General features: G+C 63.0%; 40 protein-coding genes, 1 tRNA gene, 1 rRNA gene and 1 pseudogene (1 of these 43 running past the window's edge). 26 read left to right on the top strand and 17 right to left on the bottom strand.

Annotated features, from left to right (window positions below; translation table 11 throughout):
* The 3 genes from AC59GX_RS00215 to AC59GX_RS00205 form a co-directional block, all read right to left on the bottom strand.
* Nucleotides 1–1,374, bottom strand: partial view of an alkaline phosphatase D family protein gene (locus tag AC59GX_RS00215; RefSeq protein ID WP_426282851.1) — the 5' portion only. Its footprint begins 180 nt before the window's first position; only the first 1,374 of its 1,554 coding nucleotides appear in the window; its start codon is at nucleotides 1,372–1,374; the stop codon falls past the left edge of the window.
* Between the two features lie 92 nt (nucleotides 1,375–1,466).
* Complete coding sequence (locus AC59GX_RS00210; RefSeq protein WP_426282853.1) at nucleotides 1,467–2,438, bottom strand: FecR family protein; 972 nt, start codon at nucleotides 2,436–2,438, stop codon at nucleotides 1,467–1,469.
* On the bottom strand, nucleotides 2,435–2,896 hold the full coding sequence (locus tag AC59GX_RS00205; protein ID WP_497300548.1) for an RNA polymerase sigma factor: 462 nt from the start codon (nucleotides 2,894–2,896) through the stop codon (nucleotides 2,435–2,437). The genes AC59GX_RS00210 and AC59GX_RS00205 overlap by 4 nt, the downstream gene beginning before the upstream one ends.
* Nucleotides 2,897–3,212: 316 nt before the next feature.
* Between AC59GX_RS00205 and AC59GX_RS00200 the strand changes: the two genes are divergently transcribed.
* Nucleotides 3,213–6,182, top strand: a complete 2,970-nt coding sequence (locus AC59GX_RS00200) for a TonB-dependent receptor (protein ID WP_426282856.1) — start codon at nucleotides 3,213–3,215, stop codon at nucleotides 6,180–6,182.
* 242 nt (nucleotides 6,183–6,424) lie between these two features.
* Here AC59GX_RS00200 and AC59GX_RS00195 read toward each other — a convergent pair whose 3' ends face one another.
* Nucleotides 6,425–6,970, bottom strand: a complete 546-nt coding sequence (locus AC59GX_RS00195) for a cytochrome b (protein WP_426282857.1) — start codon at nucleotides 6,968–6,970, stop codon at nucleotides 6,425–6,427.
* A gap of 830 nt (nucleotides 6,971–7,800) precedes the next feature.
* On the opposite strand from AC59GX_RS00195, the gene AC59GX_RS00190 reads away from it, so the two are divergent.
* The 4 genes from AC59GX_RS00190 (at nucleotide 7,801) to AC59GX_RS00175 (ending at nucleotide 13,476) form a co-directional block, all read left to right on the top strand.
* Nucleotides 7,801–8,814 (top strand): cupin-like domain-containing protein, encoded by a 1,014-nt coding sequence (locus AC59GX_RS00190; protein ID WP_426282859.1) that lies wholly within the window; start codon nucleotides 7,801–7,803, stop codon nucleotides 8,812–8,814.
* Between the two features lie 77 nt (nucleotides 8,815–8,891).
* Entirely contained in the window at nucleotides 8,892–10,016 is a 1,125-nt protein-coding gene (locus AC59GX_RS00185) for an ROK family transcriptional regulator (protein ID WP_426282926.1), read from the top strand.
* A gap of 99 nt (nucleotides 10,017–10,115) precedes the next feature.
* Nucleotides 10,116–12,644, top strand: coding sequence for a glycoside hydrolase family 3 N-terminal domain-containing protein (locus AC59GX_RS00180; protein ID WP_426282927.1), 2,529 nt, complete (start codon nucleotides 10,116–10,118; stop codon nucleotides 12,642–12,644).
* Nucleotides 12,607–13,476, top strand: a complete 870-nt coding sequence (locus AC59GX_RS00175) for a glycoside hydrolase family 16 protein (protein ID WP_497300544.1) — start codon at nucleotides 12,607–12,609, stop codon at nucleotides 13,474–13,476. The genes AC59GX_RS00180 and AC59GX_RS00175 overlap by 38 nt, the downstream gene beginning before the upstream one ends.
* Here AC59GX_RS00175 and AC59GX_RS00170 read toward each other — a convergent pair.
* From AC59GX_RS00170 to AC59GX_RS00160, 3 genes are read right to left on the bottom strand one after another with little or no spacing between them, the layout of a single operon-like run.
* Entirely contained in the window at nucleotides 13,469–14,986 is a 1,518-nt protein-coding gene (locus tag AC59GX_RS00170) for a tryptophan halogenase family protein (RefSeq protein WP_426282863.1), read from the bottom strand. The genes AC59GX_RS00175 and AC59GX_RS00170 overlap by 8 nt on opposite strands.
* A complete protein-coding gene (locus AC59GX_RS00165; protein WP_497300542.1) occupies nucleotides 14,983–16,416 on the bottom strand; it encodes a tryptophan 7-halogenase in 1,434 nt (477 codons plus the stop codon). Before AC59GX_RS00165 ends, AC59GX_RS00170 begins: the two co-directional genes overlap by 4 nt.
* Nucleotides 16,413–17,876: a tryptophan halogenase family protein gene (locus tag AC59GX_RS00160; protein WP_426282865.1), complete on the bottom strand. Its 1,464-nt coding sequence runs from the start codon at nucleotides 17,874–17,876 to the stop codon at nucleotides 16,413–16,415. Before AC59GX_RS00160 ends, AC59GX_RS00165 begins: the two co-directional genes overlap by 4 nt.
* 258 nt (nucleotides 17,877–18,134) lie before the next feature.
* Here AC59GX_RS00160 and AC59GX_RS00155 point away from each other — a divergent pair, with 258 nt between their 5' ends.
* From AC59GX_RS00155 to AC59GX_RS00125, 7 genes are all read left to right on the top strand, one after another.
* Complete coding sequence (locus AC59GX_RS00155; RefSeq protein ID WP_426282866.1) at nucleotides 18,135–21,344, top strand: TonB-dependent receptor; 3,210 nt, start codon at nucleotides 18,135–18,137, stop codon at nucleotides 21,342–21,344.
* A gap of 103 nt (nucleotides 21,345–21,447) precedes the next feature.
* Nucleotides 21,448–22,503 (top strand): glycoside hydrolase family 5 protein, encoded by a 1,056-nt coding sequence (locus AC59GX_RS00150; protein WP_426282868.1) that lies wholly within the window; start codon nucleotides 21,448–21,450, stop codon nucleotides 22,501–22,503.
* A gap of 511 nt (nucleotides 22,504–23,014) precedes the next feature.
* Nucleotides 23,015–25,297: a TonB-dependent receptor gene (locus AC59GX_RS00145; protein WP_426282870.1), complete on the top strand. Its 2,283-nt coding sequence runs from the start codon at nucleotides 23,015–23,017 to the stop codon at nucleotides 25,295–25,297.
* A gap of 510 nt (nucleotides 25,298–25,807) precedes the next feature.
* Nucleotides 25,808–28,510 (top strand): TonB-dependent receptor plug domain-containing protein, encoded by a 2,703-nt coding sequence (locus tag AC59GX_RS00140; RefSeq protein WP_426282872.1) that lies wholly within the window; start codon nucleotides 25,808–25,810, stop codon nucleotides 28,508–28,510.
* Between the two features lie 309 nt (nucleotides 28,511–28,819).
* Complete coding sequence (locus AC59GX_RS00135) at nucleotides 28,820–30,385, top strand: sulfotransferase family protein (protein WP_426282874.1); 1,566 nt, start codon at nucleotides 28,820–28,822, stop codon at nucleotides 30,383–30,385.
* A 113-nt stretch (nucleotides 30,386–30,498) separates the two neighbouring features.
* Nucleotides 30,499–33,054 (top strand): TonB-dependent receptor, encoded by a 2,556-nt coding sequence (locus AC59GX_RS00130; RefSeq protein WP_497300538.1) that lies wholly within the window; start codon nucleotides 30,499–30,501, stop codon nucleotides 33,052–33,054.
* Nucleotides 33,055–33,119: 65 nt separating this feature from the next.
* Entirely contained in the window at nucleotides 33,120–34,502 is a 1,383-nt protein-coding gene (locus tag AC59GX_RS00125) for a M20/M25/M40 family metallo-hydrolase (protein ID WP_426282877.1), read from the top strand.
* 308 nt (nucleotides 34,503–34,810) lie between these two features.
* On the opposite strand, the gene AC59GX_RS00120 is transcribed toward AC59GX_RS00125, so the two are convergent.
* Nucleotides 34,811–35,512, bottom strand: coding sequence for a histidine-type phosphatase (locus tag AC59GX_RS00120; protein WP_426282878.1), 702 nt, complete (start codon nucleotides 35,510–35,512; stop codon nucleotides 34,811–34,813).
* Nucleotides 35,513–35,877: 365 nt separating this feature from the next.
* Here AC59GX_RS00120 and AC59GX_RS00115 point away from each other — a divergent pair, with 365 nt between their 5' ends.
* On the top strand, nucleotides 35,878–36,192 hold the full coding sequence (locus AC59GX_RS00115) for a hypothetical protein (RefSeq protein WP_426282879.1): 315 nt from the start codon (nucleotides 35,878–35,880) through the stop codon (nucleotides 36,190–36,192).
* A gap of 447 nt (nucleotides 36,193–36,639) precedes the next feature.
* Nucleotides 36,640–37,169, top strand: a pseudogene (locus AC59GX_RS00110) (site-specific integrase).
* A 72-nt stretch (nucleotides 37,170–37,241) separates the two neighbouring features.
* On the opposite strand, the gene AC59GX_RS00105 reads toward AC59GX_RS00110, so the two are convergent.
* Complete coding sequence (locus tag AC59GX_RS00105) at nucleotides 37,242–38,354, bottom strand: FAD-dependent oxidoreductase (protein ID WP_426282880.1); 1,113 nt, start codon at nucleotides 38,352–38,354, stop codon at nucleotides 37,242–37,244.
* A gap of 379 nt (nucleotides 38,355–38,733) precedes the next feature.
* Between AC59GX_RS00105 and AC59GX_RS00100 the strand changes: the two genes are divergently transcribed.
* Both AC59GX_RS00100 and AC59GX_RS00095 read left to right on the top strand, forming a co-directional pair.
* Entirely contained in the window at nucleotides 38,734–40,851 is a 2,118-nt protein-coding gene (locus AC59GX_RS00100) for a phosphocholine-specific phospholipase C (RefSeq protein ID WP_497301296.1), read from the top strand.
* A gap of 68 nt (nucleotides 40,852–40,919) precedes the next feature.
* Complete coding sequence (locus AC59GX_RS00095; protein ID WP_426282882.1) at nucleotides 40,920–42,266, top strand: POT-type proton-dependent oligopeptide transporter; 1,347 nt, start codon at nucleotides 40,920–40,922, stop codon at nucleotides 42,264–42,266.
* On the opposite strand, the gene AC59GX_RS00090 is transcribed toward AC59GX_RS00095, so the two are convergent.
* The 4 genes from AC59GX_RS00090 to AC59GX_RS00075 all read right to left on the bottom strand — a co-directional run bounded on the left by AC59GX_RS00090 (nucleotide 42,242) and on the right by AC59GX_RS00075 (nucleotide 47,856).
* A complete protein-coding gene (locus AC59GX_RS00090; protein ID WP_497300534.1) occupies nucleotides 42,242–43,009 on the bottom strand; it encodes a DeoR/GlpR family DNA-binding transcription regulator in 768 nt (255 codons plus the stop codon). The two genes, AC59GX_RS00095 and AC59GX_RS00090, sit on opposite strands and share 25 nt — an antisense overlap.
* 69 nt (nucleotides 43,010–43,078) lie before the next feature.
* A complete protein-coding gene (locus AC59GX_RS00085; protein WP_497300532.1) occupies nucleotides 43,079–46,087 on the bottom strand; it encodes a TonB-dependent receptor in 3,009 nt (1,002 codons plus the stop codon).
* Nucleotides 46,088–46,400: 313 nt separating this feature from the next.
* On the bottom strand, nucleotides 46,401–47,417 hold the full coding sequence (locus AC59GX_RS00080) for an LLM class flavin-dependent oxidoreductase (protein ID WP_426282885.1): 1,017 nt from the start codon (nucleotides 47,415–47,417) through the stop codon (nucleotides 46,401–46,403).
* A 217-nt stretch (nucleotides 47,418–47,634) separates the two neighbouring features.
* Nucleotides 47,635–47,856 carry a hypothetical protein gene (locus AC59GX_RS00075; protein ID WP_353464753.1) on the bottom strand — a complete coding sequence of 74 codons (222 nt, stop codon included), beginning with the start codon at nucleotides 47,854–47,856 and terminating at the stop codon, nucleotides 47,635–47,637.
* A gap of 14 nt (nucleotides 47,857–47,870) precedes the next feature.
* Between AC59GX_RS00075 and AC59GX_RS00070 the strand changes: the two genes are divergently transcribed.
* From AC59GX_RS00070 to AC59GX_RS00060, 3 genes are read left to right on the top strand one after another with little or no spacing between them, the layout of a single operon-like run.
* The gene (locus AC59GX_RS00070) at nucleotides 47,871–48,269 is read left to right on the top strand and encodes a hypothetical protein (RefSeq protein ID WP_426282886.1); all 399 of its coding nucleotides are present in this window, start codon (nucleotides 47,871–47,873) and stop codon (nucleotides 48,267–48,269) included.
* Between the two features lie 48 nt (nucleotides 48,270–48,317).
* Nucleotides 48,318–48,464, top strand: coding sequence for a hypothetical protein (locus AC59GX_RS00065; RefSeq protein ID WP_426282887.1), 147 nt, complete (start codon nucleotides 48,318–48,320; stop codon nucleotides 48,462–48,464).
* 25 nt (nucleotides 48,465–48,489) lie between these two features.
* Nucleotides 48,490–48,945, top strand: coding sequence for an SRPBCC family protein (locus AC59GX_RS00060; protein ID WP_426282888.1), 456 nt, complete (start codon nucleotides 48,490–48,492; stop codon nucleotides 48,943–48,945).
* A gap of 48 nt (nucleotides 48,946–48,993) precedes the next feature.
* Here the strand turns inward: AC59GX_RS00060 and AC59GX_RS00055 are convergent, their stop codons facing one another.
* Nucleotides 48,994–49,917, bottom strand: a complete 924-nt coding sequence (locus tag AC59GX_RS00055) for a LysR family transcriptional regulator (RefSeq protein ID WP_497300528.1) — start codon at nucleotides 49,915–49,917, stop codon at nucleotides 48,994–48,996.
* A gap of 178 nt (nucleotides 49,918–50,095) precedes the next feature.
* On the opposite strand from AC59GX_RS00055, the gene AC59GX_RS00050 reads away from it, so the two are divergent.
* The 6 genes from AC59GX_RS00050 to AC59GX_RS00025 all read left to right on the top strand — a co-directional run bounded on the left by AC59GX_RS00050 (nucleotide 50,096) and on the right by AC59GX_RS00025 (nucleotide 55,131).
* Nucleotides 50,096–50,830, top strand: a complete 735-nt coding sequence (locus tag AC59GX_RS00050; protein WP_426282890.1) for an SDR family NAD(P)-dependent oxidoreductase — start codon at nucleotides 50,096–50,098, stop codon at nucleotides 50,828–50,830.
* A gap of 63 nt (nucleotides 50,831–50,893) precedes the next feature.
* The gene (locus tag AC59GX_RS00045; RefSeq protein ID WP_497300526.1) at nucleotides 50,894–51,661 is read left to right on the top strand and encodes an SDR family NAD(P)-dependent oxidoreductase; all 768 of its coding nucleotides are present in this window, start codon (nucleotides 50,894–50,896) and stop codon (nucleotides 51,659–51,661) included.
* A 26-nt stretch (nucleotides 51,662–51,687) separates the two neighbouring features.
* Complete coding sequence (locus tag AC59GX_RS00040) at nucleotides 51,688–52,287, top strand: NADPH-dependent F420 reductase (RefSeq protein ID WP_426282892.1); 600 nt, start codon at nucleotides 51,688–51,690, stop codon at nucleotides 52,285–52,287.
* Nucleotides 52,288–52,432: 145 nt separating this feature from the next.
* Nucleotides 52,433–52,711: a nuclear transport factor 2 family protein gene (locus AC59GX_RS00035; RefSeq protein WP_426282893.1), complete on the top strand. Its 279-nt coding sequence runs from the start codon at nucleotides 52,433–52,435 to the stop codon at nucleotides 52,709–52,711.
* Nucleotides 52,712–53,152: 441 nt separating this feature from the next.
* On the top strand, nucleotides 53,153–54,841 hold the full coding sequence (locus tag AC59GX_RS00030) for an alkaline phosphatase family protein (RefSeq protein WP_426282894.1): 1,689 nt from the start codon (nucleotides 53,153–53,155) through the stop codon (nucleotides 54,839–54,841).
* Nucleotides 54,841–55,131, top strand: coding sequence for a hypothetical protein (locus tag AC59GX_RS00025; RefSeq protein ID WP_426282895.1), 291 nt, complete (start codon nucleotides 54,841–54,843; stop codon nucleotides 55,129–55,131). Before AC59GX_RS00030 ends, AC59GX_RS00025 begins: the two co-directional genes overlap by 1 nt.
* 522 nt (nucleotides 55,132–55,653) lie before the next feature.
* Here AC59GX_RS00025 and AC59GX_RS00020 read toward each other — a convergent pair.
* Nucleotides 55,654–56,022: a LysR substrate-binding domain-containing protein gene (locus AC59GX_RS00020; RefSeq protein ID WP_497300523.1), complete on the bottom strand. Its 369-nt coding sequence runs from the start codon at nucleotides 56,020–56,022 to the stop codon at nucleotides 55,654–55,656.
* A 259-nt stretch (nucleotides 56,023–56,281) separates the two neighbouring features.
* On the opposite strand from AC59GX_RS00020, the gene AC59GX_RS00015 reads away from it, so the two are divergent.
* Complete coding sequence (locus AC59GX_RS00015; RefSeq protein WP_426282897.1) at nucleotides 56,282–57,367, top strand: recombinase zinc ribbon domain-containing protein; 1,086 nt, start codon at nucleotides 56,282–56,284, stop codon at nucleotides 57,365–57,367.
* On the opposite strand, the gene AC59GX_RS00010 is transcribed toward AC59GX_RS00015, so the two are convergent.
* Both AC59GX_RS00010 and rrf read right to left on the bottom strand, forming a co-directional pair.
* Nucleotides 57,338–57,414 (bottom strand) — tRNA-Met (locus AC59GX_RS00010). The genes AC59GX_RS00015 and AC59GX_RS00010 overlap by 30 nt on opposite strands.
* Nucleotides 57,415–57,538: 124 nt before the next feature.
* Nucleotides 57,539–57,653 (bottom strand): 5S ribosomal RNA (rrf, locus tag AC59GX_RS00005).
* Nucleotides 57,654–57,671: the final 18 nt, after the last annotated feature.

Below are 57,671 nucleotides of genomic sequence, written 5' to 3'. Positions count from 1 at the left end.
GTCCAGCGCGCGGCTTTCTCCCGCATAATGCGCACCGCCCGTGCCGCCCGACGAAATCGACGTCGCCAGGAATTCCGTCGCGATCGCTGGCCCGCCGACGTCTTCCATCTTTCGCGGCACGTATCCGACGACATGCTGATGCAAGTCGCCGCTGCCGATCACGACGTTGGTCAGGCCCCGGTGGGCGATGCCGTCGACGAGCCGTTGGCGTGACAGCGGATAGCCGTTCCAATTGTCCTTGCCGATGACGGGCGTGGAGGCGCCGTCCTTGCGGGCGTCGTACGGCATGAACAGCACTTGTTGCGCGATGAAGTTCCAGCGCGCGTCGTTGGCAAGTCCGCGATCCAGCCAGCTCTCCTGCGCGGCCCCCATCATCGTGCGCTCTGGCCGATCGACGGGAATACAGGCGTCGAGTTCCGCGCGACCTATACCGGGACGTTCGCAAAGCTGATCGCTGCGGAACGAGCGCGTGTCGAGCACGTGCATGCGAACGAGATTGCCATAATCGAGCCGGCGATAGGCAACCCCCGCCCCGGGGCGTTGCGCGCGGCGAACGGGGACGTGTTCGTACCAGGCCTGCATCGCGGCCGCCTTGCGCAGCGCGAACACATCGGGCCGGTTGCCGTCCTTGTCGAATTCGCCCGCCCAATTGTCGTCGATCTCGTGATCGTCGAACGACATGATGAACGCGACCGCGGCGTGCGCCGCCTGGAGGTCAGGATCCGCCTTGTACTGAGCGTAACGGCGGCGATACTGATCCAGCGTATAGGTCTCGGCGCCGAGGTGCTTACGCGGGCTGGGTTCGGTCCGCGGGGCCATCTCGTAAATATAGTCGCCATAGTGGAACACCGCATCGAGATCGGGCTCGCGCGCGACATGCGCATAGGCGGTGAAGAACCCCGTCTCGAAATCCTGGCAGCCCAGCATCGCCAGCCGCAGCCGGTCGAGCGATGCGCCCGCCGCAGGGGCGGTGCGCGCGGTGCCGACCGGGCTTGATCCGGCGCCCGCGACGAGGAAGCGATACCAATAGGGGCGATGCGGCCGCAGCCCGTCGATCTCGACATGGACCGAGTGTGCGAGCTTGGCTTCGGCCATCGCCGGACCTGTACGAACGATTTTCTGAAAACCGGGATCTTCGGCGACTTCCCAGCGGACCGCGACATCGTGCGGTGGCATGCCGCCATCGGGCGTCTGCGGCTCGGGCGCCAGCCGCGTCCAGATCACGAACCCGTCGGGCAAGGGATCCCCCGAGGCGACGCCGAGCGTGAACGGATCACGCGTGAACGTCGCGCGCGCGCGCAGGCGGGGGGCGCTTCCCAGCAACGCGAGCGAGAAGCCAGCCTTGACCAGATTGCGGCGATCGAACTGAGGCACAAGGACACTCCCTCACGGCAGGCGCGGGTCGCGACCACGTATGCCGGGAAGACGGAGCAGCCGGGCGAAACCCGACAGGCAAAATGACGGGACTATCGGTTTTCCACGTTGCCCGCGGGACGGATGGCGATCGTCTTTGCCCCATAAGCGATATCGACGTGATAGGCGGTCTCCACCGCCTTCAGCACGCGGTCGGTATCCGAAATATGGAAGCGGCCGCTGATCGGGAGCGCCTGTAGGGCGGCATCCTGCAACAGGATCGGCCGCGCCGAATACCGCTGCACCTTGCCGATCAACACGCCGAGCGGAATATCGGACGCCTCGAACCATCCGGACTTCCAGTCGGGCGCGCTGACCGCGATACGCGGTTGCGCCGTGACATGGCCGTCGACGACGCGCGCGCCGTCGCCCTTGCGCAGCACGAGGTCGGCTTCATCGGCCACGCCGACCTCCACCGCGCCGCGATACACTGCGACGGCGGTCCGCGTCGGCCCCTGGCGATCGACGTTGAACGCCGTGCCCAGGACGCGCACCGTGGTGGAGCCGCTCTCGACCCGGAACGCTCGGGCACTTTCATGGCGAACGTCGAAATACACTTCGCCTCGCACGAGCTCGGCGTTGCGTTTCCACGGCAAGATCTGCACGCGAAGTTCGGTATCGCCGCTCATGTCGACGCGAGATCCGTCCGCCAGAACAACGGATCTGCTCTTGCCGGCCAGGGTACGATAAGTCGTCGTCGACAAGGCTGGCAAGATCAGTACGATCGCGAGCACCATCACGCAGGCCGCGGCCGCGAACTGCGGGAGGGTGCGCCACGCCCGGGGTCGCGCGCCCGATGCCGGCGGCGCGAGCCCTGCGACGGGTGCGCTCTCAGCGTGGTCTAGCGCCTCGACTAGCGCTTCGGACTGCCACAATGCCTGCAGATCGGCAAAGACCTCCCGATGACGCGCCGACGCTGCCATCCAGACATCGAAGGCTGGCCCCGCAGCGGCGTCGAATACCGGCTGGTTGATACGGTCGATCCAGGCGGCTGCTTCCTCCGCGATCTGGCTATCGCGGTTCATCGCACATTTCCAGAAGCGCGCGCCTCTCCCGGCATCGCCTTGTGGAGGTCTGCCAAGCCACGCGTTATGTGCTTCTCTACCGCCTTCGGGCTCAACCCCAGTTCCCTCGCTATCGCGGCACAACTCTGCCCCTGCAATCGCCGACGGACAAGCACGTCGCGGCGCAGCGGCGGCATCGCCGCCAGTGCTTGCCGCAAGATCGCGACCTCCTGCCGACCGACCAGCACCCGATCGGGCAACGGCGCATGGCTGACGGGCTCTTCCTCGCGTTCGGCGACATAGCGGCTGTCGCGGCGATGATGGTCGATCAGCAAGTTCGCAGCGATCCGGAAGCCCAACGCATAGACGCTCACCAGTGTTTGCACGCGACTCTGGTGCACCAGCCGCGACAGTGTCTCCTGCACGACGTCCTCGACCACGTCGGTGCGGTTGGTGCGCGCCCTCACGTACCGGCTCAACGTCGCAGCGATTGCGCGCCAATCCTCAGAAGGAGCTCCCTTACAGCTCTTAATCTGGTGCAGTATGGCGGGCATGGAGTATCCGGGTTGCTGGTCCCGCCGACCTAGACCGCGTTTGTGACAATCTCGGTGAGATCGGAAGAAGTGCGACAAGTACACCGTCGCGTTTGCAGACCCGTGAGTAAGCAACTGGATTGCAACATCCATGTAACATAAATGAAATTAAATAGATTGTCGGGTTTATCGCCCGAGGCTCGTCTTTCTCGCAAACCATCTGGGGGAAGACATGTTCCACAAAATTCGATGCTCGCATCTTTTGCTTAGTTCCGTCGCGCTGTCCGTCTTCGTCAGCACCCCTGCTGTCGCGCAGGCGGCGTCGGCGCCGCGCCAGTTCACGTTCGATATGCCGGCTCAGGACCTCGGCAATGCGCTGTTGGCCTTTTCGCGCCGAACTGGTCTGCAGCTCGCCTCGTCGCCGTCGCTGCTGAAGGGCGTCCGTGGCCAGCGCCTGCGCGGGCGGATGACCGCCGAGGAAGCCCTCGCGCAGCTCACAGCGGGTAGCGACCTGGACGGCCGGATCGTCGACGGTACGGTAACGGTGGTCCGTCACATGCGCTTCGCCACGGCGGGGGCGTCCGTCCCTGCCGTGGCACTTGGCGGCGTGGCCCCACAGGTAACGAGCGCGTCGGACGTGCAGCTCGAGAACAGCACCGATATCGTCGTCACGGGCTATCGCGAGAGCATCGCCAAGGCGCAGCAGATCAAGAAAGCGGCGACCGGATCGCAGGACGTCATCCTGGCGCAGGACATCTCCGCCTTTCCCGACCAGAACCTCGCGGAAGCGCTGCAGCGCATTCCCGGCGTCGCGATCACGCGAGACAGCGGCGAAGGCCGGCAAATCTCGCTGCGCGGGCTCGGCGCGGATTTCACGCGTACCCAACTCAACGGCATGGAGGTGCTCACCAACACCTCGTCGGGGCTCGACAGCCGATCGTCGGTCAGTCGTTCGCGGTCGTTCGACTATAGCATCTTCGCGTCCGAACTCTTCAACAAGGTCGTGGTCGAGAAATCCTACGCGGCCGAGCAGGATGAGGGCGGCATCGGCGGTACCGTCGGGCTGCACACGGCCAAGCCGTTCGACTATGCCGGGCTTACCGTCGTCGCGTCCGCCAAGGGGCAGACGAACCAATATACCAAGGATGTCACGCCGCGGCTGGTAGGGCTGATATCGGACCGCTGGGGAGATTTCGGCTTCTTGGCATCGGTCGCGTACAGCACTGCGGACACGGTCGAATTCGGCTATCGCAACTGGAACTGGTCGCAGATCAATTTCGGCGCCCGCAATGTCGGGCCGACCGTCTCGGCGGCGGACCGCGCGTTGCTGGTCGGTGCGACCGGCGCCAACCGGGTCTGGAACAGCCGCGCGCAGACCTATGCGACCTTTTTCAACAAGCGCGAGCGACTGGGCCTGACCACCGCACTGCAATATCATCCCGACGACCGCACCGATGTGTCGCTCGATGTGCTGTACGGTAAGCTCAACAACGATCGTACCTCGGGCGTGATCGGCGCGGCGGGTACCAACGGCATCGCCGCCAACAACGTGACCGGCACGCAGGTGCTGACCGGTGTGACCTTCGACGATTACAACGACATCGTCGGCACATCGTTCGATCATGTCGACATGCGGACCGAATCGAAGGTCACGCATGACCAGACGACCTTCTGGCAGGCGGCGCTGAACGGCCACACCGATCTCAGCAGCAACCTGACGGTCAATTTCCTCGGCGGCTGGTCGAAATCGACGTTCGATTCAGACTATGCCCAGGTGTTGCTGGAGTCCGTCGACAAGAGCTACTCCTTCTCAGGCCTGAACACGGGGTCGCCACGGACCAGCTACGGCTTCGACACGACCGACGCGTCGCAATGGGACCTGCAGGGCCTCGAAACCCGCGCCGATCGCATCACGAGCGAATTCTACAACAGCAAGGCGGAACTCGCTTGGACCGTCGGCTCGGGCTCGACGATCAAGGCGGGAGCCGGGTTCAAGCGTTTCACGAACAGCGGCTGGCAGCGCAAGGTCAACCCGAACTACGAGGACAGGCCGGGCAACCCCGACGTACCGACCAGCATCCTGTCGAACAGCACCCTCGCCCCTTACATTATCGGCGACGTGGCGGAGACCTACGCGCTGCTCGGCCAGAGCACGACCGTGGATGCGACCCGCACCGTCACCGGCACCGCCTACGACCTGCTCGAGAAAACCTATGGCGCCTATCTGCAATACGACCTCAAGACCCAGCTCGGCAGCATCGGTCTGCGCGCCAATTTCGGCGTGCGCTATTATCATACGGACCTTGGTTCGTCGGGAACTGCGCTGGTCGGCGGCGTGCTCGTGCCCGTAGACGTGACCAACAGCTATGACGGCTTCCTGCCTGCGGCGAACCTAGCGTTCGACATCAGCCGGTCGCTGGTCTTCCGCCTGAGCGGCAACCGCAATTTGAGCCGCCCCGCGTTGAACGACATGCGCGCGGCGGGCACGCTCAACCTCGCCACGTTCGGCGGCACGGTCGCTGCCGGCAACCCCAACCTCGCGCCCTTCAAGGCGGATTCGGTCGAGACCTCGCTGGAATATTATGACGGCCAGCGCGGCTCGCTCGCGATCGGCGCGTTTTACAAAAAAATGGACTCGTACATCACCTCGGAGACGCGGCTCGTCGCCTACGACACCACGGGCTACCCCGCCGCGCTGCTGCCCCCCGGCATCAGCCCCTCCGTACTGGTGAACTACACCCGTCCGATCAACGGGCCAGGCGCGTCGATCAAGGGCATCGAGATCGCGGCGAAGCGCGACTTCGACTTCCTGCCCGCGCCGTTCGACAAGCTCGGCGTGCTCGGCAACGTGACCCTCGCCAGAGGATCGAGCGACGTGTTTTACTCGGGAGTCGCGGTCCGCCTGCCCTTGCCGACGCTGTCGAAATTCTCGTCCAACGCGACGCTCTATTACGATACCGATCACTGGGGAGTGCGCGGCTCCCTGGCGACGCGGTCGCGCTATCGCTGGGGCGATGGCGGCAACGGCAATATCGGCGAATACATCAAGGGTACGACGAACCTGGACGCGTCCGCCTATGTCAATTTGACGCGGCAGTTCAAGCTGTCGCTGGACGTGATCAACATCACCGACGAGCCCATCGTCCAATATGCCGACGGCACCGCCAAACGCGTGATGACCAATACGGTGAGCGGCCGCACGTTCGCGTTCGGCGGGACCATGCGGTTCTAGCGGAATACGGGAGGGGGCGAGCGCCGCCGCGCGCCGGCTTGCCCCCTCCAGCTGGCAGTTCGTCCATCACTCCTTGGTGACGCTATCGCCTGGCGAGCCTTTCCGCTGCGGACATCCCGTTCCTTCTCGTCAAAGGTTTCGCATCGTTTGATGGGCAGCAATCGTTCGGGGCGAGTTCGACGAAGAAAATGTGATCCTACGCCTGCAAATCACTAAGAGTTTCATGACCCGGTCAGCAGCCCTTACAACATTCGATGAAGAACATCGGTGTCGCGCTCACGATCGAAAAAGCGATGTTTGACGACGCCCAATATATGCAGCGTGATGAGCGCGAGCATCGTGTAAGCCAGGGTCTTGTGTACCCACTCAAATATTGCAAAGGCATCGTCGCTCTTAGCTAAAATCTCCGGCAAATTGATGCCGAAAAACGGAACGCCGTCGCTCTGACTGAACGAACTGGACATTGCGTAACCCATCAGCGGAACGACCACCGCCAGCGTCAACATTGCATATTGGACAATGGTCGACAGCATATTCTCCCAGCAGCTCAATTCGGCGGGATGCGGGGGCAGCGTCGAACGCGTTCGCACTACCAGCGCTGTGAGGCCAATGATGAACGCGAGGACCCCGAATTCCTTGTGAACGGGATACATCCAGTCGAATTTGACGGCGGTGCTGTCGGGTAGCGAGGTCATCAGCCATCCGAGCGCGATCAGCCCGATGATCAAGCCAGCGCGGGTCCAGTGCAATGCCCGCATCGGCACGGTATAGCGATCGCGACCATTCATTGCTCAATCCTTGCAGCTTGGGGCCGATCGTCGTGCTGGACGAAGAGTGTCCCCTGTCGCACTGTTTTTTCCATCAGCGAGGCGGCACGTTCGACATCGATCGGTAATTCGTTTTGCCGCGCGCCTAACACGCACGATCCGTAATCCTATACCCGCAATCTGGAGCCAGGATATATGATGATAGAAACGGAGCGCTTGATCATCAGACCGTTTAGGATCTGAGCCGCGGATGATCTGCTTGCCTATCTTCACTAGCCATCCGCACGATGTTTTTCTGTCACTAGGCCTTTCTGACAGGATCGCAGCGAACGCCGAGGCGTAAAAGAGATCTTACAGCGACGACTAGTCGGTAGCGCACCGTAGCCAGCCCCGACACGGCACGCGTGCGGTCCAGCGACGGCCGAGGCTATGGCCGGGCATTGTTTAGTCCGTGGTTTGGACGCCGACCACGCCATCCTCATCGGATATCGGCACTCCCGTAACGGTTTCCGCTAAGGGGACCAAGCCGACGAACCGGATTGGCGCAACGAACGATAAAGTCTGTCCAGGTTTGCCGAGCGTAATCCGCTGCTCGACTTCAACCCCGGTCACCTTATGATCGGTGCCCGTCTCTGGCCGCAGTATCACCGTTAGTGAAGACAGGGATCCAGACCCGTCCTTGCTATTGTCGCAAGCGATTAAAACCGGTGCCGGTAAAGCTGTCAGCAATCGCCAACCGCGGCAATGGAATCAGTCCCAGTTTCGCGCGGCAGATCGTCCTGTTGAACGTTTCAGTGCGGTTGCCGCGCTCCAGCCTTTCGTTTCCGGGACAACCAAGGCAAAGCGGCCGCATGGAGACGATCGGCAAACCGGTTCGCGAATGGCACGGCGTCACGCGGCAGATTTTCGAGACTGAGGTCGTACCGATGGGTGAACCAGCGGTACTCCGCGGTCTCGTGGCGGATTGGCCGGCAACCATCGCTGGCAGCCGTACGGGCCGTGAACTGGTCGCATATTTGGCGTCCCATGACTCGGGCGCGCCGCTGTCGACCTATGTCGGCGCACCCGCCATCGCCGGCAGGTTCTTTTACCGGGAGGACATGAACGGCTTCAACTTCGACCGCGGGACAGCGCCGTTTCGCGCCGTAGCCGATATGTTGCTCGGCGATCTTGCTACGGGTGCGGGTCCGGCGATCTACAGTGGCGCTGCATCCGCGGTGGAACACTTCCCGACATTCGCCGCCGACAACCCCATGCCGTTGCTCGATCCGACGGCGACACCCCGGTTGTGGATCGGGAATGCGGTGACGGTATCGACGCATTACGACACCGCCGACAACATCGCCTGCGTGGCTGCAGGCCATCGCCACTTTACCCTGTTCCCCCCCGCACAGGTCGCCAACCTGTATGTCGGGCCTTTGGAAAACACGATTTCCGGTCAACCCGTCAGCATGGTCGACCCGTTGGCGCCCGACCTGGAGCGCTTTCCACGCTATGCCCTGGCGGCGGAGACTGCGCGGTCGGCGGTGCTTGCGCCCGGCGACGCGATCTATGTGCCGACGATGTGGTGGCATCACGTTCGCTCGACCGAACGCCTCAACCTGCTCGTCAATTACTGGTGGAGCCCGCCGAACGATGCGTCCGCGTTCGAAGCGCTGATCTATGCGATGTTGGCCGTTCGCAACCGGCCGGCAGTGGAACGCCAAAACTGGCGGGCGTTTTTCGATCACTATGTGTTCGATGCTGACGCTGCCGACGCGGAACATCTGCCCGAACATGCACGCGGTATCCTTGGCCCCAGCAGTCCTGCAAGAACGGCGCTCATGCGCGAGTTTCTCCAGCGTGGATTGGGACGAAGGTCTTGAACGACCGGCGACACGCTAGGCTGACGGTCAGTCTGTCAGGTACGAACCTCGAACGGGCAGCGGACTATAACCAGCGCGTGGTATTGCAGGCGATCCGCTTGCGAGAGGTGACCACACGGCAGGAGCTCGTCGCGGTGACGGGTCTGACGCCGCCGACCATCGCAACGATCACGCGGCGCCTGATCGCCGCTGGCCTGGTCCAGATCGTCGGACGGCTGCAACAGGGACGCGGGCAGCCTGCCGTGCAATTAGGGATAGATCCCGACGGTGCGTTCGGCATCGGGGTCAACATCGATCGCGACCATTTAACCTTGGTCATTCTCGATCTGGCCGGAAATGTCCGCGCGCGCGTTTCCCAGGACATTGCCTATGCCCTTCCCGAACACGTGCGCACATTCGTCGCCGGGGCGGTGAAGACCTGCTGCGAAAACCCTCGCGTCATGGTCGATCGGATAGTTGGCGCGGGCATCGCGGTGCCCGAACCGTTCAGCAAGGCCGGCTTTCACGATCAACCGGCCGGCTATTCGGTATGGAATGATCTCGACGTCGCAGGCTTGCTGTCGGACCTGATGCCTTGGCCGCTGCATGTCGACAACGATGCCGCAACGGCCGCGCTGGGCGAGCTGGAGTTTGGGTCGGGCCGCAATTGCCACAATTTCTTCTACCTGCTGATCGGTGCGGGTCTTGGCGGCGGCCTAGTGATCGATGGAAGCTATTATAGAGGCGCGTCTGCTAGAAGCGGAGAAGTCGGGTACATTTTGAGCCGGGTTCCTGCATCGAGCGGAAAGTCCATCGAAAGCCGCGTTTCGCTTTCCGCTCTGTACGATCGCCTGTCGGACGCTGGGTGCGCAAGTGGGACACTCGCCGCACTCGGCCTGGACGACGGTCGTACCAAAAGCGTCATCGACGCCTGGATTGCCGAAGCTGCCGAAATGCTGGTCGATCCGATGATCGCGATCAATTGCCTGATCAATCCGCAGGCTGTGCTGGTGGGAGGCCGGTTGCCCGAACCGCTGATCGATGCCCTGGTCGTGGCCTTGACGAATGCGCTCGCCGAGCACGCCGCAGATATGCCTTCGGTTGCGCCGATCAGGCGTGCGGCCATGGCCGCCGATGCACCAGCGGTTGGTGCGGCGCTGTTACCGTTCAGCGATCTCATGCTGCCCTCGGACGCTATCCTGATGAACGTCGGACGCGACTGAGCGCATTTTGTGAAAATCAAAATCAATATTGATTGACGAGACCTCCCGAGTGGTTTGAAACGCTGCCAATCCCGCAAGGCGGGAACCGGGGAGAGAATGATGAAGACGAAGCTTTCTGTTGCCAGCGTCCTGGCGTTGCTCGGTGGCGCCACGGCGATGGCGCAGACCGCGCCGACCTCGCTTTCCCCCGTCGCGCATCCCGAGACATGGCCAAAGGTGGCTGCGAAGCCGGCGCTCGATCCAACGCTCGAAGCTAAAATCGGCAAGATCCTTGCTGCCATGTCGATCGAGGACAAGGTCGGGCAAATCATCCAGGCCGATATCGCGACCGTGAAGCCCGAGGACCTCAAGACATACAAGCTTGGCTCGGTACTGAACGGCGGGAATTCGGCGCCCAACAACGATGAACTGGCACCGCCGGCGGAATGGCTGAAGCTGGCCGACGCGTTCTACGACGCCTCGATGCAGCGCAACGATGGTCGGCCGAAGATCCCGACGATCTGGGGCACCGACGCGGTCCATGGCAACAACAACATCGTCGGTGCCACCCTGTTTCCGCACAATATCGGGCTGGGTGCGGCACGGGACCCCGCGCTGATGGAGAAGATCGGCCGCATCACGGCACGCGAGACGGCCGCTGCCGGACTCGACTGGAGCTTCGCGCCGACACTGGCGGTCGTGCAGGACGATCGGTGGGGGCGCACGTACGAGAGTTATTCGGAAGAGCCCTCCGTGGTGGCCAGCTATGCAGGTCCGGTCGTCACCGGAATCCAGGGCAAGGTGGGTTCGCGCGATTTCATGACGCCCGGCCACGTCATCGCCACCACCAAGCATTTCGTCGGGGACGGCGGCACGGGTGGACGAGATCAGGGCGATACCAAGGTGTCGGAGGTCGTGCTGCGCGACGTTCACGCGGCGGGATACCCGCCCGCGATCGAAGCTGGCACCCTGACCGTGATGGCCAGCTTTTCGAGCTGGAACGGCGAGAAGATGCACGGCAACAAGACATTGCTGACCGACGTGCTGAAGGGCCGGATGGGCTTCAACGGCTTCGTGGTCGGCGACTGGAACGCACACGGCCAGATTGCCGGATGCACCAACGAAAGCTGCGCTGCGGCGATCAACGCCGGTCTCGACATGTTCATGATGTCGGGCGATTGGAAGGCGTTATACCGCAACACGCTGGCGCAGGCCAAGTCGGGCGAAATCGTGCCGGCGCGTCTAGACGACGCGGTTCGTCGTATCCTGCGCGTAAAGATGCTCGCCGGTACCTTCACGGCGGGCAAGCCCTCGGCGCGACGCTATGCCGGGCAGTTCGGCCTGATCGGATCGCCGGAAGGCCATGCCATCGGACGTCAGGCGGTTCAGGAATCGCTCGTGCTGCTCAAGAATAACGGGGGTGTTCTGCCGCTCAAGCCCAAGGCGAATATCCTCGTCGCGGGTATCGCTGCCGACGATGTGGCGCAGCAGGCCGGCGGCTGGTCGATCACCTGGCAGGGGACGGACGTGCCGAAGCGCGGCTTTCCCAATGCGACATCGATCTGGAGCGGCATCGACCAGGCCGTTCGCGCTGGCGGCGGAACTGCCACCTACTCGCCGACGGGCGCGTATTCCGCGAAACCCGACGCTGCCATCGTCGTGTTCGGCGAGACCCCTTATGCCGAGTTCATGGGCGACCGACCGACGCTGGAATACTCACCGGGCGACAAGAACGATGTCGCGCTGCTCCGCAAACTGAAAGCGGCGGGCATCCCCGTCGTCGCCGTTTTCCTGTCGGGCCGTCCGATGTGGGTAAACGCCGAACTCAACGCTTCGGATGCTTTCGTCGCGGCGTTTCTGCCGGGGAGCGAAGGCGCGGGCGTCGCCGACGTGCTGTTTGCCGGCAAGGATGGCAAACCCGTTCATGACTTTCGGGGCAAGCTGTCCTTCTCTTGGCCTAAGCGTCCCGACCAGTATGTCTTGAATGCGCGTGATCCGAATTACGACCCGCTGTTCAAGTTCGGTTACGGCCTCACCTATGCGGATCGCACCTTGGTCGGCACGCTGGACGAGACCCGTCCCGCGGGGATGGCGGTAGACGCAGGCGGCGTCTTCTTCACGAAGGGGCGCGTACCCGAAGCGTGGAGCCTGTCGCTCGGCGAAGGCGACCGGGGATCGACCCGCATCGTCGGCAACAGTGGCCGGAGCCCGGGTGGCGCGCTGACGATCGCCGGTATCGATCGCAATGCCCAGGAAGACGCCCGACGCTTTACCTGGACCGGCACGCGCGAGGCGGACGTCAGGATCGAGGCCAATGCGCCGCTCGACATCGCCCGCGAGGCCAATGGCGAGCTGAGCATGATCGTCCAGTTCCGGATGGACGCGAAGCCCGTGTCCGCCGTTGCTCTCTCGATGGCCAGCCCCGGCAAAACCGCTGCGGTGCCGATCACCGGCATTTTACAGGCGGCACCGATCGGCGAGTGGAAGTCGATGGCGATCCCACTCAAGTGCTTCGTTGTCGCCGGGGTCGATCCGCACAAGGTCACCGAGCCGCTCGTCATCTCGACTCCGGGGAAACTGACGCTCTCGATCTCCGATGTTCGTCTGGCGCATGCCGACGGACCGGTCGCGGCGTGCCCGAGCCGCTGAGGTGACGATCGCTGCGATCCTCCTCGTCCTGCCGATGCAGACTTTGGCGGCGACCAATTATCAAGTCGCCGCCCCCATGCCTGCGCCGTCGACCAGGCCGAGTTGGGCGGACGAGTTCACAACGAAAGCCATCGACCAGACGAAGTGGCGGTTCGATACGGCCAATAACAAGACCGGCTGGTTCAATCACGAACGGCAATATTATGCTGCCGATCGCCCTGAAAATGCTCGTATCGAAGACGGCGCGCTCGTGATCGAAGCACGGCGTGAAAGCCTGCCGGACAAGCCCGACTGGGGCGGTCAGACCTACACCTCCGCCAAGCTCGTGAGCCGCGTATCGCACGATTATGGCTTCTACGAAATTCACGCGATGCTTCCGTGTGCGCGGGGTACATGGCCCGCACTATGGCTGTTGCCGCGGACCGGAAAATGGCCGGACGCCGGCGAGATCGACGTCATGGAGATGGTGGGCTGGCAACCGAACATCGTCCACGCCACGCTCCACACCGCTGCATTCAATCACGCCAAGGGTACCCAGCGCGGCGGCCAGATCGATGTCCCGACGGCCTGCACCGCCTATCACCGCTATCAACTCGACTGGCGCCAGGACTCGATCACCATCGGCGTCGACGACAAGGCATACATGTGCGTCGCGAACGATCGGCGGGGTGGAGCCGATGCCTGGCCCTTCACCCGCCCCTATGACCTGATCCTCAACCTCGCCATCGGCGGCGATTGGGGCGGCGTGAAAGGTATCGACGACGCGGCCCTGCCCCAGCGAATGCGGATCGACTATGTCCGCTACTGGAAACCGGATCGGCGCATCAGATAGCGGCGCAGTGTGCGCGGATATAGTCCGATTGCGACGGCATCTGCGCGATCGTCTGGCGGATACCCAGCCGCATCCGCTCCACCGCCTCCACGAGTTTTCGCTCGTCGAGCCCGTCGACGATCGGGTCGTACCCTTCGGGCGTAACGCCCTGCCCCAACATCACCGCGACCCAGCTCGCCAGCGAGAACAGTTCGTCGTCATAGCGGAAGAAGCGGCCCTTCGCCTGAAACAGTTCGGTCTTCCGGCGCAGGCTGTCCGGCACGGTCATCGTCCGCACATGGTTCCAGAACGGCGAATCGTCCCTCGTCGTCGCATGATAATGCAGGATGATGAAGTCGCGCACGCCATCATAGGCGCTACCCATCAGGCGGTCATATTCGCCGGCCTCCACCTCGAGAAACCGTCGATCCGGGAACAGGGCGAGAAGCTTGGCGATCCCGGTCTGGATCAGGTGGATCGAGGTCGATTCGAGCGGTTCCAGAAAGCCGCCGGAAAGGCCAAGCGCGACCACGTTGCGGTTCCAGAACCGCTTTCGCCGCCCCGTCGCGAACGCCAGACGTCGCGGATCGGCGATCGGCGGCCCCTCGACGGCCGCGAGCAGCGTCGCCTGCGCGTCCTCGTCGGAGATATGCGCGCTCGAATAGACATAGCCGTTGCCGGTGCGGTGTTGCAGCGGGATGCGCCACTGCCAGCCGGCGCTTCGGGCGGTCGCGCGGGTGAACGGTACGGGGTCGCCGATGTTCGCCGTGGGCACCGCGACGGCGCGGTCGCACGGCAGCCAGTGGCGCCAATCCTCATACCCCGTCTTCAGCGCGCCTTCGATCAGGAGACCGCGGAATCCCGAGCAATCGACGAACAGCTCACCTTCGATGCGACGTCCGTCCTCCAGCGTCAGCGCCTCGACGAATCCGTCTTCGCCGCGCAATCCGACATCGACGATCCGCCCCTCGATACGCTCGACGCCGCGCGCTTCGGCATAGGAGCGCAAATATCTCGCGTAGAGCCCGGCGTCGAAATGGAACGCGTAGGGCAATGATCCGAATGGCGATCGGGGATCGGGCGATTGCCTAGCAAACCGCCCCGCCGCCGCCGCCACTGCGCACGGCGCGTAATGCCAGATGTCGGCGCACCGGCCCTGCTGGGCGAGCTTGAGGAAGAACTGATGGAAGTTCAGCCCTTCGATATCGTGCCCGAACTGGCCGAAGGGGTGAAAATAGCGTTCGCCGATTTTGCGCCAGTCGACGAACTCGATGCCGAGCTTGAACGTGCCTTGCGTCTGCGCGACGAAATCATCCTCGTCGATGCCCAGCATCTGATTGAACGTCGCGATCGTCGGGATCGTCGCCTCGCCGACCCCGACTGTGCCGATCTCCTCGCTCTCGATCAGGCGGATACGCGGCTGCCCCTGCTCCTTGCCACCGCCAAGGAATTTGGACAGCGCCGCCGCCGCCATCCAGCCGGCGGTGCCGCCGCCGACGATGACGACCTCGCGGATGGTGTGTTCGCTCATGCGTTGGTCCTCAGACTTGCCAAATACGCGCGGTGTGTCGGGGCAGCGGCGACCGCCTTCGACAACCGCGCTCGAAAATCCGCCATCGCGGCGCGCGCCCGCTTCGGATCGATAGCTGCGGTAAGCACGTCGCCACGTTGTGGCAGGATACCCTGCCCGAGCAGCACCGCGTACCAGCTGTCCCGATCGAAGCTCTCCCCATCGCGGATCGGCAAACGTCCCCGTTCGCGAAACAGCGTCAGCGTCTCTGCCAGCAACGGCGGCAGAGTTGCGTTACGTGCCGCCTGCCAGAACGGCTCGGGACGATCGGACGTCGCGTAGTGCAGGATCAGGAAATCACGGAGCCGGTCCGCCTCCTGTCGCGTCTCGCGGTTATAATAAGCGAGTTCGACCTCGTCGAAATCTCGATCGGGCAGCGACGCGACCAGTCGATCGATCTGCGTATGCAACACGTGCAGCGGTGCGGCTTCCAGCGGTTCGACGACGCAATCAGCCTCGCCGATCGCCACGACGTTGCCGATCCAGGCGCGCGATCGCCTTCCGCTCCGGAACCGCCGAACGTCACCCGGCTCGGCGCGCACGCCGCTTGCATAGACGATGGTCGTATCGGTTCTGCCGGGCAGGCACGACGTCAGGCGCCACCCGCCATCGATCGCCTCGACACGCTCGAGAGGTGACAGGAACGGATCGGGAAGCGCGGCATCCGATGGCCTACGCATCTGGACGACGCTGTCGCATGGCAACCACGGCGACCAATCCTGCCAATCGTCGCCGAACTGGGTGATAAGGTGCGCATCGGCGTTGGTCGCGTCGATGTAGAGGTCCGCCTCCAGACGCCCTCCATCGTCCAGGTGAAGTGCCGTTACGCGATCACCGTCCGTCTCGGCTTTTCGCAGCCCGCTGGCAGTCACCACGACGCCCAGATGTCGGGCATAGGCTTCGATGAACCGGCGATAGACGGGCTGATCGAGCTGTAGCCCGTTGGCATAGCCACCGAGTATGTCCGCGCGCGGCGGTACGAACCGACCCGCTGCCGCCAACGCGGCCGCCGGTGCAAAGCTATCGAAGGCCTCGGTGCCGCCCAGGCCTGCCCACAGAGTGGCGAATGGTACACCATCGATCGGCATCCCAGCGGGGCCATAGGCGTGGGTATAGTCGCCCCCGCTCCACCTCACGAACCGGGCGCCGAGCCGGATGCTCGCGCCGGTCCGCGTCAGGACATCGCGCTCGTCCAACCCGATGTCCGTGTGGAACTCCCCGATCGACGGCGATGCACCGCCGAACAGGTCGACGAAGCCGGGACGCAGTTCCGCGACCGGGATCAATGCGACCGAGATACCGGGGACACGCGCCTTCAACGCAGCCGCGGCGCTCCAGCCCGCAACGCCGTCGCCGACCACTGCGATCGTCCTGATGCGCATATCGCTCATGCAGCCGCCGCCCCCGATTGCGCGATATAGGCGGCGTGGTCGGGCATGGTCATGACAGCGTCCCGCGTTTCGGTGCGCAGCCGTGCCAGCGCCTGGACCAGCGCGGCATCGGACGGCCGGTCCGCACGCTGGTCATATCCTTTCGGCACCACGCCCTGCCCGAGATACACGGCGATCCAGCTCGGCTCGAGGAATACGCCTTCGCGGTAGGTCATCACGCGCCCCCGCTGGCGGAACAACGTCATTTTCTCCGCGAGCGTGTCGGGTACGTCCATCGTCCTAACATGATCCCAGAACGGTGAATCGTCGCGCGTCGTCGCATGGTAATGCAGGATCAGGAAGTCGCGGATACGGTCGTACTCCAGATCAACCACCCGGTTGAACGCATCACGATCGATCGGCGAGATCGGCGTGGCGGGGAACAGTTCCAGCAGCTGCGTGATCGCCAGCTGGATCAGATATATGCTCGTCGATTCCAGCGGCTCGAGGAAGCCACCGGCAAGCCCTACGGCGATGACGTTCCCGACCCAGCTGCGCGCTCTCCGGCCAGCCTTGAAACGCAGCATGCGCGGGTCCGCCAGCGGCGTGCTTTCGATCGACCGCAACAAAGCGTCCTGCGCCGCGCCGTCGTCGAGATGCGCGGACGAGTAGACATAGCCGTTGCCGACCCGGTGCTGGAGCGGAATACGCCATCGCCAGCCGGCAGGCATCGCGGTTGCCGTGGTGTAGGGCTTCAGCGTTCCCGCGTCGGCGCAGGGCACCGCGACTGCACGGTCGCACGGCAGCCAATGCGACCAGTCTTCGAACGGCTCGCCCATCGCCTGTCCGAGCAGCAGCGAGCGGAACCCCGAGCAGTCGATGAACAGGTCGCCCGTAATTCGTTGGCCGTCGTCGAGCATGACCGCCACGACATCACCCGTGGCGCTCTGTTCGACATCGACCACGCGTCCTTCGGTTCGCGCCACCCCCTGCCGCTCGGCCCGCGCACGGAGAAACGGAGCGTAGCGCGTCGCGTCGAACTGATACGCGTAGCCAAACGTCGACAACAACGAGCGCGGATCCTCCAGGGGCGGCGCGAACTTCGCGTGGCGGGCGGCGACGACCGGCAGCGAATAATCCGGAAGCGTGGCAATCTGTCCGGCACGGCTGAGATAATGGTGGAATCCTACCCCGTCGACATCGTGTCCGAAGGCGCCGAACGGATGGATATAGCTGTCGCCGATCCGCGCCCAGTCGCAGAACTCGATGCCGAGCTTGAACGTCGCGCCGGTCGCTCGCATGAACTCCGCCTCGCCGATGCCCAGACGCGTGTTGAACGCGCGGATATGGGGCAGCGTAGCCTCGCCGACACCGACGATGCCGATCTCTTCGGACTCGACGAGGTGGACCTCCGCAACCGATCGACCAGCAACGGCCGCAAGCGCAGCGGCAGTCATCCAGCCTGCGGTACCTCCGCCCACGACGACAACCTTGGTAGGAGTGCGCGAAGCCGAATTGATAGCGATATCCTCTCCAGTTTGGCCGGTACGGTTATGCCGATCTCAGCGACTGTGACCTGTAGGCAACATATGAATGAAAATCAAAACAGTTATACCTCAAGACCACACGTCAACCATTGTCCCGCCGCCGGAACGCGAGCTACCGAGCACCATCACTCGCGTCTTTGCGAGAAAGAGAGTCGGCGCACATTCGTAGCTCGACCTCGGGGGAGAAACTGAATGCACGTCATTGCCTCGCGTAGCGCGCACCTATCTTTCGTCCGCTCGCTGGGTATCGGTGTGTCCGCATTGGCACTCACGTCCGGTGTGCAAGCCTTCGCGCAGACGGTGACGCAGCCGACCGCGCCCACGACCAATTCCCAGGACGGCGGCATATCGCGGTCGACCGATCCCGTAGTGTCCGGCGCCGCCGCACCCGACGCGCAGACGGGGACGCCGGCTACGGGGCAGGATCCCGTTGCAGCCCAGACCGACGCAGCAACCGGTGACGAAATTGTCGTTACCGGCATCCGCGCCAGCCTGGCGAACTCGCAGGGTATCAAGCGCGATGCCGACACCGTCGTGGACGCGATCACTGCCGAAGATATCGGCGCCCTGCCGGACCGCTCGGTAACGGAGGCGCTCCAGCGCGTTCCCGGCGTCTCGATCAGCCGCTTCGCAGCCGGCAACGACTCCGATCACTTCTCGGTCGAGGGTTCCGGGATCGTCATTCGCGGACTGAACTACGTCCGCTCCGAATTCAACGGTCGCGACAGCTTCTCGGTCAATGGCGGCCGCGCGCTCAACTTCCAGGACGTCTCGCCCGAATTGCTCGGCTCGGTCGAAGTCTACAAGAACATGACCGCCGACCAGATCGAGGGCGGGATCGCCGGAACGGTCGTCCTCAACACGCGCAAGCCTTTCGATAGCAAGGAACCGGTCGTCTACGTGTCCGCGGACATGAACTACGGCGATTTCTCCAAGAAGGGCTCACCCTCCATCTCAGGCCTTGCGTCGAAGAACTTCGACACGAGCATTGGTCGTTTTGGCGTGCTCGTCGGCGGGTCGTATTCGCAGCTCTTCAGCCGCGCAGACGGCCTGCAGGTCACGAACTACCAGGCCCGCTTCAACGGTTCGCAGGACATCAACGGCGACGGGGTAAACGAAACCGACACCCTGGCAGGGCTTGCCCCGGGCCAGGTCGCGTACGCGCCAGTGGGGGCCGGCGTACGGACGCAGGAGTTCAACCGCGAGCGCATCGGTGCGGCAGGCGCGCTGCAGTTCGAATCGAACGACAAGTCGCTGCTCGCTACGCTGCAATTCGTGCGCAGCGACGCGCGCCAGACCTGGGGCGAGCGCACCGTGGAAACCGTGTCCGACGGCATCGACCGCGCCACCGCGCCGCGGCCGGGGACCAACTATACCTTTGGCGACGACGGCCTTTTCGAAACTGGTACGATTTCGCTCGACCGCGGTTACGTACCGGCCGGTGGGCAGCAACGCGGCATGGTGACGCAGCTTTCGAATCGCGGCGTGAAGACGCGTGCAGTGACCAATGATTTTGGCGGCAACGTGAAGTGGCAGGCAACCGAAAAGCTCTCCTTCAACTTCGATGGCCAGTACGTAAAATCGACCACGAAGCAGACGGATCTTTCGGTCTATGGATCGACGTTCTCGGACGTCGCGCTCGACCTCACCGGCAACACGCCCGACATCAGCTTCCTCGCCCCTAACGGCGCCAACAGCCAGGCGTATTTTGCGGATCCGGCGAACAGCTATTATCGCGCTGCGATGGACCATTTCGAGGACAACAAGGGCCATGAATGGGCGTTCAAGGCGGACGCGACGTATGATTTCGGCGACGACAGCTTCCTGAAGAAGGCCAAGGTTGGTGCCCGCTATGCTGACCGCGACCAGACGGTGCGGTATTCGCTGTATAACTGGGGCGTGCTGAGCGAAGTCTGGGATGGGTCCGGCCCGGTTACGTTCGCGGAAACCAACTCCAACAGCTATGGCCTTTTCAGTTTCGACAACGTGTTCCGCGGTGACGGTCCATCCGGACTCGGCGCGAATTACATCAACGGCAACCCTGCCTCCAGCTACGATGCCGTCACCGCACAGGCGCAGGCCGTCAATGCGATCTGGCGTAACCAAAAGGGCTCGACATCCGGCGGATGGACGCCTGCCGGCCAGCGCGCCGGCGTGGTCGCCGGCACCAGCTTCCTGCCGAGCGAGGTTTACACCAATTCCGAAGAGACCAAAGCGGCGTACGCCCGGCTCGACTTCGGTACGCAGGGCAACGACCTGTTCGGAGGCCTGAAGGTCTCGGGTAACGTCGGCCTCCGCTACATCCAGACGACGGACAAGGCGAACGGCTTCTTCACGTTCCCGACGCGCAACCAGATCATCGGCAGCGCTGCCAGCGTCGCGACCTTCTGTGGCCAGCCCGCACAGACGAGCCCGTTCTGCGGCCTTACATCGGCGCAGCAGCAGGACGTTCTGACGTTTTCCAATGGAACCGCGATCAACCAGACGACGCGCAACCGCTTCGATCACTTCCTGCCGAGCTTCAACCTCAAGGTTGGCATTACGCCGAACCTGATCTCGCGCTTCGCCTATTCGAAGGCGATCTCGCGGCCGGGCTTCGAGCAGTTGCAGAGCACCACCCTGATCGCACCGACCAGCGGGCTTTCGGTGTTCCAGCTCGAAGGCGGCAGCCGGAATTCCAATCCGTTCCTGAAACCCGTCGAGGCGAACCAGTTCGATCTCACCGCGGAATGGTATTTCGCAAAGGTCGGGTCGTTGACCGCGGCGGCGTTTTACAAGGATCTGTCGAACGTCATCGTCGCGAACGTGGCGCAAACCCGCTCGATCACGAACAACGGCATCACCCAGAACGTGTTGTTCGTGGCGCCACAGAACGCGGACAGCCACAGCAACGTGAGGGGCTTCGAACTCGCCTATCAGCAGACCTATGATTTCCTTCCGGGGCTGCTGTCTGGGCTCGGCGTGCAGGCCAACTATACCTTTGTCGACCCGTCCAACATCCCGCAGGGCCGTGGCGCACAGGCCACTTCGCCGACCACGACGATCGACGTCTCTCGCCTGCCGCTCGAAGGGCTTTCGCGCCATACGATCAACGGCACGCTATTCTATGAAAAGGGACCATTGTCGTTGCGCGCTGCGTACAACTGGCGATCGAGGTATTTGCTGACGATCCGTGACGAGATCGCGCCATTCCTGCCGATCTATGCCAGTGCGTTCGGACAGCTCGACGGGACGATCCTGTACTCGGTCAACGACAACTTCAAGATCGGCTTCCAGGGGGTAAATCTCCTCGACAGCACGACGAAGACGGAATCGGTCGTCAATGCCGAGGGGCTGCGCGCGCCGCGCAGTTACTTCAAGAACGATCGTCGATTCTCGCTGACCACACGGCTGAAGTTCTAACCCAGGCGCAGGCCTGACACCGTCGTCAATGCTGCAGCTTCCTGTCATTGCCTTCGCAACAGGGCGCTGCAGTTTGCGATACGTTATCGAAAGGAAGACATCCGTGCTCTTCAGATATATGTTGGGTGCGGCTGTAGCCCTCGCCGCTCCGACGGTCGCTTATTCGCATGACGGCGTCGCAAAAGCATCGATACGGACATCCGACAGTCCGGCGACGGCGACCGGGCCGGCATGGCGCACCGCGTCGCGCCTGCACCGCGGCGTCAACATCATCGGATACGATCCGCTGTGGGACGATCCCCAGAAGGCACGGTTCAAGCCGCGTCATTTCCGGATCATCAAGCAGGGCGGGTTCGATTTCGTCCGTGTCGTGCTCCAGTCCTTCAAGCATATGGATGCCGGAAACCGCCTCGATCCGAAGTGGCTCGCAACGCTCGATGGTGTCGTCAAGGACGCGACCGCCGCCGGTTTGAGCGTCATTCTCGACGAGCACGACTTCAACCTGTGCTCGGAAGCGCCGGACGCGTGCGAACCCAGGCTGATCGCGTTCTGGCAGCAGATCGGGGCACGCTATCGCGACGCGCCGGACAGCGTTCTGTTCGAATTGCTGAACGAGCCGCACGCGCCTCTGGATGGTCCCCGGTGGAACGCGATGCTGAGCAGGCTCATCCCTGCTGTACGCGCGACCAACCCGGGTCGGACGTTGGTAGTGGGGCCGACCCGCTGGAACAATCTGGAAGAACTGCCCGGACTCGAACTGCCCAAATCCGACCGGAACATTCTCGTCACCTTCCACTCGTACGAGCCTTTCCGATTCACCCACCAGGGGGCACCTTGGTCGTCAGAAACCGCCGGACTGAAGGACGTGCCCTTCACAGCCGCCGACGAGGCCAGGATCAAGGCCGATTACGACAAGGTCGGTGCATGGTCGCGCGCGAACGACCGTCCCGTACTGATGGGCGAGTTCGGCGCGTATGAGAAAAGCGGCACGCCGATCGAGGCTCGCGCCCGGTACACGGCGACCGTCCGCCGCGAGGCCGAGGCGCATGGCTTCCCATGGGCGTATTGGCAGTTCGACAGCGACTTCATCCTGTACGACATCGACAAGGGTCGTTGGGTAGAGCCGATACGCAAGGCGCTTATACCCGAGCGACGGTAAAGCATTCGTCCGGAGCGGTATCAAGCCGACATGGGTCTGGCCGGGAGCATGATCGTCCCGTTGCAGGCGCATGACGTAAGAATTATCGCGACACACGGCTCTGGCAGGCGTGGGCGGCGCGGCCCGCATCTGCACGGTCAGCCTTTGCATGGCCCGCCTCTGCACGACAGCGCAGGGCTAGCATCTTTCTGCTCAGCGACTTCATCGACTAGGATGAGGGCCGCGATGGGTTAAATCTCGCGCGGAGCGATGACGACTATGTATTTACGCCGCTTGAGAGCGGGCGGGGCTTCGCAAAATCCGAGGTCGGGCAGGACAAGCTGATGCGGGATCCGCAACGGTTGCAGGGCACGGACAGCGATTGGGGCAAAGATGTCGCGGTGCCAGGAAAAATGCATCGCACCTGATCGTGTCTATTGCCGCGCGTTGCAGTGATGTTACCGGTTGGTGACGCATCCGGGTCACACGGATCGACACAGGAGGATGTTCGAAGCCCAAGGGGGGACCATCCATGATTCGCTTGCCCGTTCGTACGTCTGCCATCGCCCGCCTGCTCGCCGCCAGCGCGCCGCTGCTCGTTTTCGCGGTGCCCGCCATCGCACAGGAACACGTGCCGGCTGCACAAGCCGTGAGCGATCCGGCGAGCGACCAAGGCGTCGGTGAGATCGTCGTCACCGCGACCCGCCGCCGGGAATCGTCGAAAGACGTGCCGCTCGCGGTCACCGCGATCAGCGGCGAGAAGCTCGACGTGCTCAATTCGAGCGGCCTCGACATCCGCTTCCTTGCTGGCCGCACGCCGAGCCTCCAGGTCGAATCCTCGTTCGGCCGGACCTTCCCGCGTTTCTACATCCGCGGCCTCGGCAACACCGATTTCGACCCCAATGCCGCGCAGCCGGTGTCGGTGGTATATGATGACGTCGCGCTCGAAAACCCGATGCTGAAGTCGTTCCCGGTCTTCGATCTGCAGAGCGTCGAAGTGCTGCGCGGGCCGCAGGGCACGTTGTTCGGGCGCAACACGCCGGCGGGCGTCGTGAAGATCGATTCCGCCAAGCCGAACCCGGACAAGGTCACGGGCTATGCGACCGGATCCTGGGCGACCTACAACACGATCAACGGCGAGGCGGCGCTCAACCTGCCGATCGGCAACGGCTTCGCGTTCCGCGCGTCGGGCATCATCCAGTCGCGCGACGATTGGGTTAAGAACGATTCCACGACGGGCAATGCGGATCGCAAGCTCGAAGGCTATCGCGACGTCGCCGGCCGCTTCCAGCTCGGCTATACCAGCAGCGACTTCAACGCGTTGCTGAACGTCCACGTCCGCGACCTGACGGGCTCGCCGCGTATCTTCCGCGCCGGTTTGTTCAAGCCGGGCACCAACGACTTCAACACCGGGTTCGACCCCAAGCACGTCACGCTCGACGGCTATACCAGCCAGAGCCTGACGCAGTGGGGCACCAACCTGCGGCTCGACTATCACCTCGACGGCATCGGCACCTTCTATTCGGTGACCGGCTACGAGCAGGCCAAGGTCGAGAGCACCGGCGATGTCGACGGCGGCAACAACTACACGTTCCTCGGCGGTACGATCGGCGCGATCGGCGTCGGGCTGTTCCCGTCGAACACCGGCGGCCTGACCAAGCCCAAGGAGTTCAGCCAGGAACTGCGCTACGCCAGCGAGGACATGAACGGCATCCGCCTGCAGGGCGGGCTGTATTATTTCCACCAGACGTTGCGCTATCACCAGTACGACTATGCGTTCGGCGGCACCGGTTCGCGCGCGACCGATCTCGACCAGGATATCTACCACGACAACCGCAACGAGAATTACGGCGCGTTCGCCTCGATCGAGGCCAAGCCCGTCGACTTGCTGACGCTCCGCGCGGGCGTCCGCTATTCGCACGACTATCGCAACGACCTCGTGACCGCACCGATTCCCGGTACCGGGATCAGCGACACGCTGCCCGCGCGCGCGGTCGTCCGCGGCTCGAACGTGACCTGGGACGCGAGCGCTACCTACGAACTGACGCCCGCGATCAACGTCTATACGCGGCTCGCGACCGGCTATCAGGGCCCGGCGATCCAGGACCGCGTGACCTTCGGCAGCGTCCAGAGCACTGCGCCCAAGCAGACGACGTTCTCGGGCGAGAGCGGGTTCAAGGGCACGTTGCTCGATCGGAAAGTGAACTTCTCGCTCGACGCCTATTGGTACAGCACCAAGGACCTGCAGATCACCGCGGTCGGCGGCAGCAGCAATTCGGCACGCCTGATCAGCGCGAACAAGGCGATCGGCTACGGCGTCGAGGGCGAGTTCGAGGCGCGGCCGCTTCCCGAACTGACACTGACCGCGAGCGGCAGCTATAACTTCACCGAGATCCGCGACCGGGGCATCGGCGTCGGGGTTTGTGCGACCTGCACCGTGCTCGACCCGATCGTGAACGGGTTCGCGGTGATCGACGGCAACGATCTTCCCCAGGCGCCGCGCTGGATCGCCAACTGGACCGCACGCTATGGCATCCCGCTCGCGAACGGCGGGGAAGTCTATGCCTATACCGACTGGGTCTATCGCAGCCGCATTAACTTCTTCCTGTATGAAGCGGTCGAGTTCACCGGCAAGTCGTCGCTCGAAGGCGGGCTCAAGGTCGGCTACAAGTCGCCGCAGGGATATGAGGTCAGCGCGTTCGTCCGCAACATCACCAACCAGTATCGCAGCATCAGCGCGATCGACTTCAACAACCTGACGGGCATGATCAATGAACCGCGGATCATCGGTGGCCAGTTCAAGGTCGCATTTTAAGATGAGACGCCGAATTGGGCGTCTTACGGTTAATCTTGGTTCGCAAGCGAGCCAAAGGCGCTGTCGTCTGACGTAATACCATGGTGGCCGGTGCTTCGGCACTGGCCCTAACCTTGGATCCACTGTCGACAAGGGCGTCCCTAGAAAAAAGCTTCCAGTCGGACTTGATCACGGACATCTGACAAAGATTTCCGGCGTTCTGACTTCTGCCATTCGTTCATTTGGTGAATTGCGCTTCGCAGCCCCCGCCCAGCACTGGCTCCAACTCACCAAAATGCGGTAAAAATGCAACATTGTTGCAGATGCGTGACGACGTACGAAGTTTTCGATTGCTAGAACACGTCCGTTGTGGCCGTTTGGTGCACGATGACGATGCAGTGAAATGACACCGTCACGACATTCGCAGGGCTGGTCAAAAAGCGTTTCGATACGCCGAACACAATCGACGATCGAGAACGGGAACATCTGGAGAAGACTTTTGAAGAGCTAGGTTTTCCAAGGGGGCTTTAGATGATCAGATACACGACTTCGACCGTCGCACTGGCGGTTGCACTACTATCGTGCCCCGCCGCCTTCGCAGCCGAACGAGATACCATACAGGACGCGGCTACAGGCTCCCCTCAGGACACCACTCCCCAAGGGGTTGCGCCCGTGGAGACCGAACCAACGAGCGAGATCCTCGTACTCGGTACGCGCCGTACCGATCGTACGCTGGCCAACTCGCCCTCGCCCGTCGACATCATCAGTGCGGATGACCTGACCACGCAGCCTGCCGCCAACATGATCGATGCGCTCAAGAACATCGTACCGTCCTTCTATGCCGGCCAGAACTCGATCTCGGATGCATCGACCTTCGTTCGCTCGCCATCGCTTCGTGGCCTGTCGGGTGACCAGGTCCTCGTGATGCTGAACGGCAAACGCTACAACCGGTCGGCACTGGTGCAGGTCTACGGCGGCAGCGATACCGGGCTTGGTCGCGGCGCTCAGGGCCCCGACATCTCGGCAATTCCGTCGCTGGCGATCGGCAATCTCCAGGTGCTGCGCGAAGGCGCCACCGCGCAATATGGCTCGGACGCGATCGCCGGCGTTCTGAACTACGGCCTGCGCCAGGATCAGGGCATCGAACTGGTCGGTCGCACCGGGCAATATTATGCGGGAGACGGCGAAAGTTACCAGATCGCGGGCAATGCGGGCCTGAAGGGCGACTGGGGCTTCATCAACGCGACCGGCGAATATGTCGACGAGGGGCAGACCAGCCGTGGTCGAACCCGCCCATCCGCGGCGAACTTCGCGCAGAACTTCCCGGCGCTCGCGACGCAGCTACCCAATTTCCCCGGCCCCGTGCAGATCTGGGGCAATTCGCCCTCGCATGGCTTCAAGTCGGTGCTCAACGCGGCGATCAACGTCACCCCCGACAGCAAACTCTATTTCTTCGGCAACTTCGCGCAGAGCAAGGGCAACCAGAGCTTCAACTATCGTGCGCCCGTGAGCAGCACCGCAGTCGATTCAGCCGGGGTGGTCCGCAATCAGGGTGCGAACGGCGCGTTCAACAACACGTTCTTCCTCACCCCCTGCCCGACCGGCAGCGCGACCTGCAAGGCGGGTGGCTTCGTGCGCGACGGCAACACCTTCAAGTTCAACCAGCTCTATCCGGCCGGCTTCACCCCGCGCTTCGTCGGCAAGAGCCAGGAACTCTACGGCGTGCTCGGCTACAAGGGTACCAGCGGCGAGTTCAGCTATGACCTGTCAGGCACGCTGGCGCGCAACAAGCTGTCGTTGTCGATGTATAATTCGGCCAACTTCTCCTACGGTCCGGCGACGCAGACGAGCTTCGATTTCGGCGACCTGATCCAGAAGGAAGTCAATTTCAACGCCGACTTCACCTATGCGGCGGATCTCGGCCTCGCCGCGCCGCTGACCATCTCGGCCGGCGGCGAGTTCCGCAAGGAAACCTACGAACAGACCGCGGGCGATACGCAATCCTATGCAGCCGGTCCCTACGCCATCGCGCAGCAGCTCTACACGCAGACCGCGCCCGGCGTGTACGTCGATTCCGGCACGACCGCGGCGCAGGGCGTCGGCGCCAGCGGCTATGCAGGAACCAGCCCAGCCACAGCAGGCAAGTTCGACCAGAAGGCCTATGCCGCTTATGTCGGCCTCGAAACCGATCTTACCGAAGCGCTGACGGTCGGGGCGGCCGGCCGATACGAGCACTACAACACGTTCGGCGATGCCTGGGTCGGCAAGGTCAACGCACTCTACAAGTTCGTCGAAGGCTTCTCGGTCCGCGGCAGCTTCGGCACCGGCTTCCACGCGCCGTCGCCAGGTCAGTCGAACGTCTCGATCGTCACGACCTCGTTCAACAACGGCAACGCGTTCCAGGCCGGCACTTATCCCGTCAACAGCGCACCCGCGCAATATTACGGCGCCGAGCCGCTGACCCCGGAAAAGTCGACCAACTACGGCGTCGGCGTCATCCTGGAGCCGGTCCGCGGCCTGACGGTCACGGTCGACGGGTATCAGATCGATTTGCGCAATCGCATCGGCCTGACCTCGCCATTCATCGTCAATGCCATCGCGATCGCGGCGCAACCGGCACTGCAAGCCGTTGGACTCGACGGCCAAGTGCAGTATTTCACTAATGGCTTCAAAACGCGCACCCGTGGTATCGACGTGGTCGGCACCTACCGCACGAAGCTCAGCGATGCGCAGTTGAACTTCTCGTTGGCGTACAACTACAACAAGACCAAGGTTACCGACTACGACTCCCGTGTCATCAATCTTCCCATCCTCATCGATGCGGAAAACCTGGCGCCGAAGCACCGTATCGTCTTCAACGCCAATTGGTCGCTGGATAATCTGAGCTTCAATGTCCGCGAGAATTACTACAGCTCGTTCACCGCGGCGCAGGATTACGGCGTCACCAACATCCTGACCAACGGCATCGTGACCGGGGCGACGCCTAACCAGGTCTTCGGCGGCAAGTTCGTCACCGATCTCGAAGTAAGCTATGTCTTCGCCGAGCATTTCACCCTGTCGATCGGTGCGCAGAACTTTACCGACGAACATCCCGATCGCCTCGCGGCGAACGGAACGGTGCAGATCTATCCCCTGACCGGCGGCACGTCCGACGGCCAGGTCTACCCGCGCGGTGGTGGCCCATTCGGCTTCAACGGCGGCTTCTACTACACGCGTCTTCGTGTAAAATATTGAAATGGACATGGGGGCGCGAGTGCGTCCCCACGTTTGCGTTCAGCGACGTAACGAACAGACAAGACCATGACTTTAAGTCGTTACATCCATTCCACATCAAGCTTTCGGCGCTCATGCCTACGAACTGCTGTTTCAAGACGAGAAGCCGCGAACATCCCTTTATAGACACCAGCTTTCATCGCTGACTGAGCCTCACGATACGAAATCTGCGACCGCAATGTCTTTGCCGACTACACGACGTGCCGGTGGAAAAACCCCGTCCTACCTTCGCGCTTGACGCCAACGTGGGCGGCTCAGAAAGTTGGCATAATGGCAGCCACCCCGAACCATCGTTGGCCGAGCGACCTGATGCAGGCCGCGCTCGCGCTCCACGACAACCAGCTTCACGTCGCCGAACCGCTGCTGAAGGCGTATCTCAAGCGCGATCCGTTCGATGCGCGGGCGATCCGGATGCTGGCCGAACTGGCGGGGCGGATCGGGCGGTACGGCGATGCGGAGGCATTGCTGCGCCGCGCGGTCGAACTGGCGCCGGGCTTTACCGCAGCGCGCGCGAACCTCGCGCTCGTTCTGTACCGCCAGAACCGCGCGCCCGAAGCACTGACCTTGCTCGACGCGGTGATCGCCGACGAGCCGGACAATCCCGGGCATGCGAACCTGAAAGCAGCGGCGCTCGGGCGGCTTGGCGGGTTCGAGGATGCGATCGCGCTGTATGAAAAAGTGTTGCACGATGCGCCGGGCCAGCCGCGCGTGTGGCTGAGCTACGGTCACATGCTCAAGACGGTGGGGCGTCGCGACGACGGTATTGCTGCCTATCGCCGCGCGTTGGCGCTGTTACCGACCCTCGGCGACGCGTGGTGGAGCCTCGCCAACCTCAAGACGGTACGGTTCGACGATGCCGATATCGCATCGATGGAGGCTGGCCTCGCTCGGGATGATCTGGATGACGAGGACCGCTTCCATCTCGATTTCGCGCTCGGCAAGGCATTCGAGGATCGCCGAGAACCGGTGCAGTCGTTCGCGCATTACGCGGCGGGTAACGCACTCCGCCGGACCCGGATCGTGTACGACGCCGACGAAACGCGCATATTCGTCGACCGCAGCATCGCGCTGCTTACGCCCGATTTCCTGGACGCGCGCCGCGGCCAGGGATGCGAGGCACCCGACCCGATCTTCGTCCTTGGCATGCCGCGTGCGGGTTCGACGTTGATCGAGCAGATTCTCGCCAGCCATAGCCGCGTCGAGGGCACCACCGAACTCCCCGACATGCCCGCGCTCGCCCGCCGCATCGCCGACTATCCGCAGGGCATCGCCACCCTCTCTGCGGATGCACTGCGCGAAATCGGCGAGGAGTATCTGCGTCGTGCCGCGATCCAGCGGCGCACCGATCGCCCGTTCTTCATCGACAAGCTGCCCAACAACTGGGCGCATACCGCGCTGATCCACCTCGCCTTGCCCAATGCGCGGATCATCGACGCGCGGCGCGACCCGCTCGACTGCTGCTTCTCGAACTTCAAGCAGCATTACGCGCGGGGGCAGACGTTCAGCTATTCGCTCGACGATCTCGGCCGCTATTACCGCGACTATGTCCGGCTGATGACGCATGTCGACGCGGTGCTGCCGGGCCGCGTCCACCGCGTCGATCACGAAGCCCTGCTCGAAAACACCGAGGTCGAGGTCCGTGCGCTGCTCGCAGCGTGTGGCCTCGACTACGAACCCGCATGCCTCGCCTTCCACGAGACCGAGCGCGCGGTCCGCACCGCCAGTTCCGAACAGGTGCGTCGGCCGATCAACCGTGACGGCGTCGATGCCTGGCGGCCGTACGAAATGTGGCTCGACCCGCTGAAAACCGCACTTGGCGACCTGCCACGCGCATGATCCGTGGTAAAAACGTCACGCTCACGTAATAAAGCTGCAAAATAGGCCAGCTTCGTTTGACGTTCGCTGCACTGCACCACAGTCTCTGCGCATAATCGCTTGGGGGCTCGCGCATGCACATATTCGATCGTCGGTTGTTGATCGGCACGCTTTTGGCCTCTTCGGCGATAGTGTCTTCCGCTCACGCTCAGACCGGCCCTGCCGCGGCACCAGCACCTGCCGAGCAAACCGCCCCTGCCGCGCAGACCGCTGGCGAGTATGAAGGCGACATCGTCGTCACCGCGCAGAAGCGCGATCAGAACATCCAGAACGTCCCGATCAGCATCCAGGCGATCGGCACCAAGCGGCTCGACGATCTCAACATCTCGAACTTTAACCAATATACGCAGCTACTGCCGTCGGTATCGTTCCAGACGACGCAGCCAGGATCGACCGTCGTCTACATGCGCGGCGTCGCATCGGGTGGCGATGGCAACCATTCGGGCCCCCTGCCCTCGGTCGGCACTTACCTGGATGAGCAGCCGGTGACGACGATCGGCGGCACGCTCGACGTCCACATCTACGACATCGCCCGGATCGAGAGCCTTGCCGGGCCACAGGGCACGCTGTACGGCGCGTCGTCCGAAGCAGGCACGATCCGGATCATCACCAACAAGCCCGATACGAGCGACTTTTACGGCCGCGTAGATGGCGAGGTGAACAGCGTCAGATCCGGCGGCATCGGCAGCAAGGTCGAAGGCATGCTCAACATGCCGCTGTCGCAGTCCGCAGCGCTACGCGTGGTCGGCTTCTATCAGCGCGATGCCGGCTACATCGACAACGTCGCCGGGTGCCGCAGCTACCTCCCAGAGCCGACCCCGACCTCGTGCACGTCGGCGAATGGCGGGGTCGTCGTCGACAACGCCGCGTTCGTGAAGAAGAACTACAACCATACCGAGACCTATGGCGGCCGCGCGGCGCTGAAGGTCGATCTCGACAGCAACTGGACCGTGACGCCGACCGTCCTGTACCAGGAACAGCGCAACCACGGCACCTATGGCTACGACCCCAAGGTCGGCGATCTCCAGGTCCAGCATTTCTTCCCCGAGTTCCGCCGCGACCGGTTCATCCAGGGCGCGCTGACGATCGAGGGCAAGGTCGGCAACTGGGACGTCACCTATGCCGGCGCGTATCTCGACCGGAAGACGTACACGTCGAGCGACTATACCGATTACGCCGAAGCCTATGACTCGGCCTATTCCTCGGTCGGGGGGCTTGCCGGCTATTTCTACTACCAGGACAATGCCGGCCGGACGATCGACCCGCGGCAGAAGATCATCGGCACCGACCATTTCAAGAAGACCAGCCAGGAACTGCGCGTCGCGTCGCCGGTCGAGGACCGGTTCCGGATCGTCGCCGGCGCCTTCTATCAGCGCCAGACCAACGCGATCTTCCAGGATTACCAGATCGCCAATCTCGGCACCGCGGTATCCGTCAACGGATCGCCCGGCACGCTGTGGCTGACCAAGCAGGAGCGCGTCGACAAGGATTACGCGATGTTCGGCGAGGCGAGCTTCGACATCCTGCCGAACCTGACCGCGACGGCGGGTGGCCGCGCGTACATCTACGACAATTCGCTAATCGGCTTCTACGGGTTCGGGCGCAATCCCGCGGTCGATCCGGACGATGGCCGGCCCTACACCGCCACGCCGTTCAATGCCGCGGGCAGCAGCCAGACCGGCGTCGCGGGCTGTTATCTGGCGAACGGCCAGACCTTGCGGGAAGCCTATCTGAGCGGTGGCGACACCTCGACGTTGTTGCCCGCAGCCGTGTCGGGCTCGCCGTGTACCAATCTGGCGACCTACACGACCACCGGCCTGATCCCCAAGAAAACGCAGGGGCAAGGCGCGACCTACCGCTTCAACCTGACGTTCAAGCCCACCGACAAGGTCATGGGCTATGCCACCTTCTCGCGCGGTTTCCGACCGGGCGGGATCAACCGCCGCGGCGACGTCGCGCCCTATGATGCCGATTTCCTGACCAACTACGAGCTCGGCTTCAAGACGACGCTGTTCGATCGTCTCCGGTTCAACGCCGCGATCTATCAGCAGGCCTGGGACAAGTTCCAGTTCTCGTTCCTCGGGCTCAACAGCTTCACGATCATCCAGAACGGCCCGAACGCGCGGATCAGGGGCGCGGAGGCGGACGCGAACTTCTCCACGGGCGGCCTGTCGCTCACTGCGGCGGCGTCCTACACCGATGCGAAGACGCGCAACGACTTGTGCGCGACGCAGACCTGTAGCGGCACTGGCCTCGACGTACTTGCGCCGAAGGGCACGCGCCTGCCGATCACGCCACGCTTCAAGGCAAGCGGGACCGCGAGATATAGCGTCCCGGTCGGCACAGCGAAGGCGTATATCCAGGGGCTCGTCGCGCATCAGAGTTCGGCGTCCGCGGACATCCGGACGTATCAGGCTGGAACGCTCGGGCGACTCAAGGCCTATACGACGGCGAACGCGTCGATCGGCGCGGACCTGTCCGGCTACACGCTCGAATTGTTCGTCCAGAACCTGTGGGACGAACGCGCGCAATTGTCGCGGTTCCAGCAGTGCGGGACGTGTTCGCAACGCACCTACATCGTCAGCAGTACGCCGCGGACGATCGGCTTGCGCGCGGGAGCGAAGTTCTAGGGATTGGTTCGTCGCGATCCTCCCCCGCAATGGGAAGGATAAGAATTCTCCGAGGAAAGATGATGATGACGTCCAAGCTCAAACTTCTACTAGCCTGCACAGCCATAATGGTCGGCATCCCGGCCTCCTCGCAGACGCCAGCCGCCACCAACGGTCTCGAAATCGCGAAGAAGATGATCGCCTTCCGCAGCGTGCGCGGCCCCGGCAACCAGACCCCGCAGCTTGCCGCCTATCTGAAGCAGACGCTGGTCGCGGGCGGCTTTGCGGCTGCAGACGTGACGATCACGCCGGTCGACGATACCGCCTATCTGATCGCGACATGGCGCGGCAGCGATCCGGCGCTGAAGCCGATCGTCGTCTCCGGACATATCGACGTCGTCGAGGCCAAGCCCGCCGACTGGCAGCGCGATCCGTTCACTGCGGTGGTCGAGAACGGCTATCTCTACGGCCGTGGCGCGACCGACATGAAGCTCGACGCGGCGCTCGCGATCGCCACGCTGCTCGACATGAAGAAAGCGGGCTACACGCCAAAGCGCGGCATCGTCCTCGCGCTGTCCGGCGACGAGGAAACGGTGATGAAGACCTCGTCGCTCATCGCCGAAAAGCTCAAGGCCAGCGAGATGGCCCTCAACATCGACGGCGGCGGCGGACTGTACGACGAGGCCGGCAAACCCGAGTATTTTACGATCGGCGCGGCCGAGAAGACCTATGCCGACTTCCAGCTCGAGGTGACCAACGCCGGCGGTCATTCGTCCGCGCCACGCAAGGTCAACGCGATCAACGAGCTGTCCGCCGCACTGGTCAAGATCGGCGCGTATCGCTTCACGCCGCAACTGTCGCCGATCACCAAAGGCTATTTCGAGGGCGTCGCCCCGCGTCAGACCCCCGAACTCGGCGCCGCCATGCGCGCATTCGTCGCCAACCCGGCCGACCAGAAGGCGATTGAAACGCTCGCTGCCAACACCGGCTATGTCGGCCAGATCGGCACGACCTGCGTCGCGACGATGGTCAGTGGTGGCCACGCCCTAAACGCGCTGCCGCAGCGTGCGACCGCCAACATCAACTGCCGCATCTTTCCCGGCGTGAAACCCGCGACGGTGATGGCCGAACTCGCCAGGGTCGCCGCCGATCCGGGTGTGAAGTTCAGCGACGTCACCGAAGGATCGAACCCGACAGACGCCTCGCCGCTGCGCGCTGACCTGACCGGCGCAGTCAAGGCGGCGATGGGCAAGATCCGTCCAGGCGTGCCGGTCTTCCCGAGCATGTCGGCGGGTGCGAGCGATTCGATGTGGTATCGCTCGGTCGGCGTGCCGAGCTACGGCGTCAGCCCGATCTTCATCAAGCAATCGGACGACTTCAGCCACGGCCTCAACGAGCGCACCCCGATCGACAACATCCCGCTGGCGATCACCTATTACCGCTCACTTTTCACAGATCTGACGAAATAGCGCACAGGGCACCGGGATCGGCCGTTGCGCTGCACGACCGATCCCATTTTTTAGCTTCGCATGTTTGGCATGAGTATTCTTGAGAAGACTCGCCTGATCTTACGGGTTTCGACTTCCCAATCCGATCCTAATGGCATCGTTCGGCTGTCGGTTTTCGGCTGATTTCATCCGGTTCTGGTCTTTGCAGGACGCTGCCGCTCTGGAGTTTTAATTTATTGGTCGGCTTCTGCTGAGGGCTGAGTTGAAATCTCCATGAGTGCGGAGTTTCTAGTTGGCGCCCCGGACACGCGGTAAGGTTGCTTCGAGCGTCACCTAGCTGTTTGCAGCGGAGCCAGGTGTGAAACTAGCAGCCGGGAAAATGTAGTCGCGGGACACAATGGGCTCGCGCAACCTGGGATCTTGAGCGCGACGAGCGAAGCGGATTGCCCAAGCCCACGGAGGGTCTCGGGCGACTGGGTGCGGTACGACACCCGCACGAACCGGGCATCGGTGCTTGCGTCACGCAGGCGTTCGATCAGCAGCGCCCCGCCCGGCGGAACGTCGTTGGTAGCATAGCCCGGCGCTTTCAAATCGACCCGAAGCGCGGCGGCCAACGCCGTGATGTTGGTGTCATGCCCCATGAATACCGTCAGCCGCGGTCCCGTCGAGGACAAGGACGCCAGCACCTCGCGGCCGAGCACGGCGGCTTGATGCGCGGCCATATAGGGCGGGTGCGTGTACACGGCGAACAGGGCGGCATGCAGCGCGCCGACTTGCTCGATAGTCGCAGGATTCGCGCGGCCCCAGCCAATGCTCTCGCGTGGCAGACCCTCGACCTCCTGCAGCAGCAGTACCTGCGCAATACCGGAGGCGGCGCGGATCGGCCCCGCCAGCACGAGATCGTGGCCATCGGCGCTTGCGCTGACCGCCGGCGTGCTATCAGGGACGCATCCCCGCTCCACCGACGTGCAGCCAAGCACTTGATCGAGGCGCGCGAGCGCAGCGCCGTGACGTCGGACGAGTGCCGCCATGCCGCCCGTCTCATGGTTGATAGATGCAATTGCTGCGCGCGCGTCGAAAGCCGTCGCTCGTGCACGCAACGGCTCGAAGATCGAGTCCGTGGTACCGAGCGGTTTGTGCTCGATGGCGAGATCGCAGCCGGGCGCAAGACCCTCCGCATAGGCCTGCCCGCTCGCGATCGTCCGATCGGAACTGTTCGATCTGATCCGTGATGAGTAAAGCGCTGAGGATGCTTAGGAGCAGATCGCCTGCCTGCCGTGGCGATATAGGTCGTTTGAGGTCTGCGGTTGGAGGCGCACTAAACGCAGAACGATGATGCGGCCGCTCCTTGACGCTTGATGTGTTGTCGGCAACCTACAGCAAAAGGTGTAAAGTGATGCGGATCGTCGGTAGTTTGATTTTCCTCCTCTCAGCGGCGGGCTACGCTCAGGCGGCTCCGATGCAGGCGGAGGCTTCAAGAGGAGCCGCCGAGGGCGCGGTTGGCGCATCTGCGATCACCGCCATTAAGGTTTCGAACGTTCCTGAAGAGTACAAGATTGCACGAAAGATGAAACTTCGCGTGCTGTCTCAGTCGTTGGTGACTCAGGATCGATCTTACGATGTACTGAATTGCTTGGACAAATCGGGAAAGCCGCGCGAGCTCTGGTTTGACATTAGTAGTTTTTACCCCGGATCGTTGGGGGCGCAGTGAATCGCGAGGGGCTGACGGTATGACACCGCGACTGACGATGTAATCAATGAAACTTAATTCATTGCAACAGTTATAAACTAGTAAATATCTCGCCGGCGGATCTAGTTGCGGCATATGCTAGGGCCCTAGTGTGCCGATGCCGCCGCCCGGACGCTGCCATTAAAACTATAGTTGAGCCGGCATCGCAGTTTCAAGGCAAGATATGCTAACAGAGGGCGGTGCAGCACCGCTGAGATTTTTGCCACCACCGATTTGCTTTATGATTGCAGTGGCTACTTCAACGCCATGACTGAAGCAAAGACCTAAGTGTGCACATTCGTCGGATACAAGGCTTTTTCGATCTCTGCCGCTTGGTCATCGGCATCGTCACCAACGATAAATAGAAACGGCCGTGTTACCTTCTTTGATGTACGCCGTAGCATCAACTCTACACCGTGGAGATAATCGATGAGTTACTCGTCGTTAGATCCAGCTATCCATGAACTCCGCCCCCGGAAAAGGGCCGTGTGCAGGTCGCAAAGCGCTCCCTCACACCACAGCAGGTTTGAGACATTCGCTCTGGCTTGACCAACACAGGCGCTTCCAGAACCGGGCGCTCTTTGACGTCGCGATCGACAGCAAACTGTACGGCTGCGATGTCGTCAAGGTTCGCATCGGCGACATCGTTACCGGCAGCAGCGTCCGGGATCGTGCCGTCTTAGTCGGCAGAAAACCAAACGACCCGTGCAATTTGAAATCGTCGAGCAAGCCCGCAAAACCTCGCCCGCTGGCTAGAGCGTCGCGGCGGCACGTTAAACGACTTCATCTTCCCCCACCCGCAACGATAATATGGCACTCCCTCGCTTCGACGCACGATGGCATCAATCATTTACAAGCTGACAAGAAATCTACGCGGAATGCAGATTTTCCTTGGTCATGCGAAAGAGAGCACGGGCCACTACCTTGGCGTCGATGTCGAAGACGCGTTGGGGCTTTGAAAGCGGACGGAGGTCTGAACCATTAGCGGCCATCCCGAACGGCCTGCCCACCTCCCAACTTCCGCCATTCGTTCATGGGATTCTGAACATATCCACGACGCTGGTCGGCGCGTCCGATCCGAAGAAGCGGGACAGGTTTCTCGCACTGAGCTGTGCAATCGGTTGGCTGCGTACGAACAGGTCATGCTCGTAAATGCCTAGGGCCCTTTCGTTATCGCCGTGATGGTCGATCAACGCACGCGCGAGCTCCGCTCCATCGAGCATTGCCAGATTTGCGCCTTCCCCCGCGAACGGCGACATGAGGTGCGCGGCGTCGCCCAGCAGCGTCGCGCCTTTTACGCGCGGCCAGGTCAGCAAAGGCGGCAGCGCGTAAATGGGGCGCACAACCGGGACCTTCTCCCCGTCGGTGATCAGGGCACGTAGCGATCGCGACCAGCCGTCGAACAAGGCCTCGATTCGGGCGGCCGTGATCGGCAGGGCTGCGGCCAGCCACTCCTCGGGCCGATTGACAGCCACATAGATATGGATGCTGCCATCGGCGTTCCGGTGCGCGAGGATGCCTTGGCCAGGGGCGACCGCCATCAACGTGCCCGAGCCGATAACCGCCGCGGCGGGGGCCGCGCGCGGATCGTCCGCGTCGCAGTGAAGCTCGAGAAAGCAGGTGCCGGTATAGGCAGGCTGGGCGTCGGTCACGAGTGGGCGTACGCGCGACCAGGCACCATCCGCCCCGATCAGCAGTGTCGTTTCGACCACGGAGCCGTCGGTGAATGCGACCGCGTGGCGACCACGTCCCGCACCTTGAACCGACGCGACCTTGCGGCCCCACTGCACAATCTCTGGCGGCAAGGCATCCAGCAGCAACCGGCGCAAGTCACCACGGTCCACCTCGGGGCGGGCGGTGGCGGCATCGCCCGGTCGATCGAGCAACACCGTGCCATGCCGGTCGACGACCCGCTTGGCATCCTCGCCCGGCCGGACCAGCTTCAGGAATGCATGGTACAGTCCGAGCGTATGCAGTGCCTGCTGACCGCTATGCTCATGCAGGTCGAGCAAGCCGCCCTGGGCCCGCGCGTCCGGCGACGGCTCGCCTTCATAGACGACGACCCCGATGCCGCTGCGATGCAAGGCGCCGGCGAGCACCAAGCCGCCCAGGCCCGCGCCAATGATGGTAACGTCTTCTCGCATTTGTTCGCGCTCCTAGCCGGCGCAGGTCAAGCCTGCGCTGCCATTGATGGAGCCGCTAACCAGCTATCAGCCGGCGTGCGCGCGATGGGGGTGTTGACCACACCATCGTTTTTCGCAGCACGGGCTGTCTAAGATAAGATCGTTTGTCACGCAACATCGAGGCCGCATGACGCCCTGCCCACTTCCCGACGTTCGGCTGCCCTACCCGACGTTTCTACGTCGACGCTCCTTCACTTCGTAATATGATCGCTTTGCCTCGGTATGTCGGAGATCTGACGCGAACACCCCGGTTGAAGTGTGGGCCTTTTGATTGAGGTCATCATAAGATTCACATTTTCCTCGGCGTTGTCACATGAATCGTACACTGTATGCCTACGCGATGTTTGTCGGCCTTATACGGGACGCATCGCGATGGCTTTGGGGTAGCAGAATGGCGATTGGTCGAAGAGCCTTCCTAATCGGTGCATCGAGCGCGGCCGCCGCACCACCAGGGGCAGCCAGCACTTTACGGCGTTCGGTTGCGCGTGGCTCGATCATGGACGTCGAGCACGTCGTGATCCTGATGCAGGAAAACCGGTCGTTCGATCATTATTTCGGTACGTTGCGCGGCGTCCGCGGCTTTGCCGATCCACGGCCTGTGACGTTGCCCGGCGGCCGATCCGTCTGGGCGCAACGCGGCGCCGACCGCGATGGCGGGCGGATCACCTGGCCGTTCCGGCTCGACTACAACAGCAGCAACGCGCGCTGTTTCACCGGGCTCGACCATAGCTGGAAGGACAGCCAGGCGCGCTGGCGCAACTGGGACGTATGGGCGGAGCAGAAGGGCCCGCTGACCATGGCGCACCTGACCCGCGCCGACATTCCGTACTACCATGCGCTGGCGGACCAGTTCACGATCTGCGACGGCTATCACTGCTCGTTGCAAGGCCCGACCGGCCCCAACCGGCTCTATCACTTCAGCGGCACGAACGGCCTGAGCGTCGGGCAGGAAGGCGCCTATTGCGTCACCAACGGCGGCACGGATGCCAACCCCGGCGCGGACATGGCCAAGGATGACGCGACTGGGGGCCTGCCATGGCGCACCTATGCCGGCCGGCTCGAGGAGGCGGGTATTCCCTGGCGCGTGTACCAGGAGCTCGCCAATTATTCGGACAATCCGCTCGGCTATTTCAGCGAGTTCCGAAAGCTGGACCGGTCGTCGCCGCATTACCGGCGTGGACGGGCCTATGTCGACTGGATCGACGGCGTGGCACCAGAAGATCCCGAGAAGACGCAGGCCAGGCACCTCATCGCCGCGTTCACCGCCGACGTCGCCGCCGACCGGCTTCCCGCGGTGTCGTGGATCGTGCCGATGATGCAGATGAGCGAGCATCCCGACGCGCCCGTGCCGTTCGGCGAGGTGCTGATCAGCAGCGTGATCGCGGCGCTCGCGTCCAATCCAAAGGTCTGGGCGAAGACCGCGCTGATCCTCAACTACGACGAGAATGACGGCTTCTTCGATCACGTTCCCGCCCCCGTTCCCGGAATCGCACCGCGCTACGGTGCGAGCAACGTCGACGTCCGCAGCGAGACCTATCGGGGCGAGCCGGTCGGCCTGGGCCCGCGCGTGCCGATGACCGTGATCTCGCCGTGGACGCGCGGTGGATGGGTCAATTCGCAGCTGTTCGATCATACGTCGGTGTTGCGATTTCTGGAGAGGCGCTTCGGCGTTGCCGAGCCGAACATCTCGCCGTGGCGGCGCGCGGTGTGTGGCGACCTCACTTCGATCTTCGACTTCGACGTGCCGCACAGCGCACGGCTCGACACACGCTGGGCGGCGGCGCTTCCGTCGGTCGCCGGCTATGTCGAGGAAACCGAGCGACTGTGCGCGACCGCACCTGCCCCGATCATTGCCAAGGGGGACGGCGTACCCGTGCAGGAACCGGGGACCCGGCCTGCGCGAGCGCTGCCGTACCGTTTCGCCGTCCAGCCGGTTTGGTCGGACGCGGCGCTTACGCTGAATTTCGTCAACCAGGGTCCGGTCGGGATCGTCTTCTGCGTCCAGGACGAAGTGAATTTTCCGGGTTGGCGCTACTTCACCGTGGCGGCGAACTCCCGTCTGAGCGAGACTTGGCCGATCCGTGCGGACCAGCCGCACGCGCTGGTCGTTCGGGGACCAAACGGGTTCCAGCGCGACTATTGCGGCCAGGCGGGGAGCGCAGGGATCGAGGCAGTGGCACTATGGCGTGAAGACGGCACGGCCGGCACGGTACAGCTTCGCAACAGCGGCCATGCGCCAGTGACGATGGCGCTGCATTGCGCGCATAGCGGCGAGCGACGCGAGATCGCGCTCGCCGCCGACGCCACGGCAAAGGTTCCGATCATCTTGGCCGACCATCGCTGGTACGACCTGTTGCTGACTTCCGCGAATGGCGTTCAGCTGCGCCTGGCGGGGCATGTCGAGACTGGGCGGCCCGGCATCAGCGAGCCCGCCGCGGCGTTTCCGCACCCCGCCTGAGCCGCTCTTACTGTCATGGCCGTGTCGCGAAGCCCGCCTAGTTGCGGCGCTTGGCGAGGGCGGACGCAATGCGAAGAGACGGCGCGGTAGAAGGCGAGCGCTTGCTGAGCGCGGGCTTTCTGTCGCTCGCGACGATGGAGTTTCTCGAACGCTTCGCCGTCTCAGGCGTGAAGTCGGTCCTGGTGCTGATCTTCCTGGACCGGGTGCTCGTCGGCGACGTGTCGCGCGTCGTCGGCGTGACTGCCTTCAGCGAGACCAGCGCGGCGATGTTCGGGCCCTTGTCCGCCACCGGACTTGCCTCGCAGCTTTACGGCTATGCCAATGCGCTGATCTATTTGGCGATACCAATTGGTGGCTTGATCGGCGACGTGATTGGAAGCCGGCGGACGATGGTCGCGGCAGGTAGTGTCGGGATGCTGCTCGGCCTGACACTGATGCTTAGAGATCCGACATTCCTTATCGGCCTAGTCCCGTTCGCGATCGGCGCGGGGGTGCTGAAGGGCAATCTGTCCGCACAGCTCGGCGCGCTGTTCCAGGACGAAGCCCAACGGCGACGGGGCTACGCGGTCTATCTCGGCTTTCTCAATGCGGGCGTGATCTGCGGACCGCTGGTCTGCGGAGCGCTCGCCGCGTTTGCCGGTCAGGACTATGCGATTGGCGCAGCGGCCGCTGCCGTCGCACTGGGGCTGGCGATCTACGCGATGACCGGCCGCGCGGCACCAACGGCGACCTCCGCGACATCGGCGGTATCGGCGCACGTCCCCGCTAGCTCGACTGCGCTGCTCGTCGTTGCCCTGGCCGCCGTGTACCTCTGCTATTCGGCCTATGATCAGCTCGGCAACATCTTCCTGGTGTGGGCGCGGACGCGCGCCGACCGGCATGTCTTCGGCTTGACCATGCCGGTGGCGTGGTTCCTGTCGCTAGACGGAGTCTTCACGCTGGCGTTGATCACGGTGTCGCAGGTCGCATCGCGGGCGCTGCAACGGCGGGGCATTCGGATCGGCGCCGTGACCCAAATATTCCTCGGCGGAATGCTATGTTCGGCGGGCTATCTCGTCCTTGCGCTTGGCGACGCGACCAGTGGCGGCGCACCGCTCGCGCTACCCTGGACGCTGGCCTATCTGGTCCTCATCGATGGGGCGATCGTGCTGATCTGGCCGTCCGCGCTAAGCCTGATCGCGGGCAGCGCGCCGCGCCATCTCGTCGGCTTCTGGATGGGGCTGTTCTACCTCCACGGAGTCTTCGCGAGCTTGTGGGCCGGGTTCAGCGGCGTCTTCTACGAGCGGATCGCGAGCCCGGAATTCTGGTTGCTCCACGCCGCCGTCGCAGGCGCCGGCGCGCTCCTGATCCTCGTCGTCGCGCCACCGCTGATCCGCGCGGCGCGGCGGCGTCAGGCGATCACCACTTCTGCGTGAGCGAAGGCGCGGGCGTAGTCCTCTTCGAGCGGCTTGTCGGTCACCAATATGCCGACATCGCTCAGTGCCGCCGTCTGGATCAAGGCGTACCGTCCGAACTTCGAAGCATCCGCCGCGAGCAGCACCTGCTTCGACGTCGCATAGGCGATCCGGCTCATCGCCGCCTCTCCGGGATGAAAGTCCATCAGCCCGCGCTCGAGGCTGATGCCGCCGACCGACAGGATCGCCAGATGCGGCGTGAAACCGCGGACATAGTCCTGCGCGACATGATCGGAGAATGCGCGGTAGTCATAGTCCATCTGCCCGCCGGCGAGGAACAGGCGGTTGTTGTTGATCCCGCCCAGATCGCTCGCGACGCGCAGCGAGTTGGTGATGACGGTGAGCGAGCGCCGGTCCGCCAGATGCCGCGCGATGAAGCAGCTCGTCGTACCGGAGTCGATGAACACGATCGCGCCGTCCTGCACGAACTCGGCCGCCGCGCGTGCGACGCGGATCTTCGCATCGGCATTCTCCTCCATACGCTGGTGGAGTGGTCCCTCGTGCACGGGCGTCGTCATCCGCGCGCCGCCATGCTCGCGAATGATGACGCCGTGATCCTCGAGCGCGCGCAACTCGCGGCGGATCGTCTCGTCCGAGACCGCTAGATCGGTGGCCAGTGCGGTTACCGACAGGGTTCGGCCGCCGCGCAACCGCGCCATGATCTCGCTCTGCCGCTGTGATCGTTTCTCTATCGTGCCCTCCATCATAGGCTTCGTCGGTGAACCCGCGTGGGCGAGACATGCTCCATGCCTCGCTCCACGCGCAAGCGATGCCTAGAAGCCCACCTCTGCCGTCAACCGCACCGAGCGCGGCGTCTGGTAATTCACTGGTGCGCGGTAGTCCGAATTGGCCGATCCGTCGCTCAACTCGCCGAAATTGTTGTACGACGTGACCGCCGAACTCGCGAACAGGTTGAACACGTCGAGCCGGAGCGACGCCTTGAGATGCGGGATCGGCAGGTGGACGACAGCGCTGACATCGACCTGTGCCAGCCAGTCGCCAGTGAACGCCGTACCGCGCGGGATCAGCTGACCTTGGCAGTAATAGCCATAGCCGTGATAGGTGTTGGCATAGGCGTCGACCGCGAGCGGCACCGCGCCGATGCAGCTGTAATGCGGCGCCGATTGCACGAGCATGTTGGCGCCGAGGTCGAGGGCTTCGAACAGGCGATAGCTGCCGTAAGCCTTAAAGCTGTGGCGGCGATCGTTGGGCAAATAGCCGTATGCGCCGTTGACGAAGCCGGGTGAATCGAAGTCCGCGGTGCGGTTGATCGCGAGCTGGCCGTTCTCCGACCGCACGCCGCCTTCGTAATTCCCCTTGTCGAACGCGAGCGTGTAGGAGGCGGACAGGCTCCACTTCTCGTCGAAGCTGCGATCGAAGGTGAGCGTCAGCGCGTTGTAGTTGCGGCTCGGTGCGGGATAGCCGAGATCGTCCTTCTTCAGCGTCACGGTCGGGGTCGAGCCGTCGGGCAGCTTGTTGATCTGCGTCGTGATGTCCTTGCCCGGGTTACCGATAACGAACTGGCTGCCACCCGGATACGCCGATAGACACGCCGCCGCGGTGAAGCCCTTGCCGACGCAATAGGCGCGCGCGCCGGCATCGATCGAGACGTCCTCGATCACGTTGGTCAGTTCGCGGTGCGTGAAATAGGCACCGATCCGGATGCGGTCGCTGAACTGGTGCTCCGCGCCGATGATGAACTCCCGATCCGACTGGGGCTTGATGTTGCTCGCGATCGCGCCCGCCGGGTTGAACGCCGAGCCGTCCGCTGAGACCTCGCAATTCTTGATGCCGGTGTCCGGGCAGTTCGTGGTGTTGACGACCGACAGAAGCGGCGTGCCCGCGACAGGGACGCTGCCCGCGCCGCTGACGCCGTTGAAAAGGTTATAGCGGGTGTACGTGACCAGGCTGCCTGCGACGTTCAGGTTGATGTCCCCCGCCATCGGCAGGAAATATTTCGAATAGGATCCGAAGATCTTTGTACGCCCGTCGCCCACCGGATCGAACGCGGCACCGAGGCGCGGCGCCCATTGGTTGCCCGATTTGAAGAACGATTTACCGTTCACGCCCTGGTTGCTGAAGCGATCGTTGCGCACGCCGAGATCGAGGCGGAGGCGGTTGTCGAGCAGCGACCACTGGTCCTGCACGTAGAAGGCTTCGTTGCGGACGTGCGCGACGCCGCTCTGCTCATAGACACGCGTCGTGTAATATTGCGTGCCGACCGGCGCACCGATCCTTGCGGCGGACTGCGCCGTGACGTTGAAGATCTTGTAGGCGCCGCCGCCGATCGTCTCGAACGTCTGCGACTGGGTGTTCTTCTCGTGATCATAGCCGAAGCGGACATGGTGCGCGCCGAGCAACTGGAACTGGAGATCGGCGTCGACGCGGTAGAATTCGCGCTCGTTGTCGGTGCTGCTGAACGCGTCCGTCACCTTGTTGGCGCCGATCTGGATACCCGCCGGATCGGTACGGTAATCGATTACCTGAGGGTTGGTGACGTCGAGCGGGACATTGCCCGAGCGCAGCTTGTTCACGCCGTACGCACCCGACAGCGTCAGCCACGGGGTAAAGGTACCGGTGTAGCGACCGACATAGTTGATCCCGCCCGCCCGCGCATTGGTGCCGCCGGTCTTGTCACCGAGTTTGTGGTCGGTACGATCCCAATTGTAGCTGCGGTTGCGCGTCTCGTTCGTGGTGTCGAAATAGGTGAATTCGAAATGGTGGTCGCCATTGATGTAGCCATCGACCTTCCCGCCCCAGAACGGGCTGGTGTTCGCCACGCCCGTCGCGTTGTTCTGGTTGGCCTGCGGCGTCAACGTACGGATTTCACGCATGTTGTAGAGGCCGTAGACGAACAGATGGTCCCTGATGATCGGGCCGCTTGCCTGGAACACCAGTTCCTTGCGGCTCGCGGTCGCGTGGCGATAATCGACGGTACGGGTGGACGGCGCGCTGCCGCGAAGGTCGTCGGACTCGAAGATGCCGGTGACGCTCGCGTGATAGTCGTTGGTGCCGGACTTGGTGGTGGCGACGACGTAGCCGCCGGTCGCGCGACCGAATTCCGCGGGGGCGCCGCCGGTCTTCACTTCGACCGTCTGGTAGAAGTCGAACGGCACTTCGGCCGGCTGTCCGCCCGACACGAAATCGGTCACGTTCAGGCCGTTGATATAGAACGCGTTCTCGGTGAACGCCGCGCCGCCGATCGACACCTGATTGGAGAAGCCGCCATTCGACGGCGATGAGCCCTGGACCGCGCCGGGAGTCAGCAGCATCACGTCGCGCAAGGTGCGCCCGATCGGCACGCGCGTCGTCAGCGAACCGAGATTGATCGTGCTGCCGACCGTGGTGTCCTGGAAGTCGGCCGTGCGCTGGCGGGTGCCGACGACGACGATGTCGCCGCTTTGCTCGGCGGAAACCAGGCGGAAGCTGTTGGCACCGCCGGATTCGCGCGTGAGCGGAATGCCCCGCTCGCCATAGGTTGTGAAACCCGGTGCGGTGATGGCAACGTCGTAATTGCCGGGCGGAAGCTGCGGGATGGTATAGCTGCCCGTCGAGTCCGTCGCGGCGACGCGGCTGACGCCTCGGTCCGATGAGGTGATCTTGACCTGCGCTCCGGCGATCGGGGTCCCGTCCTGCCCTGTCACGCGACCGGACGCGGCGATGTTCGTATAGTCCTGGGCTTCGACCGATGTCACACCGATCATCAAGGCCGGGGCGGTGGAGCCGAGCATCAACAGCGCGCGCAGAACTGCGCGCGACGAAAGTCGCATGGAACGAAGCATCGAAACCCCTTTTAAGAGCGCGGCATGCACAACCGCGTCGCTAAAGACCTCCTATCTCCATCATGTGGATGTTCTGTGACACATCCACAGAATATCAACTTTCATCGAAGCCGAATTTGAGTGCGAAGCCGCAGGTCGCGTCTGCTATCTGGCCAACCTTGAGACACATTCCCGGTCGCCCGGGGGCCCTTCCCCGCTTCTCAACTTCAGACACTCATGCACAATCCGTTTCGACAGTCATCGCTAACGCTCGAATTGCCCTCCGACGTGTACCATTAAACAGGCCGCCACGCATGAGGTGACCCGCGGCACCTCAACGCCACCCAAGCGCTGGCGCGACGTGGGTCAGGATGGATTCGAGCACATGCGCGTTGTAGTCGACACCGAGTTGGTTCGGCACCGTCAGCAACACCGTGTCGGCTTCGGCAATGCCCTCGTCGGTGCGGAGCTGCTCGATCAGCTGGTCTGGCTCAGCCGCATAGGAACGGCCGAACACGGCACGCATGTTGTCGATCACCCCGATCTGGTCGCTGCTCTCGCCGCGCCCAAAATAGGCACGGTCGCGATCGTTCATCAGCGCGAAGATCGAGCGCGATACCGACACGCGCGGCTCCCAATCATGCCCCGCATCCTTCCAGGCCTGGCGATATAGCCGGATCTGCTTGGCTTGCTGGACGTGGAGCGGTTCGCCGCTCTCGTCCGCCTTCAGCGTCGAGCTTTGCAGGTTCATGCCGTTTTGCGCTGCCCAGACCGCGGTGGCGTTCGACGACGAACCCCACCAGATGCGCCGCCGCAAGCCTGGCGCATGCGGTTCGAGGCGCAACAACCCTGGTGGATTGGGAAACATCGGGTTCGGGCTCGGCTGCGCGAACCCCTCGCCCTTGAGCAGATCGAGCAGCACCTCGGCATGCTGGCGGCCCATGTCGGCGTCGGTCTCACCTTCGGCGGGCGCGTAGCCGAAGTGACGCCACCCTTCGATCACCTGCTCGGGGGAGCCGCGGCTGATCCCGAGCTGCAAGCGGCCACCGCTGATCAGGTCGGCCGAACCCGCATCCTCCGCCATGTAGAACGGATTCTCGTAGCGCATGTCGATTACGCCGGTGCCTATCTCGATCCGGCTGGTCCTGGCGCCAACCGCGGCCAGCAACGGGAATGGCGATGCGAGTTGCTGGGCAAAATGATGCACGCGGAAGTACGCGCCGTCGGCGCCCAATTCCTCGGCAGCGACGGCTAGGTCGATCGACTGCAGCAACACGTCCGAGGCGGACCGCGTCGCGGATTGGGCCGATGATGACCAATGACCGAACGAAAGGAACCCGATCTTCTTCATGGCGCAATCCTGATGTTCATCGCCGTCGAGGCTGGTCGCGGCGAGCTGGCTTCGTACCGTCTAGATAGGGTCTCGATGACGCCACGTCGCGGCAACGGCGAGAAACGGAGCTATTCTGGTTTGGCGGCGACGAGCGACCACGCTGCGTGACCATCTCCGCTCATTTGCCGTACGCGCGGTCCATCACGGCAGACACACCCGCGCCGCCATCGGCAGGTTACCGCGAGCCGTGCAAGGCCAGCCCCGCCGCCCGCATCGAACAGAGACGATCGGGCGAGGACATCGACAAGCTGTTCCAGGCGAACGCGGAACGGGATGCCGCGCCATCGGACCAGATATGCTGCGCGACGATCATCATCTCCTCATGCGTAGGCGCCCTCCCCTCGCCCATGCAATCGATCACGGCATCCACGAACAAGGGACTGGTCGATCGCGACATGCTGAGGCACCTCAATGAGACTGGTATCCGATGTAGGCCTCGCGGGCTTCACCAACATGGCCGGCCGCCCGATACGCGGCAGACGGAACATGGCGCGCGCCAGACAGCGCGACCGCTGTATCTCCCCACGCCGCATCGGCGTATACTGCGACGTCGCCATCACCCTTGCCGCGAGCACGGTGACGATAGAGAGCTGGATCAGCTTCCGCCCGCAGTGCCGAGTGCCTGCCATGCCAAACGTTCAAGATTACGACATCGCCTATAGCAAGAAGCGCGAACAAGCCGAGCGACAGGCGTCGGCTCTGGCGAACGACAGGTGCGCCAAAGCCGTCCATCGATCCTTGGCGCTGCTCTATGGCGATCGTGTCATCTCTGCCCGGCGCGCGATCAATGCCAGCGGTTTAAAGTCATAGCGTAAGCGTTTGGCACGCGCGGAGGCTCGAAGCGCCATCGCCGAGGCCTTGGCGGATCACGGTGTTGCCGACGTCGACGTAACGAGCGTCACGCTTCACTTGCAGACCGTGCTGCAGAGCGGCTTCGTCGTTGCCGAGGCTGCCGGCGACCCGCAACCGCTCACGATAGTCGGCGGCGCCTCAAGCGTTATGTGATCCTGATTTGCCGAGGAGACAAACAATGAGCAATAGCCGCGAACTCAGCGTCGAGCGACGCATCGCCGCCCCCGTGGAGGCGGTCTGGCGGACTATGACGAACCGCTTCGAGGAGTGGTTCTGTCCGCGACCTTGGCGCGCAGAAGCACGCGATATCGACTGGCGCCCTGGTGGTCGCAGTCTGGTGGTTATGCACGGACCCAATGGCGAGGAAATGCCTAACGAAGGCGTGGTCCTAGAATATGAGCCGAACCGCCGCTTCGTGTTCACCGACGCCTTCACGGCCGGCTGGAAGCCCAGCGGACCGTTCATGGTCGGCCTGTTCGAGATCGCGCCGGACGGCGGCGACACCCTCTTCACCGCCACGGCGCGCCACTGGACCGACGAGGCGCTGGAGCAGCATCGCTCGATGGGCTTTGAAGGCGGCTGGGGCGCGATGGCCGATCAACTCAAGACGCTTGCCGAGGGAGGCACACTGTAACCGCCGCCTCTATGGAATTGCTTGCTCCGGCCTGAGGACCGTCGGGCATCAATCGCCCGATACTGACATTCCCGCCAGGAGCGGCGCGTAGGCGGCTAGCCTGCGGGAGACGTGGTCCGTGAACAGCCGGACGCGCTTTGTTTTGCGCGTGTCCCCCTGCGTCAGGACCCAGAGCGTTCCGTACGGGTGCAGGTCGGTGCCCGGCACTCTTTCGAGCAGCGGGTCGGCATCGCCGACGAAGCATGGCAGCGTCGTGATGCCGAGCCCTTGCCGGACGGCGGCGATCTCCGCGCCTGCGTCGGTGACCCTGAAGGGAACCGCGGTGGTGCGGACATCGCCCTCACTCGCCCAATCGGGAATACCGTGCGTGCTGATGACGATCCAGCGAAGGGGGTCGGACGCGCCCCCGCGCCATGCAACCAGCCGATCGCGGGCGATGTAGACGCCGCCGAACAGCTCCGGTCCCTTCAATCCGTGCAGATTGAGCGGCAGGGTCTTGCGATCGTAGACGACGCGGACCGCGACGTCGGCCTCCCGATTGGTCAAATTTGCGAGGTCGCCGGAGGACTGGATTTCCATTTCGATGTCCGGATGCCGGCGCGCGAAATCGGCGAAATCCGGCAGCAGAAGGTGCGTTGCAAGGATCGGGGTCAGCGTCACTCGCAAGAGCCCGCGCACGCTCTGGTCGCGTCCGAAGACCCTCGTCTCCAACTGGTGTGACGAGGATTCCATTTGCAGCGCGAATTCGAGAACCTCCTCGCCCGCCGTCGTCAGGCGGTAGCCCGAAGGCAGCTTTTCGAACATCTGCGTGCCAAGCCGCTGCTCTAGCTGCGCGATGCGTCGCAGCACGGTCGCGTGGTTCACCGCGAGGCGCTTGGCCGCCGCGCGCACCGACCCCTCGCGCGCAGCGGCCAGAAAGTAGCGAACGTCGTCCCAGTCGATCATGGTGCATTCCCGCGCCGCAAGCTGCACGCTCCTCATAGCACGAGGGGCCGGGATCTGCGCATGACGTGTTCGGCGGATCGTTTCCGCACCACCGAAGTGCGGAATTCCACAGTCCCTGACTGACTTTGCCGAGCCCATGTTGAGGCTCGCGGGGGGAACATCCCCGGACGGCCGGACACCCGGTCGGCGAACAAGGATGCACGACATGACCAGATTAGACGGAAAGACCGCCGTGATCACCGGCGGCGCGACCGGTATCGGCCTCGCCTCGGCAAAGCGGTTCATCGCGGAAGGCGCCTTCGTCTTCATCTATGGGAGGCGACAGGATGCGCTCGATGCCGCGATGGCGGAGCTCGGGTCGCATGCCCGCGCGGTGAAGGGCTCGGTCGCCGACGAGTCCGACCTCGACCGGCTCTACGCCGCGGTGAAGGCCGAGCGCGGAACGCTCGACATCGTCTTTGCCAATGCAGGCGCGGGAAGTCCGCTTCCGCTCGGCCAGATCACCGCCGAACACATCGACGAGACCTTCGACACCAATGTGAAGGGGACGATCTTCACCGTCCAGAAGGCGTTGCCGCTGATGCGCGAGGGCGGTTCGATCATCCTGACCGGATCGAGCGCGGGCACCACGGGTGCCCCGGGGTTCACCGCCTACAGCGCCAGCAAGGCGGCCGTGCGCAACCTCGCGCGAAGCTGGGCCGAAGACCTGAAGGGTACCGGGGTCCGCGTGAACGTCCTGTCCCCCGGCGCGACGGCGACGGAACTCGCCAAGGCGGCGCTCGGCGAGGAGGGCCAGAAGGCCTACGGCGCGATGACCCCGCTGCTGCGCATGGCCGACCCGGCCGAGATCGCGGCAGCGGCCGCCTTTCTCGCATCGTCAGACAGCAGCTTCATGACGGCCAGCGAACTCGCCGTCGACGGTGGCCTCGCACAGCTCTGACGCATCCCACCCGCCGATCGCTCGCGTGATCGGCACCTGCACCCAAGCACGAAGGAACATCCTGTGGACCATCCTCTCAAAGAAAAGACCGCCCTCGTTACCGGGGCATCGCGTGGCATCGGCCGCGCGATCGCCGAACGTCTCGCACGCGACGGCGCGACGGTCGCGCTGACCTACAACGCCAGCAAATCCGGTGTCGACGAAGCGGTCGCAGCCATCGAGAAAGCCGGTGGCACTGCGTTTGCGATCCAAGCGGACCTGGTGAATCCGGCAACCGTGCCAGTCTTGTTCGACACGCTCGACCACGAGTTTACCAAGCGTAACGGCAGCAAAACACTCGACATCCTGGTCAACAACGCGGGCAATGCCGGCTGGATCGGCTTCAAGGACGCGACGCCCGCAAGCTGGGACACGCTGATGGCGGTCTACCTGCGCGCACCGTTCTTCATCGTCCAGGCAGCGATGGATCGCCTCGCCGATGGCGGGCGGATCATCAACATCTCGTCCGCCGCCGCGACGAAGCCGGTAACGACGGCGCCGATCTACTCGATGGCCAAGGCCGCGATCAACACGCTGACGCATGCGCTCGCGTCCGAACTGGGGCCGCGCGGGATCACCGCGAACGCCGTCGCGCCAGGCTTCACGCGGACCGACGCGAACGCGGCCTTCCGGGAGAATCCGGCACTCGTGAAGGCGGTCGAGGCCGACATCGCGCTGGGACGCTTTGGCGAGCCTTCGGAAATCGCCGCCGTCGTGGCGTTCCTGGCATCCGACGATGGCCACTGGGTGACCGGCCAGACGATCGAAGCAAGCGGCGGCTACAAGCTGTGACCGTCCGAAACCCCAAGGAGACTATCATGACCTATGCAATCATCGGGTTCGGCGAGATCGGCCAGACCCTCGCCAAGACGTTCGCCCGCAAGGGGATCGCGGTATCCGTCGCAACGACGCGCGATCCGGAAAGCTTCGCATCGACCGCGGTAGCGATCGGTCCCGGCATCACGCCCACGACGCTCGCCGAGGCGGTCGAGGCGGACGTCATCTTCCTGGCCGTCCGTTTCCAATCGCACCCGGATGTCGCGAAGGTGCTGCCGGACTGGCAGGGCAAGATCATCGTCGACGTAACCAATGCGTACGGCGTGTCCACGGAGGACATGGACGGACGGCCCTCGGCCAAAATCGTCGCGGACGCGTTCGCCGGCGGCAGGGTGGTCAAGGGCTTCAACCATCTGGTCGCTGCCGTGCTCGACCAGGATCCGGCCCTACAGGGTGGCAGGCGCGTCGTGTTCCTGTCGAGCGACAACGAGGATGCTGCAGCACAGGTCGGCGCACTGGCGGAAGATCTCGGCTTTGCGCCGATCCAGCTCGGCGGACTTTCGGAAGGTGGGCTGCTCGTTCAGGCGCACAACAAGAGCTGGGGCCGGCTGATCTTCAAGGACCTGGTCAGGTTCGGCTGACGGACGCTGCAACCGTGAAGGACTTCTTCGCCGCGATCGGTCGCGGCGACAAGAAGAGCCTGCTGACACTGGTCGCCGAGAAAATCGATTGGATCATCCCGGGAAAGGACTGGCCGCTGGCCGGCACCTACCGGGGAATCCGGGATTGGCATATCTGCTCGAGACGGCAGCAAGGTCGATCGAAACGTCCACGGAACCGCGCGAGTTCATCGCGCAAGGCGACCGGGTCCTGGCCGTCGGCTTTGCGACGGGAAGGATCAAGGCCACGAACAAGACGTTCGAGGAAGACTCGGTTTTCGCAATTACTGTCCGGTGTGCCAAACCGACCAGCATCCGGAAGTATGCAAGTTCCGCCTTGCCGATTTCGGCCCTGCGTGTCGGCACAATGTCACGCAATATGTTACAAACCTGCTTTAGTTTTTGAAAACCGCGTCCCAATCACGTCACTATTGCTGATGTCCGCGATCGATAATGCTGGACGAAGACTGGAGCGATAACGTCAGTCACCCACGATCCATAGCCGACGAAATCCCGGTAAGACCCATCGCCGGACATCCGGAACCAGATCGCCACTTCCCGATCTCGCCCATCTTTCTCAGCACCCGCCGACCGCTGAATAGTTATTCGCTCGATTCTGACAACTATTGTACAGAATTTATGATGACCTGCTCTTACTAAAAGCTCCAAAATGTCGCTTATTTCCGAATCCGAGTCCGCAGATTGATTGCCGCCTAAGCGATAGCCTTCATACAGGCGTTAATACTGAAAGAGATCAAACCACGATGGATCATGTTTTTCTCGGAGTTACTCCTGAGATGATATCATCCACCTCAAGTCTTGAAAGTATTCTACTGGGGAAAAGATCATGGGCAGCGCCAAAATATATCTCCAAAATAATACTGACTCTTACGCCGTTCTTTCGCTCTATCACTATAGTACGAGCCATGGCTCGACGGGAATCACCCAGGGTAACGTGCCGCCCGGGGGCAAGATTGGACCAGTCACGGTCGACTGGAATACCGCGACGCCGGCCGATTTTTGGTATGCGTCGGTCGCACCTTCAGGCGGCAGCCGTCCCGGTGTCTATGTCAGCAACGTTCCCGATGATGTGTTGCTGCCCTATTGGAAGGAATGCATGCTGATCGGCGAATGGGGGCTCAAGGACGACGGATCATCACCAACCTTCACCGTCGATTGGGACAATTTCGCGATCAACCTCAAATCCGGGCATTGCGGTGCGAGCATGATTCACACCGGCGATTACTCGGCCATACAACATGTATTCGTGCTGATGTTAGAGAATCACTCCTATGACAACATGTTCGCCGCGCTCGGTAGGGCACCGGCGGCGAACAGCAATAGCTACAACGGGCAGACCTACACCGTCAGTGACACCTCGACCCCGACCGGCATGCCGACCGATCCCGGCCACGAGTTCGCTGATGTCCTTGAACAGCTTGCCGGTCAGGGGGCGACCTACACCGCGCCCAATTATCCGAAACCGCAGATGTCGGGATTTGCAGCGAATTACGCTTACAGCACTTCGGAGAAGACAGGCACGCCAACCGCCGACGAGATCGGCGACATCATGAAGTGCCTTGCCCCGGCACAGGTTCCCGTCATCACGCAGCTAGCCAATCGCTATGCGCTGTGCACCAATTGGTTCTCGTCGTTGCCCGGTCCGACTTGGCCCAACCGCTTCTACGTCCACGGCGCCTCCTCGGCGTATCAGGACGGCGGCGGCTATACGAGCCTAGACAGTAGCCCATCGAATTTGCAGATTGCCCAATGGGAGACGGTGAGCGGCTTTACCTATCGCAACGGATCGATCTTCGACGCACTCGACGCCAACGGCATCCCCTGGCGAATCTATCACGACGACACCCTCGACGTCGGGGGTTCGATTCCCCAAGTCACCGCGCTCAAGGGCATCTCGCTCGCGCAGCCCTTGGCGGTGAAGAGCATTACCGCGTTCGCCAGCGACGTAGCCAGCGGCTATCCCTACCGGTATACCTTCATCGAGCCGAATTACGGCGACATCGCCGGCAACACCTACAAAGGCGGCTCCTCACAACATCCTGAGGACGACGTGTCGGGCGGCGAGAACCTGATCGCTAGGGCCTTTAACGCGATCGCGTCGTCGCCGCTCTGGCCCTATAGCATGTTGGTTATCACTTATGACGAGCATGGCGGCTTCTATGATTCCGTCGCCCCCGGCGGCACGGTCGAACCCGACACGCAGGACAGCCCGGGAGACAACGGCTTCGTCTTCAACCAGTTGGGCGTGCGCGTGCCGGCGGTTATCGTGTCCCCGATGGTGAAGTTCGGGGTCGACCCGACGCCATACGACCATAGTTCGGTTCTCGCGACGCTCGAGCGGTTGCTGGGATTCGGCGCGTTAACTGCGCGCGACGCGGCGGCGAACGATTTCATGCATCTATCGACGGCGGCGACGCCGAGGCCGGCGCCGAGGCGCGCCCGGCGCCCACGCTTGCAACCGGACGCACTCCCTTACCAGTGTCGCCATCCGCCGTCGCCAAGCGCGCCGCGCTGATGAAGACACCGATCCAGGAAAAGGGTAATCTACCCGGTTTCCTGCACTGCGCGCGCAAGACCGACATAGAATTGTCCGCCGCGGCTCCGATCACGACGATCGCCCCCGAGGAACTCATCACACCCCTCCCCGCGCCTTCCGTGAGTGCGCCAATGCCTTCCTACGGCGAGGTGGATAGCTATTTCCGCAACGTCATGGCCCGGGTTCAGCAGCGCCGCGCCGGGCATGAGGCGGCTCTTCGCATGCGGCTAGCGACGCCGGGCGCGAAGAGTCGCGACGCCGAGGCCTGAATGTTTGGTCTCGACATCTAGTGGATCGATTTGCCGCCCCGGCTAGCGTCCAGATCCGGGCGGAAAGGGATGGCGGGGATTGGGGCACGAATGTACTCCGCCCCCGCTTCCGGTGCGATCCACAACCAGACACTGGCGGTCGGCTTGTCGCCCCCCCCAACTCCGACCGTTGGTGATGTAGGTAAATCGTCGCTAACGGCGCCGCATGGATGTCGAGAAGTGGGACGAAACCACCTTCCAGAGAGACGGCCGTGACTGTCCGGCTTCTGATGAACGGACGTTCGCAACACTTTGATATCGGCTCAGCAAGCTCAAGAAAGCAATTGCGCTGGTTTAAAACCAAGGACATGCCCAATTTTAAGCCATCAACATGGCTAAGGGGCTCAGTGTCTGCGTCAGTCCTTTACATGGTCGACCATCGTCCGCAGCTTGATGCGAGATGACGCCGTTTTGGGTAGAACAGAAAAGTCCGGGAAGTGACGGACATAACAGGTCGAATCCCGTTCGCAACCGACTATTCTCTTACCGCGGCGCGAACGTCTCTTCCATACCGGCCGTCAGGCATGCGCCAGCAAGGGCCATCCCGACCATCAAATCTATGCCGTCGGTGGTTACTTCCCGGTCGACAGCGACGGCGAGTCCAAGCACTCCCTTCGAGAGTTCCCAGCGGTAAGGCGCAACATCGGCGGAGGATCGCCAGCCGATACACAGGTGCTGCGTTAAATCGCGCGAGTGAAGCGGCGTTTCCGCTGCCGCCATATAGGCCCGCGCGGCGACGACGATCTGGCGTTGATCAAAGCCGACCTCAACCGCGATTATGTCCGTGCTCAACCACTTCGCCCAGGCGGGCCCCAGCGTCTCAGGCGCCTGCGACGATATCGAAGTCTTCATCGGTCACGAGAATGTCAAGCTGGAGACACGGGTGTGCTGTACGGAACGATGCAAGCAGTTCGCCTGACAGAAGATTTTCAGCGATGGAAGACACTGCTAGGTGCAGCACACCAGTCGGTGGGCACTGACTATGCGACGCCGCTTCTGTTTCCGCGTGTATCTCGGCAAGCGCAGGTCGAGCCGCTCCAGGAACGCGTCGCCTCCCTCGTTCTTGGCTTCGTACATCAGCCGGTCGGCAAGGCTGACATGGTCCTTGTGGATGGCATTGTTCGACCGTCTCAGGTTTCGCGGCGTCCTCCTGGCGACGCGCAAGGAGGGCATAGTCACGCCGCTGCACATCGGCATGATCGGTACGATCAACGCCGAGCAGTTGAGCGCCAACAGCGACAAGATGCGCGATGCGCTGGTGGGTCATCACGCGATGGGAAAGAACCCCGGCGGCTCTGCGTACGGCTATGAAAAGCGCATCGAGTCCCCGGCGCTCGGCATCGTGCCTCTAGAGCTGTGGGACCGGGTCAAATTCCGCCAGGCTACGCTCGCCCGCACAGCGAAACCGCGTACCGAGATGGCTGGCCTGCCCTTGTTCGCGCAGCAGCGCCCGCGGTATCTGCTGACTGACAAGATAACCTGCGGGAGCTGCGGCGCGAGCTATGCCAAATCGGGCAAGACCAGGTTCGGCTGCCAGGGCGCCGCCAAGAAAGGACCGACTTGGTGCGGCAACCGCCTGACGATCCGCCAGGACGAACTCGACGCACGCGTGCTGGCAGGCCTGGCGAGCGAGATGCTGCGTGACGACGTCGTCGCAGCGTTCCTTGAGGAATACGAGGCAGAGACCCTTCGTCTGACCGCGGAAACGGTCAGTGCCCGCCCCGAGCGCGAAGCCGAACTGGCCAATCTCGATCACCAGCTTGCGCGCGCCAAGGCGGCTATTCTCAAAGGCGTGGATGCGACGGTATTTGTTGACGAGATGAAGATCTGGACCGAGCGGCGCAAAGTCCTGCTCGTCGAACTGGAACTTGCCGACCAGGAAGCCACAGAGACGGTTTCCCCGGAGCCCGAGCTGCTTACCCCGGATCTGGGCCGCGTGTACGGTGAGAAGATCGAACAACTTACCGCGGCGTTCGAGGACGACGCGCTAAAGGCGCAGGCGTTCGAACGGTTGCGCGCGCTCATCGTGGCTGTGGTGCTGACGCCGAAAGGCGACGATCTGTCCATCGATCTGCGCGGCGAGCTTGCCTCGATGCTGTCGCAATGTGCTGGAGCGGAAACGCAAAAAGCCCCCGCGGGTGTTCCCTCGGAGGCATTGCAAGTAAAGTGGTTGCGGGGACAGGATTTGAACCTGTGACCTTCAGGTTATGAGCCTGACGAGCTACCGGGCTGCTCCACCCCGCGCCGAGATCCCATCAAGATATTACTTTGATGGGGCCCGAGTGTCCGCGTTGTGCGGAACTGAGTGTATGAGCAATTGTGAATGGGTTTTAGATATTGTGTGTTTGCATGTTGCACGGGCTTCAATGCCTGGCGACGACCTACTCTTCCATCGCTTGAGCGATAGTACCATTGGCGCAGTCGGGTTTCACGGCCGAGTTCGGAATGGGATCGGGTGGGACACCGACGCTATAGCCACCAGGCAATGGAGCCGGTGCGAC

The sequence above is a fragment of the Sphingomonas sp. 320_CC genome (assembly GCF_059691795.1).
The sequence above is the reverse complement of the archived record's forward strand: the minus strand, read 5'-3'. Positions and strand labels throughout refer to the sequence as shown.

Bases quoted from the DNA above. Each gene is read 5' to 3' on its own strand.
- AC59GX_RS00210 (WP_426282853.1), bottom strand. From the start codon at position 2,438: ATGAACCGCGATAGCCAGATCGCGGAGGAAGCAGCCGCCTGGATCGAC.
- AC59GX_RS00195 (WP_426282857.1), bottom strand. From the start codon at position 6,970: ATGAATGGTCGCGATCGCTATACCGTGCCGATGCGGGCATTGCACTGG.
- AC59GX_RS00190 (WP_426282859.1), top strand. From the start codon at position 7,801: ATGGAGACGATCGGCAAACCGGTTCGCGAATGGCACGGCGTCACGCGG.
- AC59GX_RS00180 (WP_426282927.1), top strand. From the start codon at position 10,116: ATGAAGACGAAGCTTTCTGTTGCCAGCGTCCTGGCGTTGCTCGGTGGC.
- AC59GX_RS00175 (WP_497300544.1), top strand. From the start codon at position 12,607: ATGCCGACGGACCGGTCGCGGCGTGCCCGAGCCGCTGAGGTGACGATC.
- AC59GX_RS00170 (WP_426282863.1), bottom strand. From the start codon at position 14,986: ATGAGCGAACACACCATCCGCGAGGTCGTCATCGTCGGCGGCGGCACC.
- AC59GX_RS00165 (WP_497300542.1), bottom strand. From the start codon at position 16,416: ATGAGCGATATGCGCATCAGGACGATCGCAGTGGTCGGCGACGGCGTT.
- AC59GX_RS00155 (WP_426282866.1), top strand. From the start codon at position 18,135: ATGCACGTCATTGCCTCGCGTAGCGCGCACCTATCTTTCGTCCGCTCG.
- AC59GX_RS00145 (WP_426282870.1), top strand. From the start codon at position 23,015: ATGATTCGCTTGCCCGTTCGTACGTCTGCCATCGCCCGCCTGCTCGCC.
- AC59GX_RS00140 (WP_426282872.1), top strand. From the start codon at position 25,808: ATGATCAGATACACGACTTCGACCGTCGCACTGGCGGTTGCACTACTA.
- AC59GX_RS00135 (WP_426282874.1), top strand. From the start codon at position 28,820: ATGGCAGCCACCCCGAACCATCGTTGGCCGAGCGACCTGATGCAGGCC.
- AC59GX_RS00130 (WP_497300538.1), top strand. From the start codon at position 30,499: ATGCACATATTCGATCGTCGGTTGTTGATCGGCACGCTTTTGGCCTCT.
- AC59GX_RS00125 (WP_426282877.1), top strand. From the start codon at position 33,120: ATGACGTCCAAGCTCAAACTTCTACTAGCCTGCACAGCCATAATGGTC.
- AC59GX_RS00120 (WP_426282878.1), bottom strand. From the start codon at position 35,512: ATGGCGGCACTCGTCCGACGTCACGGCGCTGCGCTCGCGCGCCTCGAT.
- AC59GX_RS00115 (WP_426282879.1), top strand. From the start codon at position 35,878: ATGCGGATCGTCGGTAGTTTGATTTTCCTCCTCTCAGCGGCGGGCTAC.
- AC59GX_RS00105 (WP_426282880.1), bottom strand. From the start codon at position 38,354: ATGCGAGAAGACGTTACCATCATTGGCGCGGGCCTGGGCGGCTTGGTG.
- AC59GX_RS00100 (WP_497301296.1), top strand. From the start codon at position 38,734: ATGTTTGTCGGCCTTATACGGGACGCATCGCGATGGCTTTGGGGTAGC.
- AC59GX_RS00095 (WP_426282882.1), top strand. From the start codon at position 40,920: ATGCGAAGAGACGGCGCGGTAGAAGGCGAGCGCTTGCTGAGCGCGGGC.
- AC59GX_RS00090 (WP_497300534.1), bottom strand. From the start codon at position 43,009: ATGGAGGGCACGATAGAGAAACGATCACAGCGGCAGAGCGAGATCATG.
- AC59GX_RS00085 (WP_497300532.1), bottom strand. From the start codon at position 46,087: ATGCTTCGTTCCATGCGACTTTCGTCGCGCGCAGTTCTGCGCGCGCTG.
- AC59GX_RS00080 (WP_426282885.1), bottom strand. From the start codon at position 47,417: ATGAAGAAGATCGGGTTCCTTTCGTTCGGTCATTGGTCATCATCGGCC.
- AC59GX_RS00075 (WP_353464753.1), bottom strand. From the start codon at position 47,856: ATGTCGCGATCGACCAGTCCCTTGTTCGTGGATGCCGTGATCGATTGC.
- AC59GX_RS00070 (WP_426282886.1), top strand. From the start codon at position 47,871: ATGAGACTGGTATCCGATGTAGGCCTCGCGGGCTTCACCAACATGGCC.
- AC59GX_RS00060 (WP_426282888.1), top strand. From the start codon at position 48,490: ATGAGCAATAGCCGCGAACTCAGCGTCGAGCGACGCATCGCCGCCCCC.
- AC59GX_RS00050 (WP_426282890.1), top strand. From the start codon at position 50,096: ATGACCAGATTAGACGGAAAGACCGCCGTGATCACCGGCGGCGCGACC.
- AC59GX_RS00040 (WP_426282892.1), top strand. From the start codon at position 51,688: ATGACCTATGCAATCATCGGGTTCGGCGAGATCGGCCAGACCCTCGCC.
- AC59GX_RS00030 (WP_426282894.1), top strand. From the start codon at position 53,153: ATGGGCAGCGCCAAAATATATCTCCAAAATAATACTGACTCTTACGCC.
- AC59GX_RS00025 (WP_426282895.1), top strand. From the start codon at position 54,841: ATGAAGACACCGATCCAGGAAAAGGGTAATCTACCCGGTTTCCTGCAC.
- AC59GX_RS00020 (WP_497300523.1), bottom strand. From the start codon at position 56,022: ATGAAGACTTCGATATCGTCGCAGGCGCCTGAGACGCTGGGGCCCGCC.
- AC59GX_RS00015 (WP_426282897.1), top strand. From the start codon at position 56,282: ATGGCATTGTTCGACCGTCTCAGGTTTCGCGGCGTCCTCCTGGCGACG.